The sequence below is a fragment of the Paenibacillus pabuli NBRC 13638 genome, from assembly GCF_001514495.1.
GTDB classification, from domain to species: domain Bacteria; phylum Bacillota; class Bacilli; order Paenibacillales; family Paenibacillaceae; genus Paenibacillus; species Paenibacillus pabuli.
Genome location: NZ_BCNM01000013.1, coordinates 57,672 through 115,342 on the forward strand (window position 1 = coordinate 57,672; position 57,671 = coordinate 115,342).

Genomic DNA, 57,671 nt, shown 5'->3' on the forward strand with positions numbered 1-57,671 from the left:
TTAAAATTTGGTTTCGGATCATATGAAAAGTTCCCCCTGCCTTCGTACTTGACTATTCTTCGTATTATCCATCCTTCAACTGTACACAAAAAACCGATCCTCTGTCGAGAATCGGTCCCATTCTTAAATACGGACAGGTATTTTTCATCGGCATGTAAAGATAAGCTGGCTTATTGCTGCTCCAGCGAATGCTGATTTTTGCTTTTCATAAAATCCATCCCCATGCTCAGCAGCAGCATCAGTGCAGCGAACATCATGGATTTGGCAATCGTTCTTTCGGGAAAAATAATATAGGCAGCTGCAAAATTGCCTGCGAAAACAAATAGGTAATTGCGGATGTGATCCATCTTCTCATCTCATTTCGGAATCAAATGTTGAACTCACTTTAACCTATATCTCTACCTTATCATATTTTTCCATATTAATCCATAACACAGCTTTTCTCACGATTTACCCAGAGCAAGAAATGTCACATACAACAAAAAAAATCGGCCACCTTGTGACCGATTTTCTTCTTATGATTTATACTCCACACTGCACTCTGCACTTCCTTGTGGATTACTCCTTCACACTACCCAGTTGCAAACCGTGGACGAAGTATTTTTGCAGAAACGGATAGACAATCAGTATTGGCAGAGCCGCTACGATCGTAATAGCTGCCCGGATGGACACTGGCGTAACCATGTTACGCGCCGCCCCAATATCTGCACCGTTGGCAACTGCCGCGCTGCTGTTGGAATTCATGGACGAAGACAGCAGCTTCATCAATTCGTATTGCAATGTGCTCAAATTTTGCTTGGAGGAAGCATACAGGAACGTATCGAACCATGAATTCCACTGCCCCACAGCGACGAACAGCGCCACAGTTGCCAGCACAGGCTGACACAGCGGCAGAATGATGGATATGAACGTTCTGAAATCGCCTGCCCCGTCAATTTTGGCCGATTCGATCAGCCCCTCGGGGAGCGTCTGAATATAGGTACGGATAACAATCATGTTAAACGCACTAATCAGGCCGGGAATAATGTAGACGAGAAAGTTGTTAAGCAAATGTAGATCCTTCATCAAGAAATAGGTCGGAATCAGACCTGCACTGAAATACATCGTGAGCACAACGACAATCGTAATTGGCTTGCGAAGTATATAGTCTTTACGGCTTAGCGTATAGGCCAGCATGGAAGTCAGGAACAGGCTGAGGATTGTTCCCAGCACCGTTCTCGCCACAGAGATTCCGAAAGCCTGGAAAATGGTTCCTCCGGCAAATACGGCTCTGTAGTTCTGATCCGTCCACTCCCGCGGCCACAGGTAGATGCCTCCTCGAATCGTGTCATTTCCCGCATTAAAAGATATGGCAAGTGTATTCAGAAATGGATACAGGGTCACGACCGCAATAAAGATCATCAGTGCGCCGTTTAATGTATGGAAGACAATCGGCTCAAGCCGAGACTTGTTCATTCCCATCGATGTGTCCTCCTCATATTAATCGGTCCTCACCGAAACGTTTGGAAATCGAGTTGGCTGCAAATATTAGCGTAATACTAACGACCGTTTTGAAAATACCTGCAGCAGTAGCAAGAGAATAGTTACCAATCTGCAATCCGTATTTCAATACAAAGATGTCAATGGTCTGAGACCAGTCAACGACAACCCCGTTACCCAGCAGGTACTGGACTTCAAATCCAGCCTCCAGAATCCAGCCCATGTTCATGATCAGTAGAATAATGACAATGGACTTGATTCCCGGCAGTGTCACATACAGCATTTTCTTATACCTGTTGGCTCCATCAATCTCAGCTGCTTCATAGAGCGAGGGATCGATCGATGTAATGGCGGCCAGATAAATAATGGCATTCCAGCCTACCTCTTTCCATACATGCGATGCACCGACAATTCCCCAGAAGTATTCCGGGACACTGAGCCACATGATGGGTTCCTGAATTAGTCCCAGCTTCATCAAAACCACGTTGACAATCCCGCCGTCTACGGATAATGAACTTGCCACAATCCCTGTTACGATGATCCATGACAAAAAGTGGGGTAAATACGAAATCGTTTGAACCGTCCGTTTATAGAACTTGTTTTTGATCTCATTAAGGAGAATCGCAAAAATAATAGCCGTTACAAATCCAAGTACCATGTTAATTACACTCATGGCAATCGTGTTGCGAAGCACGTTCAGAAACGCGTCGTCCGTAAGCAGAAATTTGAAGTGCTTAAGTCCGACCCATTCCTGCTGCGCGAAGCTCTTCGCCGGACTATAATTCTGAAAGGCCATCACCCAGCCCCATATTGGATAATACGAAAATACCAGAATGTACGCGACAATGGGCAGAGACATGAACATCAATTGCTTCTGACTTCGTAAACGCTTTAAAAAAGGCGTCTTGGCAACGATGGTTGGAGCGGATTGATCTTGTATGGCTCCTGGCGTGTTTGCCATCCTTCACTCCTCCTATTAACATACAGCGGCCGTTTGCATGGAAACCTTGGAAGGCTCCGAATGGAGTTTATTCACTCCATCCGTGCCTCCCAGGGGAACATCCACTGCCGCATTTTTTTATTTTTCTACAGTCCAGTTCTGAATCCGCCATTGCAGCTGCTCGTTAATCCGTTCTTCATAAGCCTTCACGTTAATTTTCTTGTAAGCGTCCACATATTCGTTCCAGATCGAATCGAATTCATTCGATTTCGACATGATTGCTCTAGGCAAGAACTTCAGGGAAGTATCGGTCATTTGTTTGTTCGCTACCGAAGCATCCGAACCTTCCTTCAGATCCACCTGCCACGCTGGATAGTACACTGGATTCTCAGGCGCAGGAGAGAAGAAGTCACTCCATGTTTTGTATCCATAAGCATCCAACAATTCTTTATCCTCTGGCTTCAAGCTGTCATAGAATTCTTCAGGCTGATTTGTTGCTCCGATCGCATTGCCATCTTCGAAGGTTCCTTCCATTTTCGGTGCCGCGCCGTAGAAGCCTTCCGCCTTGTTAGCCAGCTTCCATGCCGGATCTTCCTGCTGTGTACGCTGCTCTGGTGTACGATAGAATCTTCCTTCATCATTGACCATGTAATCTACGCCTTCTTCACCCCAGGACAGAAGCTTCTGATACTTCTCATCCATAAGCTTATCCAGGAACTTGATGATCGCTACCGGGTCCTCGGCGTCTTTACTGATACCAAAGCCGTTATTCAGGTTGATGACCGGTCGGTCAAGGTAGTGATCTTTGATACTTGTATCGTATACAAGCGGGAATCCTACGTATGTTTGACTGATTTTACCTTGGGCTACGAGCGGGTCCTCACCTTGCTGGAAATTCCAGTGCTGGTCGAACATGCCGACGACGCGTCCCGAAGAAATTTTAGCCAGATACTGATCATAGTTTTGAACAAAGGCTTCCTTATCCAGCAAACCTTCATTATAGAGATTATTCAGTTCTTTATAGTACTGTTTGGAGATATCCTTATCGGCAAATACGGTTGCGACGCCTTTGTCATCTACCACGACGCCGCCATCATTCGGATGACCTGTCAGATGCTCCGGTGGATTAAGCAACGGGAAGGTTCTCCAGTCGGAAGCAAGTGTGGTAAAGCCAATGGTTGGTTGACCATCTTCCGTAGTTGGATGCTTTGCAGTATAATCGCGAATTAGCTTCATATAATCATCCAGGGTCTTAGGTGTTGGATAGCCTGCCTCTTTCAGAACTGACTTCTGAATCCAGAAAGCAGGACCAGAGTAATAGTTGCTGATAAATTCTCCGGTGTACACGCCGTAGTTCGGCAACCAGTAGATATGTCCATCACTGGAATCTTTCATCCGTTCCCAGTCTTTTGCAAAATGCTTCTTCAGGTTAGGTGCATGCTGCTCAATCAGATCTTCCAGCGGAATAACCGCTCCGGCTGAGACAAGCTTCGTATCGGCTGTAATCAGATCCGGGAAATCTCCGCCAGCAATCATAACGCCCAGCTTTTGTTGCAGGTCTCCTACCAGGAACTCCATGTTCAATTTGACACCCAGTTCCTCCTCAATCTTTTTGTATATCCGGTTGTCTTGAGTAGGTGCCTGATTCGGTGTACCGATAAAAGCCGAGATGTTTAATACTTCTTTGCCGTCGGGTGTAGTCGTTTTGGCGCTGTCTCCGCTACATCCGGCCAATGCTAAACTAAAGGCCAGAACGAGTGAAACGGAACCCCAAAGTTTCTTTTTCTTCAATCCCCCCATGTATTGCCCCTCCTTGGAAGTGGTTTGCCTTACTGCTCTTATTATGAATAAATGTATGCGGTTTCAAAATAAACAGATTTAAGCTCCTCCCCCCCTTTTTTTCATAATATGGAAACGTAAGAGTCGAACAACAAAGCCATTGTTCCTTTACGTGACAGACTGCTGTCGGTATTCTGCCGGTTTCATCCCCAACCTCTTCTCAAATTGCTTCAGGAAATACTGATAACTCCTGTAACCCACCTCTTCTGCAATAGCACAGGAAGTCTGCTCTGTCTCCCGAAGCAGCTTCTTCGCTTCTTCCATTCGCAGATCATGCACAACATCCAATACACCCTTGCCATATTTGCGCGTGAACGACTGCCCTAGATGCACGGGATTGATATAAAATTGCTCGGCCAGCTCCCTGATCGTAAACGTCTCTTTATAATGACTGCGCAGATATTCGGCCACCATCGCCTGGGTTCCTCCAACCTGCTTTTGCCGAAGTTTCATCACAGCCGATTGACACTTCAGACAGAATTCCTCCAGCATGCTGGCCGACTCTTCAATGTTTCGATGTTGCCTTCGGCTCATCTGAAGTGCGGATTCCTGAATCAGCGTATTGGGTTCCCCCCCTAGCTCCTTACAAAGAGCTAAAGCTCGAAACAGGATTTGGGTCGAAAAAATGTCGATTAGTTCCGGTGCAGCCATGTCCTGCTTGAACCTGTTGAACGCCCTCCGAACAGAGACCGAGAGTTCCTCAGTCGAACCATTCTCCAACTGCTCCATAATATCGTCGGCCTCCATTAGTGTTCCAGGATCAAACAGCAGTGGCTGCTCCTCTATATCCTCGGCGAACATGACACTGCTCTCGCTGAAAAACAGGAAACGACCCGCCTCTACTGCTGAACTGTAGGATACGGGCAATTCATCCAGCTCATGGACGGGCAGACCTACTGCTATCTTCACTTCAGCAGAGTCCTCCTTCTGTACACTCGCAAGAGCCTCCTCGGCGAAAGCTCGAAGTGAGCTTGTCACCCCGGTTGCTTCGGAATGAGCTTCGCCCCATACGATACCACAGGTCGTCCGTCCACTATCGATCAGATAACAGCAGCTTTCTTTCTCTGCTATTTGCTGCAGGACAGAACGGGCATGACTTGAAGCTTCCCCTTCAAACATGATCTGTACGTATGTCCACTGATTCGCTCTTTCTGACATCTCGGAAATGAGCCATGTTTTCTCCTGACCATCAGTCAGTTCCGTCCCCATAACCAGCTCCGTTAAAATTCGTCTGATTTGATGTTCTTTCGCCTGTTCACGAATCCGTTCGAGCGTTTCCCTTTCCTGTAGTTCTTGTCTTAATCGCTCCAGCATATCATCAGCTTCCGGTCCAACAACCGGTTTGGTCAAATAATTGGATACTCCCAGACGGATTGCCTGTCTGGCATAATTAAAGTCGCTGTAACCGCTTGTAATGACAAATAACGTGGAATCATGTCCCCGACGACGTGCTTCTTCAATCAATTCCAACCCACTCATGACTGGCATCCGAATGTCCGTAACAACCAGATCAGGTTGCGCTGTGCAAATGACATCAATGGCTTCTTCACCATTGGCACATACGCCTCCGATCTCGAACCCGTGCTTTTGCCAATCAATCAATAATTGGAGCCCCTCGATGGCAAATGGCTCATCATCCACCAGCAATACTTTGTACATGTCTGCACCTCCTATTCTTTCAATTCAAGCCTGGCGTAAGGAATATGGTACCCTGCATCCGTTCCAGTCCCTGCTTCACTATTAATCGTAAAGTTCACATCCCCTGCATAAAAAAGCTCCAATCGCCGATAAACATTACGTAGTCCCACATGCCCTCCATCCAATGGCTGGTCGGAACGCATGTCTCTTAGCAGCTGAGTCAGCTTGCCTTCATCCATGCCAATGCCATTGTCAATTACACGAACATCCAAACCTGACTCGCTTAGTTTGGCCGTCACTTTAATCAGTCGCCCGGCTTTACGGGCCTGCAATCCATGCTTGCATGCGTTTTCGACCAGAGGCTGAATGCTCATCCGAGGTATACGCAAAGTCGTTGCTTCCGGATCAATATCGAAGGTATAGTCAAACAGCTCTCCGAAGCGAAATTTCTCAATTTGCAAATAAAGGGTAGTAAACTGGAGCTCTTCCTGAAGAGGAATCAGATTATCTGAACGGCTGAGCAGCTGTCTCATCAGCAAGGACAGGCTTTTAATAATCTCGATGACTTCCGTATATCCATTCTTCGTACTTACGACGAGCAGGGCATTGAGTGTATTAAACAAAAAGTGCGGATTCATCTGGCTTTGAAGCATGGATAATTCCGTTCTTACCCGATCCAGTTCCAGATCCTTTTGCCGGATTTCCAATTTGTACACGTCGTTGATCAACGAATGAATCATGCCAATCATCATGTTGAATGTACGAATCAGCCCTCCAATCTCATCCCGCCCCTCATGAATATCAATGAGATCAAACCGTTCGTTGCGCACCTTCTCCATATGTCTTGCCAGTTTTCGAACCCGGTAATGGTAGGACCGCAGAATGATGTAAATGAGCACGGAAGGCACAACGATACTGATAGCGAGCAGACCCAAAATGGAATTACGCGCTTCCTCCAACAGCTGGTCCAAATGTCTTGTATCTGCAACTCCAATCAGTTTCCAGCCTTTCAGATAGGCCAGGTTGCCGAGTGATTTCTCTATCATGTATTCAGATTTTGTGTTATCTCCAGTCATCGGCATATCGACCAATGCACCCGAGTTCCCTTCGGTTATGTCACCGCTGGAAACTACGGTACGATTCGTGCCGTCGACCAGACGAAGCTGGAGACTATCTGTCTCTCGATTCAGAATGCTGTACACGCGACTGACTTCGAGATCAATCTTGGAATATTTCGCGTAGTTGGCATACGAATCGTAGGTATCCATTTTGCCAATGACACTGATTCGTGTGCCCGGATTAAATCCGGACGTTTCGTTATAATCGACAACCATGATGCCGCCGCTGGTTTTCTCCAACTGTTTAAGGCCGGGAAGCGAAGTGGCCCCTTGATCCATTACGATGTAATGACTGCCCGTCTGAATCGTCTGGTTATCCGTATAGATTCGTACCTCCAAAATATTGGCAGACATATAACGAGTTAGTTTGTCGCGCAAAAATCCATGATACTCATTGTAATAATCCACAGGAGAACGGTAGGTCCGATCCAATGCTTCATACAACGAATCATCTGCTGCAATCATTCGGCTGAGTGCAACACTCTCATCGATCATGCCCAACAGCTCACCCGCTGCCCGCTCCATGGACTTGCGTAAATTTTCTTGTTCCCGAACCTTAATGTCGGCAGAGGTACGTTGGTAAAAGAAGAGATTAATCGTAATGACAGGAAGAAGGATGCTCAGCACATAAATCAGCAAAAATTTGGATCGCAGAGGTATGTCATTTACTTTATGGAACATCCAGATTTTTTTACGCACATGATCACCCTTACATTTTGTTTTTATACACGGATGGAAGTTCGCCTGTAAACGCTTTAAATTTGTGGGTGAAATACTCGGCATCATGATATCCCAGTTCGGATGCAATGTCCGAAATTTTCATATTGGTCCGTCGCAGCAGCCTGCGTGCCTCTTCAATACGTATCCGGTGCACATATTCGCTGAAACTAACCCCTGTTTCCCGCTTGAATTGTTGGCCCAGATAAGCCGAGTTCACGTGAATATGCTGTGCTACTTCCTGCAATGTGACTTTATTCCGATAATGCCGCTTCAAGTAATCAATGGCCTCGGTAACCAGGCCTCTTGAACCGGCGTCTGAAGATGGAGACAAAACATTGGCTATACGAATGAAGAGTTGTTTCAACGTACCTGATGACCACCCATCGGTTTCATGCCATCCTTTCTCACGAAGCAATACCATCGCCTCATCATTTCCACAATACTTTCCAAGCAGTTCACCATGAATGTACCGGACTACGTTTGGAACCCATCCAACGTCAGACTTACTCTTCTTATATAACATGTTATCTACGGCTGCGGCGATTTCGGTTATATCACCCGCTTCAATCCAGGCCAGGATTTGTTCGGAAAGGGTCGTCATATGCTCAAGATCATACTCCTCTATCTTCCCTAGATCTGCAGGACCGAAGAAACTCTCTTCCGCTGTAATGAGGCCAGCAACCTGTCTTTTCTCTTCTTTGCGTTTGTCCAGTGGTCCGATCAGTTCTAATAACACCTGATGTATTTCCTCAGTAACCAGGGGTTTCAACACGTACTCATCCACCCGGTAGCGTATCGCCTCTTGGGCATAAGCAAAATCCGAATACCCGCTGACAATAATAACTTTGGCGGTGTGCGCCAACTCTTCCCGCATGGTGCGAATCAGGCCCAATCCATCGAGAACAGGCATTTGGATATCGGTTACCACAAGATCCGGCTCCACAGTACCAATCAGGGCGAGCGCTTCTTCTCCATCCGTTGCCGTTCCGCAAAGCTCATAACCGCAGGCATGCCAGTCAATCATTGTCTTCCAGCCTTCCAGCATGAACGGTTCATCGTCTGCCACAATAACCTTGTACATGGATTCACCCGCCATTCCCTGTTTTTTTTTCTCAGTATGGCATCAAGTAGCAAAACCGACAATAAATTTATATTTTTTAGAGATTTGAACGACTCTGATCGACATGTCCTCTGCAAAAGACGGTCCTCCAGAGCGAGCATCCAAGACTCTCCAGCTTCACATCATGAACGATCCAAAAAGCCCTACTTGCAATCCACTCTAATGGGCAGCTGCAAGTAAGGCGTATGATATCCGATGGAACTACAGTTGCTACCCCTTTATGATTCTCCAGAACGATTCCTTCGGCTGTAGGTGCTGATCAAACACAAAAGGCCAGTTTTTACGTCCACGCACCGGGAAATGGTCCAGCCAAGTATAGTTGTCTGCCGCACCCCAGAATGTCACGGACGTAATCGAGGATTCATATTCACGGAACAGTTGGAAAATCTCTTCAAAACGTCGCTCCTGCAGCTCTGCCATTTCCGCAGTTGGAGCTGTCAGATCCGTTCGACGGTCATCAAATTGGAATACGGACAAATCCAGCTCCGTAATATGCAGCTGCACATTCAATGAAGCATAACGTTCAATGGCGAGCCGGATTTCTTCTATTGAAGGTCCATGGATATTCCAATGACCCTGCATGCCTATTCCATGAACGGGTGCCCCCTTCTCCAGTAAAGACCGGACCAAGTTGTAAATTTTCTCGCGTTTGATCGGATCGGTTTCATTGTAATCATTGTAGAAAAGCAGTGCCTCGGCATCTGCCTCATGAGCCATCTGAAACGCCTGTAGCAGGTAAACTTCACCCAACAGCTGAAGCCATGGAGTATCGCGCATTACAAGATCCGACTTGTCTTCAATCGCTTCGTTTACAACATCCCAGGCATAAATCTGTCCTTTATAACGGCCTACCACTGTGTCGATGTGCTCCTTCAGCCTGGACAAAAGCAGCTCTCTGGAAGCCGGAGCACCTGAAGCATTCTGGAATACCCATTCCGGCGTCTGATTATGCCAGACCAGTGTATGTCCGCGAACCCCTATTCCTTTCCCTACGGCAAAATCAACGATTTCATCCGCAGCCTCGAACGTATAACGCCCCTCTTCCGGTTGAAGCTCCTCGAATTTCATCTGGTTCTCTGCCGTAATGCTGTTATAATGTTTGGCGATAAACTCCCCTTCGGCATGCAGAAGTTTTGTATGTACGGCTGCACCTATTTTGAATTTATTATCAAAAGCAGCATGTAGAGACGGGATTTCTGTTGGCATATCTGCTTCCCCCTCACAGGTTTTTCCTAATGATACCGCTCAATGAATGCGCTTACTATGAACAAATTAAACCTTTTACCCCCTGATATTTTACTATTTTCATCCATTTCTATCCCAAGCATGACAAAACACCTCCGCAATCCGTCTCTGAAGACAACAGTGCAATGTACCTCGGAGGTGCTTTGTATGGATGATGAAAAGGAATGATTATGGAATGTGAAAATGTTAAAGCTTGTCCACCTGGAGCAATGTCACCGGCTTCACGGTACATGCTGAACTGACCTGTTCCTCAGACAAAATGTTCAGCTTGATCAGGCTTTTCAGCTTATGACTGTCCACTTTGGACAGCAGCCGCCAGATGTCGGGATCGGGAAGAGAAGCGTACAGCTTCTGATCATCATATTCTTTGCGGTGCTGAAGCACCGTTTTTACGGCGTATCCGCCAACTTGCAACTCATAGACGCCCTGCTTCTCACAATAACCGACAATCTCGTCCCGTAACACAGTTAAACGTTGTTCAATTTCTTTTTGCTGCTGCTTCAGTTCAAAATAGGTTTGCACCTTCTGTTCCATACCTATCACGCTCCTCTATACCATAGGTATGCAACGAAGGACAGTTTAAGACAACGCTACAGCAGTTCATCATTTAAATATGAATTATTGCCAATAATCTTTTTAATCCGCTGTATCACACCCGGGCCCATAGGTACATCAGCCACTCTCTTTAAAAGAATCCAGCGCAAACAAGCCATCGCTTCAAAAATCTCTGCATCGTCCGCTGTATATTCCGTCATACTCTTGAATTGAGCATTGTACATCTTACCGTTACGTTCCCCTGCATAGATCGTCATCAAAAAAATGGACCACGCCAGATCGTACCTCGGGTCGCCCAGCTGCCCATTCGTCCAATCAATAACGGTGTATTGGTCATCTGCCTCCAGGACATTTCCCAAGTTGTAATCACCATGGATCAACTTATCCTGCCTATATTCAATTTGTTGAAGCAGGCTTGTCAGGATCTGATGGATGTCCTCATGGATGTCGATCGAGGGAAAGAAGTATGGAATGAAATCATATTGGGGTATGAAGTCTGAATCCACGTTCTCCGTACCATTCACCTCATAACCATGGACTTGAATTAATAGTCGGGCCAAATGCTCCAGTTTGGTTTTGCTTAACTTGGCTATAGGCTCCCCATCATAACTCGTTAACAGAACCTGATTCTGGTCCACGTCCATTCCCCAACCGTATGGTTTGGAGACTTGTATTCCACTTTCGTAAAGTTCAGATAAAAGCTCATACTGGTTCTGAATGTTGGGTTTGGAGTCATTGTTCCATATCTTTAACACACAAGAATGATCGGCGCATTCTACTTTCACAACGTCCGCTTCCAGCCCTGGTGACAGGGGGAGCATCTGATATGGCTTTCCCAACAGGCAGCGAATCTCTTCGTCCAACTCGACCCAACGGATGCTTTCCAACGTTCTCATTTTGCCCGCCCCTTCTCTGTAAAATAGAACTTCGCATTGAAAACTGCATGGATATTTACAATAATTTATCAAAAACCTTCTGCCATTTTTTCTCTTCATATCCGATCGCTGTATAGAACCGATGTGCAGCTTCCCTTTTTCCGCTTGATCGCACCCTTATTTTGTTAAACCCGTTTTTCCGTGCCCATTGCTCACATTGATGCATAATCTCCCTACCAATTCCCATTCCTTGATAATTCTCATCCACAACTAAGCCACCAATCTCGGCAAAAGAGGCACTCTCCACGGAATGTCTTCCCTGCACGTGGCCCCATCCCACAACAAGGGAATCGATCTCAGCTACGCAAATATAATGATCGGTCATTGAGCTTAGTCGATTCAACCTTTCGCTGATCTCTTCTGTGGTACTGGTGTAACCCAGTTGATGGGATAAATGGCTCATCGTCTCGCCATCCGCAAGCCTAGCTTCTCTGCAATGAATCATAATGTCTCCTTTTCCCCCGGGTTGTCAGGAGCAATAAGTCCTTTCCCAATGAAATTGGCAGACACGGGCTTCTTGTCCAGTTCTCTGGACCATACCGATAATTGTCCCATATGGTGAATCTCATGAGCAATCACGTGACGCATCACTTCTCCCCACGACTCCTTGACTAGGGTATGATCCAATTCAGGATCGATATAGGGTCTCTTTTCCATGCTGGGACTCCAGGAAAGAACAAATGACTCCACATCCGGTCGCAGTTTGCGTTCGAACTGTCGTACAGCTTCCAGTGTTTTATAGTCTTCAAAGTTCTCCATACAATCCGGTTTGCCCTGCAATAATTGAAGCCAACTCCACTCTACATCTATGATATGAAAAAGCGTTTGCAATATATTGCCTACTCCGCCTGTTCGAGGCCGGAGCAGCTCTTCCAGCGATACATCCTCACACCACTGAAACCATTGATCACGCACGATCCAGTTATACCGAAAGAAAGATTCCATTTAGCCATTCTCCTTTTCTATATCATGTATTTTAAGTGTTTTAATCAGTTCCATATTGGCAAAAGTCTTGTCCGAATGTTCAAGATCTCCGTAGATCCCGCTAATCTGATCAAAACCTGATTTGGTCCAAAATCGTAGTGCAGGCCAATTTTTGAGTGCTACGTTGATTCTGATTTCCTTATAACCAAGCTCCGAGAATAATCGGGTTAACGCTTGAATCACTTCCTGTCCATAACCTTGTTTCTGGGTTTTGCTTTGGATATACAAAAATTCGAGATAAACAGAATCCTCCATGGGGAAACCATGATACAGGCTTAACAGGCCTATATTTTTGTTTTGCTGCCTCGTACAGATGGTCTGAATTCGGTAGTTCTCCAGTTTCCCCCCAGGAGGAAGATTCCCTTCTTCAAAGCACGTCCTCACATAATCCGGCTCATGATCTCGTCCGTCCCATTCCTGCACATAGTTACTCGTATCAACAATGGATTGGATATCGAAAATCTCAGATTCTTTCAAATCGGAAATGAAGAGTCGGTCTGAATTCCACTCTGCTGGGATCTGTTTCATGTCAGCACCTCCGATCTATTCGTGCTTTCTATCATAACCCATGATATGGTAAAAACAAAAGAGCCGCGATCATCGCAGCTCCCTACTCTTTTGGCGTCGTTATTCTCTTCTTTACATAGAGTAAAACGTGAATTCCAGCGTATATAAACAGGACATTAAACAGATAAAGAAGAGCATTCACATATACATTGGAAAGGAACCAGATCGTATCATCAGGTTTCTTATAGTGATAATCAGTGAAAAATCGTAAAGGAAAACCATACTCTGTTCGTAAAGGCCCTTCCGTATAGGCTGTTCCTGGAATAAAGATCACAGCTAACACAGCAAGCCAAGCTGAAAGATTAAATATTCTTTTATTAAACGTCAATTCATCTCATCCATTCATTACATTTTCGGTATCCACCACATTCGCAAACATGCTCAGGACCGAATTGTGATGTTCTATAATCTGATCAGCTTGAAGAATGTTGGAATTCCATGTGCTGTGAGCATCACGAACCAAGGTTACTGCATAGCCAAGGCTACTTGCCCTGCGACAAGTCGTATCCACGCATATCTCCGTCTGCATGCCAGTCAGAATAAGATCCGTCACTCCGTTTTCTTGCAATTTCAGATTAAGATCGGTTTCGTGAAACGAATCAGGTGTCTGCTTTTCAATAATAAGGTCACCAGTGATCGGCGCAATGGACGGATGAATCGCCCAACCTGCCGTTCCACGCTCAAGGGGACTCCCTGCTCCTTCACTGTGCTGAATGTAGATAACGGAGTGACCTTTTTGCCGAGCCTTGGAAATGACGTATTGTATTCTCTGAAGCAATATGTCCCCCTGATATACGGGATCTGATTCATCGAACATGGCTACCTGAACATCGATGACAAGAAGTGCAGAGTGGGTTGGCATCTTATATTCCTCCTGAAAAATAATATTAAATCAGCACTTGTTATGACTACTTCTTCCGTTTTCGCACCTTTAACAAACGTTCCAATCCCATATCAATCAACACAAATATTATAGCAGCTAGGACGCCAAATAAGGTCAAAACAATCGACTCTTTAAAATTTAAAATCTCTTCTCCCGCGCCCATGAGCAAATAATAGATATACATCCCTAGAACTCCAGCACATGCATAACCCAGTATCCTTGTAATGAGATACAAAACATGATGAACGAATTGGATTCGGCTCAACAGATAATCCAGCAATAACGATAATGGTAGCCCAATCAATGTGATCAGGGGAGTCGCATATACAAGATAAGCAATAATATAAAAATCAAAGCTGTAGGATTCATTCATGGATATGATACTTGCAACCAAGGTAAAACAAATGATCGTTAGAACAGTCGTCAGCAGCTTTCTTCCCATATTCATCCCACCACTCCCCCTGGTTAAAGATATAAAATGAAAGTTTTTAAACGTCAGATTTCCCCGGATGCCACCCGATTTCCTGAGACCATACATGAGCCTTCTCTAATATGCTCCACACCATCGGTCCTTTGCCTTCCACGTACTTTTGCCGCTGGTCCTGATATAATGCCATAAGTCTGTGCTTCTCTTCTGCGTATTTCGTTCGATCCTCTGGATGTTCCCTCAAATAATCTCTAAAAAGCAAGTTCATTTGCTCAGAGAAGCTCCCTGTTTGTCTTACGTGTATATGTGTTCTCCTGCTCCCGGGTACTTCACGAAAATATCGCTTGGTTTTATCCGGATTTTCTTCTCTGAATACGAATCCAACTGCTTCAATTTCGCGTTTATAGTTAGGCAGATCTTCGTAATTGAATACGGAAATTTGTATATCTATGATTGGCTTGGCATCCATTCCAACGATGGAAGTTGATCCGACATGATCGATCCGCACGGCCTTTTCTCCCAAAGCTTCTCTTAATGGCATCGCGGTTTCGAGGAACATGTGTCTCCAAGCAGGATTATATGCTGCAATTCTCCATTGATCTTCCATGTAGTCCTCCCTTCAATTTCATTACGTATAGTTTCTATCATCATTTCTCTGCATGATCTCTATAAACCAAGTGAGATGTTTCCTCTCCTGAAAGAAAACCTAATTTGGTATATAAATAGTCAGCCTTATTTCCTATAGTAACGAACAAACGAATGGTTGGAGAGAAACCGTCCAGATGAGAAATCGCCTTGTTTAACATATATCTTCCCAAACCCTGATTGCCATAGCCCGGTTTAACCGATATATCATACACAAGAGGCATATCCTCCCACATCGAAATCAAACAAAATCCAACGACCTCGTTCGTCTTTTTCTCTACTAAAACGGATGAAGCATTCAACAGCTCATCCTGACGGTTGTGTTCAAAATAATAACTCACGTCATTCCGATATGTATCCAGATTTCCTTCATCCATTCCTCCACGATATGATTCGTTCATGACTTGAACAATGCTTGGCAAATGCTCCAATTGGGGTTTAATAGGAATATAATCAGTATCGAGATCTTTTTCAATCTTCTCTGTTGGTCTAATCATACATTTCCTTGTGTTTAACACTTCGAAACCAGCCGACTTCAACACATCAATATGTTCAGCCAGAACATTGTAAGCATCTACCTTTGACTGATCCCCTGAATTTTGAATGGCATAATTCTTTAAGAAATGAACCATATCTACAGTCAACGTGGACGGAGGAATCATGAAAAAAGATCCGAGTTCACTGCTTGTCAAAGAAATCCCGCCCACTCGTTGAGTGTCTTGATAGATCCAATAGCAATCACTTGCGCTTAGCATCATTTCTTGAAGAGATCCCCAACTGGGCCTAAACCAGATATTCTTTCTATACGTTGCAAAGTACTTGGCATAGATAGTTTGATTCGCTGCGACTAACGAATATGAAGTATTATCACTCATTGCCTTCTCCCTCTCATTACAACTTAAACATCCTCAGTGGTTTATCCGAATATGATGTACTATGTATTCGATTCTCAGCATACAACTCATTCTTTGCTACGGCTATACAATATATAAACAAGTGCTGCTACACTTTTGTTTGAGAAATCACGAAATTTGACAAAAAAAGAGAAGGAACAACGTCCCTCCCCTTACCTTTTCAAATATATTCACATTTAAATTTAGAAAACTCAGCTACAGAACCTTCGCCACTCGCATAAAGACCAATGAGCACGCCAGTAAATCCACCGGCAACTTCGGACGAAAGGTATTTCGTTTGTGCCGTACCTAAGAGGATGTCCTGCCCATCTGCATGAATAAAGAAGCTGTAGCGCTCATGGCTTGCCTGTATAACTAATGTGGCTTGATGATTACTTCCCAGTTCCACTTCATTTTCGACCGATTTGATATCCCCAATATTCAAACGCTCAATTACCCTATACCTGCTCTGCTCTTTGCGAATGGCCAAGTCATAATGGTGCTGTTCATCCATATAGATGGTGATGCCTGCCTCACCATTCGTAAGACTAACCTCAACAGAGATGGTCGCGTCAAAGTCTTTTTGACGTATGCCAATGAATGTCGGGGATGCTGGAACATCCAGTGTCACTTCGGTTCCTTTTAACTTTATGTTGCCTTGCTCTAACAAGTAATTTTCTGTATTAGGATGACGAAGATAACACCAGTCCAGATTCCAATCCGTGTTCTCGAACGTATAGCTTTTCTTCTCTTGTTGAGTGACTTTGTCGGAAATACGATCGGTTTCAAAGCTCATAAGCGTCGTACCTTTATGCCCAGCCGTAAACCAGCCTTCCTCATCGAAGGTAACTGGCGTAAGGAATACTTCTCGGCCAAGATGATGATAGGTAAGCCATTGCCCACTCTGACGGAATCCCAAATGGAAGATCCACCAATTCCCTTCCTCGTCCTGAATCAGGTCGCCATGACCAACCCCCTGCAATTCGTAACCGCCCAGATTACGGTTGGTTAGAACAGGATTGTTGGCAAAGGGCTCGAAGGGACCGGAAGGAGAATCTCCCCGTGCATACGTGACCATATGACCGTATTCGGTTCCCCCTTCAGAGGCCATGAGGTAATAATATCCATTCATTTTATACAAATGTGGACTTTCCAGATAACGTCCGCCTGATCCTTGCCATACGGAACGACTCGGGGTCTTTTTGTCACCTGTTTCAATGTCAATTTCACACTGAACGATTCCGCCAATCCCTTCATCGTCGGTCCCGTTGCTCATAAAGAAGGCCTTACCATCTTCAAAATACAAATCGGGATCAATTCCCCCTTGATCCACAATAATCGGTTCTGACCACTCCCCGTATATATCGTCAGTCCATATGTAGAAATTCTGACGCGTGGTGTCGTTGGTTGTGGTCATATAGAATCGCCCGTTATGGTATCGAATTGTAGGGGCGAAAACTCCACCGGAGCTGCTTACGGTCTCTAGATGAATCTGGCTTTTTCGGGTTAAACAATGACCGATTTGTGTCCAGTTCAATAAATCTTTGCTTTCAAAAAGCGGGACGCCCGGAAAGTACTGAAAGGAACTGCACACCAGATAATAGGTGTCATCCACCTTGCAGATGCTCGGATCTGGATAGAATCCTTTAATGACCGGATTGTGATATTTCATTTGAGCCACCTCTTTTTCTATAATTCACATATTTGAGAATCCAACTTCATAAGCAGATAAAAAAATTAAACACTATCGCAATCATACTTTCAATGTATTAGAGTTAAAGAACGAAGGTAATTTTATTAAATGAATATATATATGATTTCAACGACTTGCTAGGAGATGGTTAAGGATGATCAAAGCGAATGGAGATCCAAAATTCATACCGTTATACGAAGCGCTGGCAAGCGAGGTTAGATGGAGGATCATGGATATGATTGCAGCTAGCGAAATGAATGTGAAGGATATTGCGGCTGCGTTAGAACTTAGTCCCTCCATCGTCACCATGCACATCCGAAAGCTTGAGCAAGCCGGACTGATTGATAGCCGGAGGATACGCCTGAATGGAGGGACGCACAAATTGTGTTTCCTCAAACAAAATAAAATCGAGATCGAACTGCCCTCCGCCAACCGGACAACAAAAGTGAGAGAGCAGACCATTTCAGTGGGTCACTATACTGCCTTTGAAGTCCATCCTACCTGCGGTCTTGGGACGCACGAGAAAGAAATCGGTGTATGGGATGACCCACGCTACTTTCTCGATCCAGAGCGGGTTCACGCTGCCATCCTCTGGTTCGGCAAGGGATATGTCGAATACAAAACGCCGAACTATATGCTTCCCGAGCGGACTGCTAGGGTTATTGAAATTTCAATGGAAATGGCTTCTGAAGCACCTGGTTTACGAGATCATTGGCCATCCGATATTCGATTTACGTTTAACGGTATTTCACTTGGTACCTGGACAAGCCCTGCTGATTTCGGAAGAGCAGCTCGAGGTAAATATACGCCAGAGTGGTGGCATCGCAATGTAAACCAGTATGGATTATTGAAGACGATTCGTGTGGATGAATCGGGTACGTATATGGATGGAGAGCGGATGTCGAATGTGACCATCAAGGATATCAACCTGAAGGAACCATTCTGGACGCTTCGTTTCACAGTTGACGAGGAGGGAGCTAACGTCGGAGGATTAACACTCTATGGTTCCGGGTTCGGCAATCATGACCAGGATATTGTCATACGCGTACAACATTAGTTTTTCTATATTCAACGCCATGAACATGAATCAGCACGTTCTGGGCTGCCAACCTTTCGAAAAAATCCAACATATCTCCAAAGGGATTTTCAAAATAGGCGATCAAATGTTCATAATTTGCAGTGGATTTCAAGAAGTTATAAAAAAAATAAGGGTCCATGTTTCCCACATCATCTTTGTTGCCGAGAGAAACCTCCAACGTTTGGCCTGTTTCTGCATTCTCGAACATACAATGCTCACCATGGACATCGAAATGCCAGTTTCCACTCAAATACTCTTCACCGTTGAATACTCCTTCATTGGAAAGCAAGTGGTACGCTCCATTGATGATCTCTTCATTTTCAGCCTGCCTGGTTTCCGATATCAATTTGTCGATCAATTCTTGTGCAATTCTTTTGTACGTGTCCATCGCTTCCAATAATTCATCTGTTGTTTCTTTGGTTAAAGCGAGCATCTCTAGCCTCATTCCTTCTTTTCACCTTTAATTGGTTCTTATATGCCTTACCATAGCCACATTTTCCAGTTCTTGTTCCAATAACAAATCCAACAATCCATCAGGAACTAGCTTTACATCATCCATTGTTGTTGAAAAATAAGTGATTGGTTTCCAAACTGCCTTATAACGGATAGAACCTTCTAATCCAACAAATTCTTCCTGATTGTATTGAGATTTATCTATAAATGATGCTTCATAGATAAAATCAATTTCATGACCTAATTCATCTTCTATTCCAAAAATATTTTCAATAACGGAAATTAATCGGGGCTCTTCGATCTCTTGATCCAACTCTTCTTTAAGCTCCCTGATCAGAGTTTTCTTACTGTTCTCACCGAACTCTATCGTTCCACCAATAGGTCTGTAGAAAGTTGTTGAAATATCCGGGAAGTTAATTTCCTGAACCAAAATGCGATCTTCTTTCCTCAAAATAGCTAGCGAGACAGAACGAATTTTCATTTTTTTCTCCTTAACCTATGTTTGTTTTTATCCCTTTGTACTAAATGTCTGAATGTACTTTCTGGTATCATCTCTGAATGTTTCCGTATAATGATCGTTTGTATAATCTTTTAACACCTTTCGCCAGAACGCTATTGCAGGAGTATTACTCTCCATCTGAGCGAGTGCCCAATCTGCTTTGTATAACTCAAATGTCTGAATCGCAGCAGCATAGCCAATCCCACTTCTTCTAAACTTCTTCAAGATCATAAAATCATAGATTACATGTGTAGGATCTGGATCGGTATCTAAATTTTCAAGAAGTACAATCACAAAGCCGGCTATAGTGCCAGAAATCTTGATAAAATACGGCCTCCACCTATTATCACCTTCCCAAATGAAGTCAATATTCACATCGTATTTGCCTTCTTGATTGATATCCTCGCTTGTAAATTCGCTGAAATCATAATGGTACAGTTGATACAGATTCGATAACATATTTTTCTCTGCCAATTTTACTGGAATAAGGTCTACTATCATAATGCCTCCCATAACTCTTTTATTTCTCACGTCTAAACATTGGTGCTCCAACGGATAGAGCTATTGACGGCTCGAACGCATTGCCTTTACATGTTTTAAACTGCCATCATTTAAGAACTCTTTATATTCTTCGGATTCAACAGCGTAGATCGCCACTTTTCCTTGTGAATTATGATGAATTCCCCAACCATAGCGTTTGCCCAAGGAAGAAGTGCGAAGACAGGGTTGTCCTTTGGAGAAAAACTTGGTTCTCTCTAGTGATCTATGTTCATCCGGAATATCATTGCGCTGCGCGAATACTTCAAACATGACATCCTCTTGCGTATATTGATAAGGATGGTTTGTTATCATTTCATACTGTATAACTGGAACAGTTTTGGCGCCATTTTTCGCTTTGGGGATCTCTGCCACTTTAACAGGACAATCTTCTGCAACTGCAATAAAGGTTTCATAATAGTTCATGTCTTTCATCTATATATCCTCCCATCCATTCAGAAAATTAAAGGATACGAATATACAATCAAGCTTGAGCTGTTTTATACATATTTCTTAAAAGCCTTGCTGGATTCCCCATCGTACCCTAACTTCGTATAAAAGCCATGTGCTTCATGCCTGGATGAACCGCTGGTGAGAAACACCTTTATACAATTTTTCTGTATGCATACATCCTCTATATACTTCATAAGGTCAGATCCATATCCCTTGCTCTGCACATGCTCCGTAATGATAACCCGCTCAACCACGCCAAACGGTCTATTTTCCACCAAGGCATCCAGACAAATATGTAAATGCGCAGTTCCAATAACCTGATCACCGACTTCGTAAACAAATAAGAAACTGTTGGGATTATGCCTTACTTCTTCAATCCGCTCCGCCAGTACCTTTGTATTCAGGTTGTTCGGTAATAATTCTTTGTACAACCTTTCAATAACCTCGACATCCCTTGCTTCGGCCTCTCTGATCATCAGGTTCCACTCCTCAACTTAAATAATAACTTAATATGATGTCACCATTGTCCTCGAATTCACCCGTCTCCTGAAACCCGGATTTCTTATACAAAGCGTTTGCCACCATGTTGTGCGGCACATGAGATACCCTGATTTGCTTGCAATCGGTTCTCTCTTTTAACTTATGAATCACTTCCTTGATCGCCAGTTTGGCGTATCCTTTCCCCTGGTATTTCTCATCAATCATGAATCGAAGTATCCAATAATATCCATCATTATATATCTCATTATCAAATAAAATAAAGCCTACCATGCGGTCCTCTGCAAAAATTCCATATGGCTTCGAGGTGATCTCCTTCGTCGCATGAATTAAGGAATCTGCATTACTTGCTACCAAGTTCAGTTGGTCTTCGCGCGGTTTAAGCTGCATACACTCTAATTCGTTTTCTGGAGTTATACGTTGTAGATTCACTTGCTTTTCATTCATATTCACATATCTCCCCTTGAATTAAATGACTAGATTTTTTTGATCAAAATAATCTCCAAAGGCTGCGTTTCCAGCAATAGAGAGCCTGCATCAACATACCCCAATTTTCTATAAAAGTGTTGTGCATGTTCATCTGACTGTGTAGAAGTCATTACAGCATCAAACCCTTTTTGCTTCATCAGATGCTCCCAGTGCTGTACGACGGCTCTGCCAATCCCTCCACTACGATAGGGCTCGTCGATCCAGATCATATTCATGAAAGGAATGTTATCCCAAAAATACCCGTACCTCATCCATCCAATTCTTGATTCTTGCTCCCATATCATCAGGATTTCGTTCTCTTTGATCTTTGTCTCCACAAGCGAAGGATGGATATGTCGATCTCGTTCAAGAATATAACTGTGATCGGTCTCATCAGCATGTATAATCTTCATTGTCATTGCTCCTCCCATTAAACTACGTCCATCATAACCCAAAATGTGGAATATGCAATAAGGTCCTCCTTTTTTTACCAACTCGATACAAACCGAATTTTCACTTGAACATGTGGTTTATGCACATTTTTATAAGTTGTAACCTTTCTTAAACAACACAAAAAACCACGAATATTCGTGGTTTCATATGTCGGTACCTTTTCCCTATGACCTACAGTGATCCACTCACCATATTCCCTTCAAACCATACCGCCTGGCGCGCAGATCTTCTGGCAACCGCCTCTGCCGAGCAGCTGGCTTCTACCAGTACAAAACTCGCCGTGTCCCCTACCTTTGGCCACACCTGTTGTCCCTCTGAATTCAGTGGGGTAATGCCGCTTGTGACAAATGCAAGAGACTGAGACAAGGACAATTCATCGTTATACCCGTACAATTCCGCAAAACGGCTCGCTTTCTCCAGTAGATCCCCATTGCCAAACGGAGACCAGTGATCCGTCAAACTGTCTGTCGCCAGCTTTACGTTCATCCCATGTTGATGAAGCATCGGAAGTGGCATCATCATCCTGCCGATCGGCACGGTCGAAGCGATGCTCATACCAAGGGAAGCCATTCGCTTAGCCATATCTTCCGCTTCCTGCTGCTCCGCACGGGCGAACCAGAACGCATGACTTACGGTAACTCTACCCTGAAGTCCCGCTTCTTCGGTCAGATCAGCCAATTGAAGCAATGTTTGTTTACCCGGTTCTCCAGAATCATGCAAATGAATATCAATGCCTGCCTGATACTGAACAGCCAGTTCCACCATTGCGTTTAACGATTTCTCGATATGCTCGTCCACGGTGTGAGGATCAAGTCCACCTACATGAGTGGCCCCTTCTCCCATGGCTTGACGCATGAGTTCAACCGAATTAGAGCGGAGAAGTCCATGCTGCGGGAAAGCGATGATTTCAGAGGATATTTTGCCCGAAAATGTCTCCAATGCCTGCTTCGTCGCTTCCAGCCGTTTCAACCCGCTGACCGGTTCAATATTGCAATGACTGCGTACATGGGTGGACCCATACCCCTGAATTAAGGTCAGAATGCTCTCCGCTTGACGCTTCGCATCGGGTAACAGCTTGGGCAGCAATATTTTCTCTTCTTCGATACGTTCGAAAATGCTGGAGATGCGCCGCACTGCTTTCCATGGTGCATCATAATACGTTTTATCCAGATGAATATGGGCTTCCTCGAACGAAGGCAGCAGCAGCAGTCCTTTACCATCAACCTGCGGCAAGTTGCTTGTTATTTTCGTATCCCCATCCACAATAGCTGCAATGACTCCATCTTCAATCCGCAGATGACCAAGGCTTGTCCGGGTGCCCGTTACCTGCCCATTTTCCAATACATAACTTTGCTCCAATGATACGTTGGTTAACCAATATTCCTGCTTCAACATGGTCACTCCCTCTTTCCACTCGGTCTATCTTGCATCGAGTACCGATTCATCTGTGGTCAATGGTACCATAGGACTTCATTCTGTAAAAATAGTTAAAACGTTGGTGTTCCATACGATTAACGTTTAGATATTACTGGACTTCCCCATTAGTATACGAAGTGTGATATATCCAAAAATTTGAATCACAAATATCATGGCCACAAATTCAACCAGAATGCTGTTGCCTGCACTTAAATCAGTCATGATATCCTTCAAAATCAGGCCAGGCTGTCTCAGCACATCCCAGCTATTCCACCGATTAAATCTCCCGATGTACACCCCTACACTGCTCAGGAGTAAAATAACGCCTACCACCAACATGCTGCTAAATCGGCTTAACCTCTTATTTAACAATCTGTGGATCTGGTGTATCGAGCAAATGGAGAGAACTAAACCCACTATGGCTACGACAAACGTTAGGGTGAGACTATACCAAAAATCAATATGAACCCAGAATTTGGATTCCCCTTGAGGATTAAAGTATCTGAATGCATGTAGAATTTCTGTAAAAAGATATGCCGAATTGGGCAGAAAGAAAAGCCAACCTCCACACATCACCCCAATGAATGCGATACTCAGCCTTGTTAGTTTCTTGTTGCTTACATATCTAATGGTTGATGAAATGATGAATGGAACCCAAGCCAAGAACATGTCCCACGTTAAATATTGATACATGTTCGTGTTGGTCTTGGTACGCAAGTAGACAGCAACAAGGAGACATCCTATGGTAGCAACAATTAGAACACTAATAAATTTTAAATTTTCAATTGAAGTTTTATGATTGTACAATTCTAATTCTTCCCCTCAATTCCGGACGATCCTATGGGTTCAGTACTGAACAACCGATCATCGATTCTTCACTTCTTCCATCCGCTTTGTCCGTTCCTTCGTATTCAAGCCTGTAGACTAACGTCCATCATAACCCAAAATGTGGAATATGCGAACAACTTATAATCACTAGAGCCAGTGGCAGGCACGTTAGCCCATTGTTATTCATTTTTTTAATCAACCACGCCCTATTGGCAAATTTCCACAGATCAAGCATCGCAGACACCTTATTCCTTGCTTTGCGTGTCTTTACGCATCAATCTACAAGTTTTAACCGGAATAAGACGGCTGAAGTTCGTTAGCTAGTAGAGAATGCAAAAACAGGCACTGGGGAGTGCCTGTACATATTAAGAAGAGATTCAAACACTTGGCTATCATCTCGCTTCTTTGTTTATAAACACGATATGAAAAATATCAGAATCAGAAATTAAACCGCGTATGCCCGCCATCCGTCACGCCTTCGATCTGTTCAATATCCAGCAGTCTTCGCTTCATCTCCAGCCCTCCGCGAAATCCGGTCAGCTTGCGGTTGGCTCCGATAATGCGGTGACATGGCAGCAGCACCGGAATGGGATTGGCCCCATTGGCCGCCCCTACAGCCCGCACCGCTGAAGGTCTTCCCACCGCAGCAGCAATATCGCCATAGGTTCTAGTCTCACCATAAGGAACATTCCCCAGTTCAGTCCATACCTGCTGTTGAAACGCCGTTCCAATTAGATCGAGCGGGATTTCATTGGTGAAGGCCATCTGGTCTCCGGCAAAATAGGATTGCAGCCAATCCATCATACCTGTCTGCTTCAACGCAGCTTCGTTCTCTTCAAGCTCCACTCCAGGCGCGATGCGGCCAATCCAGCTGCTCCAGTCTTCCAGCGTTTCATTGGGCATAATGACCCGGCATAATCCTTTTTCGGTGGCAAGCAGCGCCCATGGACGACCGTCCAGTTCCATGTTGGTCCACCATATGCTCTTTCTCATACGTCGATCACCCTTTCTGCGGTAACACACGAACCGGCTTCTTCGCTTTTCGTTTCATGCTGCGGATCATCTGCTTTGTCTCCGGATCCACACGATAGGACTCGGTTATTTTCTGAAGAGCCTTATTATACGTAAAGTCATCCAATGTATTGTCCTGCAGCAGATAACGCATAGTGACTTCTGGCTGTCTCACATAAGCGATGGAAATCGCCCATGCCACAGCCATTTTCACATAATACGCCTCGTGCCTGATGTTATCTAATGAAGCAAGAACTTCATCAATATACTTTTCTTCCATATAAAAGTTCAACAGCATCACAACGCCGAAGCGAATGTCATACTCCTGATTGGATACCAGATAGGGCTGCAAGAAATGCCACACCTGATCCAGATGGTTCTTCGTGTATTTCAAGCCGCCGCAGAAGCTGTCGCACACCGACCAGTTATCGATTTTGGGAACAAACCAGGCGATATGCTGCAGAAGTTCCTCCATATCTGCTTGAGCATGACCGATGACCATCGCTTGCAGCATCACTTCTTCAAAATAATCATCATCAGCGGTTTTCAGATAGGCTCGCCAATCCTCTTTGACGATCTGTTTCGCGATCTTGCGGATTGCAGGCAGTCGCACACCTAATAGATTCGTGATATTCGGAATGAGCGCAGCCGAGAATTTCTGATATTCCGGTTCGACCAGAGATAATAATTGTGTTCTTACAACCGATTCCACATGTCTCCTCCTCATCTGTTTTCGTCTATAAAGTATATCCCGACAATGGTAATTTGTAAGCCCATATCGAATGTTTTAGCAAGATTACAATATCCATTTCCTACTTGTTGCTGTTTAACTGTCATCTGATTTCGTTTAAGAATACGGAGTTGAACCGATCTAGAAAGGAGACTACATATGAACCGATCCCACCCCAAAAAAGATTTTTCGGTTGAAGAGATCACAGAACTCCTTGTTCAATCTGTGCAAACCCAGAACCTGCCCGAATTTTACAAATGGGCCAAGGAGCTGCATCCGTACGATCTTTCACTCGTATATAAAAAATTCCCCAAAGAAGAGACGAAGCGCTTCTTGCTTTTATTCAAACCGGGCGTCCTCGCCGACATGGCAGAAGCACTTACGCTTCACGAACAGGTGCATCTGTTCGAACAGTTAGGGCCCGAACGTACCCTTGAAGTCATGCAGAAGATGAACAAAAGTGATCTGATTCGCTTTATGCATGATCTGCCCCTCAAACGCAGGGAAGAATTGCTGTCCAATATGAATCTGGATCATTCAGCGATTATCCGTTCTTTGCTGAATTTCCCGCCGGAAACGGCTGGGCGCATCATGACCGATCGTTACCGTACCCTGTTAGCACACGAAACGGCAAAAGAAGCATTGAGAGAAACGCAGGCTCCCTTGCACATTTCTGCAGTCCGTTACCTGTATGTCACCGATGATGAAGGCAAACTGGTTGGGGTTGTGAGCTATCGGACCCTAGCTCAGGCAGACGACAAGACCCCTGTGGAAGAGCTGATGACCCGTCGTGTCATCCATGCCACAGTGGATATGGATCAGGAAGAAGCCGCCCAGCTCTTGCAGCGGTATGAGTTTATGGCTCTGCCAGTTGTGGATGAGAACCGCAGATTATGCGGCGTCATTCAGATGGACGATGTCATTGACATTATTATGGATGAAGCAAGTGAAGACATCGCCAAGATGGGCGGCGGCGGCAAAGACATCGATTTTGATACCAAACCGCTGGTCGCCGTCAGACGACGACTCCCTTGGCTGATCCTGTTGTTATTCATCGGACTGATCTCGGGAAGTATCGTCGATTTTTTCGAGGACACACTGAATCAGGTTGTCGCCTTGGCCTTCTTCATGCCCATGATCGCCGGTATGACGGGGAATACAGGAACACAGTCCCTGGCTGTCGTCGTGCGTGGACTCATTGGACGCAAGCTGGACAAGTCCACGGTGCTTGCCCTAATTGGTCGGGAAATTAAGGTAGGTACGATGATTGGACTGGTCTGCGGCTTGATGATAACCGTCATCGCCTACTTCTGGCAAGGTGACTGGCTGCTCGGCGCCATTATTGGTGTATCCCTGTTCTTCACGCTCGTTATTGGTACACTTACAGGTACCTGTATTCCACTCTTGCTCAGCCGCTTCAATGTAGATCCGGCTGTCGCCTCCGGCCCGTTAATCACCACGCTGAATGATATCTTGTCCCTGTTTATCTATTTTGGCATTGCAACCCGCTTCCTGGGAGCATTGATGTAAATAACTGTTTTCCTCTACCGGGAAAACCATAAAAATACCATAAAACAAACAGACCAGATCCACCGGATCGGTCTGTTTGATGATTTGTACAAGACGTTCACTTGCAGGAGAATTCTGCCAAATGCTACGTCATTCTTTTGTTTTTATTATAGATATCGAAGGCTACCGCCAGCAACAGGACCAGACCCTTGATGCCTTGCTGCCAGTCTATCCCCAAACCGATCAGGGACATCCCGTTATTCAGGACCCCCATGACCAAACCACCGATGATCGCACCGAATACGGTCCCGATTCCTCCCGAAGCGGAAGCTCCGCCGATAAAGCAGGCTGCAATAGCATCCAGCTCAAAGTTCGTACCGGCTCTTGGGGTAGCCGCGTTCAATCGTGCTGCGAAGATCAGGCCGGAAATGGCCGCCATCACGCCCATGTTTACAAATACCCAGAACGTCACTTTTTTTGTTTTCACTCCGGACAGACCTGCAGCCTTCTCATTGCCTCCAAGTGCATATACATGGCGCCCCATTACGGTGCGGTTCATGATGAAGGAGTATACGACAATCAATACAAACAGCAGAATCAAAATATTCGGAATGCCTGCATAGCTAGCAAGCATAAAGGTGAACAGATTCGTCACTGCAGCCACGACCAGCAGCTTGAGCAGGAAGAGCCCCTGAGATACCACCTCGAAACCGTATTTACGCTGGGAGCGGCGCTCTCGCAGTTCATTTACGATATACCAGACAGTCAGAACAAGACCAACGATGATCGACACCAGACCGAGGCCTGAGAACTGAATATCGGGCACGAAGCCTGAGCTTATTTTCTGAAACCCGCCTGGAAAAGGAGAAATCGACTGCCCCTCCAGCACAATCATTGTCAAGCCTCGGAAGAGCAGCATTCCGGCCAGGGTTACGATAAATGCCGGAATCCGCACATACGCAATCCAAAAGCCCTGCCACGCCCCAATCAGCGCACCGACCACCAAAGCAGCAATGACCGCCAGCCAGGCCGGAAGCTGCCAATCGACCATCATGATCGCTGCAACCGCGCCTACAAAAGCAGCAATCGAACCTACTGACAGATCGATATGTCCGGTAATGATGACCAGCACCATTCCGATGGCCAGCACCAGAATGTAGCTGTTTTGCAGAATCAGATTTGTAATGTTAATCGGCTTGAGCAGCAGTCCGCCAGTCAGCACCTCGAACAACAGCATAATTACAACCAGTGCGATAATCATGCCATATTGCCGTATATTGTTTTTGAACAGTCTAGTTAACATTTCCATGCTTCCCGCCTCCTGACTTCGTCATATATCTCATCAACGTCTCCTGCGATGCTTCTTCCCGGCTGACTTGCCCCGTAATGCGCCCGGCATTCATCACGTAGATCCGGTCACACAGGCCCAGTACCTCCGGAAGTTCGGAAGAAATCACCAACACGCCTTTGCCCTCGGCGGCGAGCCGATGGATAATGGTATAGATTTCGAATTTGGCCCCGACATCGATCCCTCGTGTTGGTTCATCCAGAATGAGAATATCCGGACCGGCAAAAATCCACTTGCTCAGCACGACCTTCTGCTGGTTCCCTCCGCTCAAATTCCCGGTTTTCTGCAAAATGCTCGGTGCTTTGATATTCATGCTTTTTTTCATATCCTCGGCTACCAGCACTTCCTCCCGTTCGTTCACAACCGCATTTCTGGTCAGCTTGCCAAGACCCGTCAGCGAAATATTCCGCTTGATATCGTCCATGAGAATCAGACCGTATTCCTTGCGGTCCTCTGTCACATAAGCGAAGCCGTTCTGAATCGCCTCTGTCACACTGTTGTTCTGAATGGGTTTGCCATCCTTGATGAGTTGGCCCGTAATGCCGCGTCCATAAGATTTGCCAAATATGCTCATTGCAAGCTCTGTACGCCCGGCTCCCATCAGACCGGCAATACCTACAATTTCGCCTCGTCTGATGTTCATGTTGACCTGATCCAGCACCTTCCGATCAGCATAATGTTCGTGATACACGGTCCAGTCTTTCACTTCAAGGATCACTTCACCGATTTGCGCATGGCGCTCCGGATAGCGGCTGGTCAGATCGCGGCCAACCATGCCGCTGATAATCCGATCTTCCGTCACCATATCCTTTTTCATATCCAGCGTCTCAATGGTCTTGCCGTCCCGCAAAATCGTCACCGAATCGGACACCTTAGACACCTCGTTCAACTTGTGGGAAATCAGAATACAGGCGATGCCCTGCTTCTTGAATTCCAGCATCAACTGGAGCAAATTCTCACTGTCATGCTCGTTCAGTGCAGCAGTGGGCTCATCCAGAATGAGCAGGCGTACCTTTTTGGAGAGCGCTTTTGCAATCTCAACCAGCTGCTGCTTGCCCACACCGATGCTGGATACCAGACTGTTCGGATTTTCGCTCAGTCCCACTTTGGCGAGCAATTCCCGTGTACCGACAAACGTTTCTTTCCAATCGATGATCCCTTTGCTCGCACGCTCGTTGCCCAGATATATATTTTCCGCAATCGAAAGGTAGGGAATCAGCGCCAGCTCCTGGTGGATGATGACAATACCCAGATCCTCACTTTGTTTAATATCTTTGAACTCACACGGTTTGCCCTGAAACAAAATCTCTCCTTCATAGGTTCCATGAGGATATACGCCGCTAAGGACCTTCATCAGCGTTGATTTCCCTGCACCATTCTCACCGCAAAGTGCATGAATCTCGCCTTCTCTGACCTTGAGATTGACATTTTCCAGCGCTTTTACACCGGGGAAGGTTTTGGTGATACCCTTCATTTCCAGAATAATTCCAGCCATGAGATCTACTCCTTTCCATCGCTAGTTCAATCCAATTTCTTCTTTGGTATAATACTGGCTGCCTACAATATCCTTCTCCACATTAGTCCGATCCACGGAAATGGGATCAAGCAAATAGGCCGGAACAACCTTTATCCCGTTGTTATATGACTTTTCGTCATTCACTTCTGCTGATTTCCCCTGTAAAATGCTATTGGCCATCTCAACCGTCTTCTCTGCCAGCTTGCGGGTATCCTTGAATACGGTCTGCGTCTGTTCTCCGGCCACAATGGATTTGATCGAAGCCAGTTCGGCATCCTGACCTGTAATCACCGGCAGCGGCTTGTTCGCTGTGCCGTAACCAATACCTTTCAACGATGAAATGATCCCGATACTGATCCCATCATAAGGGGATAACACCGCATCCAGATTATCACCCGAGTAATAGGCACTGAGCAGATTATCCATACGCGATTGTGCCAGTGCGCCGTCCCAACGCAGCGTTGCAATCTGGGCCATCGTCGTCTGCTTGCTTCGAACAACCAGCTTGCCGGAATCGATATAGGGCTTGAGGATTGACATTGCACCATCAAAGAAGAAATAGGCGTTGTTGTCATCGGGAGAGCCGCCAAACAACTCTATGTTATACGGTCCTTTCCCTTCCTTAAGCCCCAGCTTTTGCTCGATGTAGGATGCCTGCAGCACTCCCACCTTGAAATTATCGAACGTCGCATAATAGGTTAAATACGGCGTATTACGGATAAGTCGATCGTATGAAATGACCTGTATGCCCTCGTCATGGGCTTTCTTGATCACATCTGTCAGCGTATTGCCGTCCACAGAAGCAATCACCATCACGTCTACACCCTTGGTGATCATGTTCTCAATCTGAGAAATCTGATTCTCCACCACGTCCTCCGCATACTGCAGATCCGTTTTGTACCCCTGCTCCTGAAAAAGGCGGACCATATTTTCCCCATCCCCAACCCAGCGTTCGGAGGATTTGGTAGGCATCGAAATGCCGACATACCCTTTTTCCTTACTGCCTGTTCCACTCTCGGCCAGATTGCAGGCTGATAGCATGAAGGTCATCACCAGAAGCCAGATGAGCAGTGCTCCTTTTTTCATAAGAACTTCCCCTTTCCTCAATCATGTGAACTTCAACGACTCATTAGGATAACGCTTACAATCTATCGCGTTTATGTAAGCGGTTATTTCTTTCTGAACCCATCGTAGCATGCCGAAACAAGAGAGGTCTTTGCTGCATTTGAACCTTTTTTATAAAATTTCAACTTTTGTAACGAGCGGAACATGGGACTGAGAACGAGCAGACTTGCTGTGCAGAAGATATGATGTGGACAGCAGCTAACAACAAAAAAAGGACCTGATCTGCTTGATACAGCAGAACAAATCCCTAAATGAATTTCCCTTGTTAAAACAAGCCTATTCTCCCTTGGATGACGTCACAATCCTCGTACCACCGCTTTTGCGGTACTGTGCAGGTGACATGCCCATCGTTTTTTTGAATGCGGTACTGAAATAATGCTGTGTATCGTAACCTACCTGCTCAGCAATTTGGTGCATAGGCAGTGCCGTAGAATCCAGCAGCTGTACTGCCTTCCGGATACGAGCAAGCGTAACAAGTGTCACGAAGGAATCATCCAACTCTTTTTTGAGCACCCGACTCAAATATACCGGAGATACTTGCAGACGGGATGCAAGCGTGTCCAGTGTCAGATTCCGATCCGCATATTCCGCTTGAATAAGCTGTCTTGCCCGGCGCACCAGCGGGGACAGCCGAACTTCGCCATATACCAATTCACGACACTCGCGATACGTATTCGGCGCTTCCTCTACGGTACCCGTATGCATCTCTATATGGGCGTGGACAGCGATGTTCAGGCATGAAATAACAGTCTGCTCAATGGAAGACTCCAGATCTTCCGATGCCGCTTGCCATAAACAGATGCCAATCAGTCCATTAGGGTCCCGGAACAGCACATACGGCAGATCCCCCAGTAATTCGGCAACGATATTTTCCGTGGCAAAAAGGAATAATTGACGATCATTCTCCCGCATAATGGTCTGACGCGCTTCTGCCGCGGGCCAGCGTACGATTCCAATCTGTACAGGCGGATCCGAAGGCAGACGCAAAAATGCAAGCTGCTCGATCAGCCCTTTTCCCCCTGTTTGCCCTTCCAGCCAATCCAGGCAAAAACGTTGACGAAGCAGCGGAATATTGCGTTCAATCTGATCTGCAGCCTGTCTTACATATGCTGTTCGCTTATGCTCTTCATCCATACGCTGACGCAGACGTGCAAGTGCAGCATACAGCTGCTCCGATTGTACAGGCTTCAAGATGTAATCCTCCACCCCTAGCCTCACAGCCTCCTGTGCATAAGCAAATTCATCATGCCCGGACACGATCAGACAGCGGCAGTTGGGGCAATGATCCTGAAGCCCGCGTATCAAGTCAATCCCGTTCAGAAAGGGCATGTTCATATCGACCAATACAATATCCACGCACAGATCTACAGCCAGTTCCAGCGCTTCCTCCCCGTCCTCGGCTTCTCCCGCAACCTCCATGCCCAGTGCAGTCCAGTCGATCGAATCCCGGATGCCCTCCCGAATAATGGGCTCATCATCAGCAATCAGAACCCGGTAATATCTCTGCAAAGCTTCTGTTTCTGTTGCAGGGGATGCTGTCATCCCTTCCGCGGAAGTCCATGTGGTTGATGCTGTAAAATGTTTCATTCGCTCCCCTCCCTCTCTTTACTCTCCAATAACTGCACCGCCGGAAGTTCATGCAGTAACGGGTGAACGATCGTCACGCATGTACCCTTTCCTTCCTTGCTATCCAGTACAATACCGTATTCTTCGCCAAACGTCAGGCGAAGACGGGCCTGTACATTCAACATTCCGTAGCTTTTCCCCGCTTTTCCGGGCAGTGATGCTGTTTCCACACTTTCCATAGGGGATGCCAGGAGCTGCTTCATCTCTGCCAGCCGCTCCCCGGACATGCCTGCTCCATCGTCCTGAATCAACAGCAGCAGTTTGCCCTGTTCTGTTTTGGCCTCCACCCGAATCTTGCCAGGCCCCCTTCTGCCCTTGATTCCGTGATAGATCGCGTTTTCTACCAGGGGCTGGAGCAGCAGTTTGAGCACAAACAACTCCCGTATATCATCGGGAACAATTAATTCATACTGCAAGCGATTACGGTACCGTGTCTGCTGGATTTGCAAATAACTGGTAATATGTTCAAGCTCGGCGTGCAGCGCAAGGAAATCATTCCCCTTGCTGAGACCAATGCGAAACAGTCGGGATAAGGCACCAACCATCTCGGATACATCATTCGCGCCTTCTTTGCGAGCCATCCAATGGATCGTATCCAGCGTATTGTATAAAAAATGAGGTTTAATATGCTCCTGCAAACTGCGCATCTCTGCCTCCCGCTTCTGCCGTTCCTTTAGTTCATTAAGGGATATGAGCTGCCGGATCTGTGCCAGCATGCGGTTAAAACTTCTGCCCAACATACCGATCTCATCCGCGCGGTCGCTCCAGCGGCCTGACATGAGATTTCCCGTCTCCGCCCTGCGCATGTAAGACATCAGCCGGAAAATTGGCTGCGCAATGGAGCGCGAAAACCACAGGGAGGTGCTCAGACCGAACAAACAGACCACGAATACAAAGCTCACTACATAAAACTGAATCTGGCGTACCTCTGTTATGGATTCCCTCGCGGGAAACACCCCTACCGTTCTCCACCCCGTGAACGTGGAGGATTGATACAGGAATAACAGCTCCTTCCCATCCGCTTCGGCGTTAAATGTCCCGCTGTCACCGGACTTGAACCAGTCTGCAGGAATCTGTTCCACCAGCGGATGCTCCGGCATATAGACGCTTCGTCCTTCTGCATCCGTCACCATCACATAGCCCGATTTTCCCAAGGTTACATTTCTGGCTGCCTGAGAGACAGATCGCAGCTTGAGGTCAATCATAATGACACCCAGTACACGACCTGACGCTTCATCGGTTATGGAACGCGCAACCGATACGATCTCATTATCCTTATACCGTACATGTGTCGTAATATTGCGTTCCCTTGGCTGACCCAGCACCGTAAAAATACCAGGATTCGCCGAAGCCCTCTTGTACCAGTCCTCCTGGGTCAGGCTTTGCTTCGCGCGGGGGTACATCTCATTGCTGATATAGTCACCGCTCCCATTAGCAAGAACAATTCCGGCAATCTCAGGATACAACGTCGTGAAGCCCTGCAGGGTTTGTTTGATTCCATACAGCTGATCTTGCTCCTTCACATTTGGTTCCTTAACCGATGTAGTAGACCCCGTATCGTTATCCGACGCCGTTTTTCCTTTCATAAAAGCGACGATGTCGGGATCAAACGCAATCAGGTACGTCATGTTTTGCAGGTTCTCCATCTTGCTGTCAAGCGCTTCATTTACTTTCCCAATGAGCTGCATCGTATGCCCTTCGACCTGTCGCTCCACAATCCGTTCCACGGTCCAGTTCACCAGCAACCCCAGTCCTACAGAAGGCACAATTGCAAATAACAAAAAGAGCAGCATCAGCTGATAACGGAGCGGCATATTGCGTAAGCGCAAGCGGTGCAGGTTCTTCCTCATCCTGCTGCTGATCGCTTCCCTGCTCCGGGTGCTCCCCTGCCGATTGTGTTTATTTGGCATAATAATCATCCACATTCGCGCTTGTCACCACGGAGATTCCGGTATCCACCGTTACCGGCAGCGGTGCATTCTCACCGGAAGTCGATGGTGCAGGTACGGTTAGCTGATGATGCAGATGGAATAAATATTGAAGCGACCAGTACCCCATATTCCAGGTACCCTGCGCAATTGTAGCCGAAATCGTGCCGCTCTTAATCATATCCAGCGTGGCCTTGTTTGTATCAAAAGATATAATGTGGAGCGAACGTCCATCCTTGGCATTCTGGACAGCTTCACCCGCACCTGCCCCTCCGGTTGCCTCAGTCACAAAAATACCCGCCAGCTTCGGGTGTGCCTTCATCAGTCTAAGCGTCTCGTCTCTGGATACCAGCGCATCCCCGTGTCCATCCGCCACTTCCACCACCTTCATGGATGGATAACGCTGCTCAATCGTATCGCGGAAGCCCTTGGTTCGCTCCTCATGATTCTGCTGCCCAGGCAGCGTCAGCACGGCGACTTCCCCTTCACGGGCCATCAGCTCGGCCATTTTGTCAGCTGCCGTCACACCTGCCTTGTAATTGTCCGTCCCGAGAAAAGAATATGCCCGGCTTGCGGGTGCATCCGCATCAAACAATACGACAGGAATGTCCGCATCGATGGCCTTGTTGATTGCGGGAATCAGCGATTGCGGATCGATCGCAGATATGGCAATTCCCGCTGGTTTACGTGCAATGGCCTGTTCGATCACCGTTGTCTGTTCCTTCGGATCGTACCGGGTAGCTCCACGGTACTCCACGGTTACGCCAAGCGCATCCCCTGCATCCTCGAAGCCTTTCAAAGGGCTCTTCCAATATTCCAGCCCGGACTGGAATGTGATCATCATGTACGTTTCGCCAATATCCCCGCGCAGTCCCCTGTCTTCCCAGGAGCCATTCACCTGGCTGGAGTATTCGAACCGGAGCACATACAACGCAAATGCCGAGATTAGCAAAATATAAACCAGCAGCATTTTTTTCATTCCGTTCACTTCCTCATATGATCTGTCAGCTCAATCTGCTTAAATTGTAAACGCAATCATATAAAAAGGAAACCGTCTTCATCTCCCGATTATTCTTTGTTACCCTGTCCTTGGTCATTTTGCTGCAATAATGTACTATAAGCCTATGCCTCCCCGGAGTATGATCAGGTAACTACAACTCGGGGAGGCACTATGAATCTTACATCCTTTTTTATCTATTGTATTGTCGTTACCTTTACACCTGGCCCCAGCAATATTGTGATTCTCACTTCCGTCGGGCAGGTTGGTCCCCGGAAAACGATGGAATATGTGTGGGGGGCCACAGTTGCATTTGGCTTGTTACTTGCCGCTTCTGCTCTTCTTAATCACGCTCTAGCTGAGGTATTGCCTGGCATTCTCCATGTGATGCAGATTGTGGGTAGTGTCTATATGTTATATCTGGCTTATCAAGTCTATAAAATGGGTTCCACCGAGACAGCATCTAAACACGTTACGGGCTTTTTGAACGGTCTAATCATGCAGTTTGTAAACCCAAAAGTAGTTCTGTTCACGTTCACTGTTATTCCAAGCTATGTGCTGCCTTACTACGATAGCACCATGTCCACATTTCTGTTCGTGGTGATCATTACCATCATTGGATTTCTGGCCTATTCCAGTTGGGTCGTTTTTGGCTCCGTCTTCAGAACATTACTTAATCGTCATCAAAAAGCACTTAGTATCCTTATGGCACTTTTTTTGTTATACTCAGCCATTATGGTGTCGGGAATCATCTAACGCTTGGGAGGTGTACAGCGTGGAATTGTTCAATTATAAAAAAACACAAGATGTCCTGGCGCTATCTGCTAGCTTTACGGATTTTGCGTATAAAAAGCATTGCCATGAAGAATATGCAGTTGGAGTAACCCTGCGCGGCATTCAGCAATACCATCTGGATGGACACTATCAGGCCTCCCATAGAAATGGTGTGATGCTGTTCAACCGCGAACAGTCCCATGATGGAAGTTCCTATGACAAAGCGGGCATAGATTATGTGATGCTGTATCTGAAACCGGAGCTGGTCGAAGAGATTATGGGAAAGAAGGAATTGCGCTTCTCCACCCCGATCGTCTATGATCCCCAGCTCGCACGAAGCATTCTGCTGCTGAACGATGCTGTTCAGAGCGGTCAAGATGAAGCGAAATGCAGTGAACTGCTCTTCGACTTGATACAATTGCTCTCTCAATCGGAAATGGACACCAAGCTTTGGCGACCTCAGGACAGTCTGGTCCGAAAAGCCAAAGAAATGATGTTTTGCAGCATCGAAGATGTGCTGAAATTGGACGACCTGAGTGCGGAATTCAACATGTCCAAATTTCAATTTATCCGTGAGTTTAAATCACATGCCGGCATATCCCCTTACCAGTTTTTCCTCAATTGCAAGGTGGAGCGTGCCAGACAGTCCATTGAAACGTATAAAGACATATACTCTGCTGTAGCCGAATGTGGTTTTGTCGACCTGACTCATCTGAACAGACACTTTAAACGGGTATTCGGTATCACAGCTTATGAATACATGCTGCAACTAAACTGATTGAATCGGTACGATTGGGCTGAGCCTATGCAAATAATCCCCGCATGGAACGAGAGTATAACTCTACGTCATGCGGGGATTTGATTTTCTTCAATCATGTACGTTCATGTACGTCTCTTTCTTCTCCAGATCCAGCCACTTACCAAAACAAGCATTAAAATAAGTCCACCATAGATCATGAGATAAAATGACCAACTTCGTCCTTGATCGGTTTCCCCAAAATCATCCTGGGTCACTACTTTTCCTGCACCCAGCAGCTTCAACGCGTCTCCAGCTTGATCAACGGAAACATTGCCACTGCAAAGATTCGTATGCAGCTTATCGTCCATTTTATCCTGATAAGCAAAGATCAGATAGGATTGGTTCTTCTCCAATTGAATCCCACAAGATTCCGACCCCGCATCATTTCCCAGGACAGTCATTCGTTTAGAAGAAACGCCCTTCCATGCGGTATCCACTTCAAAGGTATACGCTCTCAATCGCTCAGTGCTAAATAGCTGCACCCCACCCCTTTTTACTACTTTACCTGTAAAAACCGATGTGGACGTCTTCAGTTTTTCTTGAGCGTTCGATTCTACACAGCTGCAAGCATAAGCTTTCTCCCCAGGAAATACCGTGTAACCCATTCCAACCAACAATAAAATCAATGCAAACCATACTAAGCGCTTCATCCTTTCACCTCCGGCTCGGATTGCAACCCCCACCTTGTAACTGTTCATATTTTGTTTGAAGCTATATTTATTGTAAAATTATAGCATAATACAAATATCGTATGGACCATCATCAGAAATCAGACACCATGGAGGATGCCAACACTTGATGCAAAATTGGAAAAAGAATATCTCCATTCCGCTGCTCACCGCAGCGTTATGTCTTATTGCTTTTGTAAGCATCGTCCTGTCGATCAGTGACAATCAGATCCATACTTTTGACGATACCCTGATTGGCTGGATTCAAGGCATGGAGTCACCCGGAATGACGCGTTTCATGCAATTCTTCACCTGGATTGGCAGCGAGGTGCCTGTTATTGTTATCACGATCCTTGCCATGCTGGTGCTGTATATCTATCTGAGACACAAACGTGAACTGCTCTTTCTGGTTTGCGTCATTGCGGGCTCGACCTTGCTGAATGCAGCGCTCAAGCTGATATTCAAACGTGCCAGACCTACGATTAACCGGATTATTGAAGTGAGCGGTTACAGCTTCCCAAGCGGACATTCCATGGCAGCGTTCAGCTTATATGGCGGACTTGCCTTCCTCATCTGGAAGCATGTACCCACAGCAGCTGAACGTGTACTGATGATTATCGTGAGTGCGGTATTCATACTGACGATTGGCATGAGCCGCATTTACCTAGGCGTGCATTATCCCAGTGATGTGGTTGGCGGATACTTTCTGAGCGGATGCTGGCTTTCTGCATGCATATGGTTCTATCAGCGACATCTGGAGCGGATCTCCCTATTACAGCCCAAGCCTCTGGCTTAGGCTTTTTTTTATTTACATGCAAAAACCCGCCTATTCCCATCAAAGGGAACACACGGGCATTGAATCTTGCATGGTACATGTATGACATAAAGAGTTTTACATCAATATAAACTCCTTTTACAGTGGCAACTTAGAGCTCTTCGCCATTCGATTCAATGACTTTTTTGTACCAGTAGAAACTCTTCTTCGGTGTTCTGCTCAGATCACCATTGCCATCATTATCCTTGTTCACATGAATGAAGCCGTAGCGCTTCTTCATCTCGCCCGTGGATGCACTGACCAGGTCGATACAGCCCCACATCGTGTAAGCAATAAGTTCCACACCGTCGGCGACAGCTTCTTTCATTTGTTCAATGTGGCCTTTCAAATAATCAATGCGATAGTCATCCTGAATGGAGCCATCTTCCTCCACCACATCCACTGCACCTAACCCGTTCTCCACGACCATCAATGGAATCTGGTAACGGTCATACAGGTGGTTCAGCGTGTAACGCAATCCTTTTGGATCGATCTGCCAGCCCCAGTCGGAAGCTTCCAGATACGGATTTTTGATGCCGCCCAGCAGATTTCCCTCTGCTCTATCCAACGACTCATCCGCACTCTCAACCAAGGACATGTAATAGCTGAAAGAGTAGAAGTCCACGCAGCCTTCACGCAGAGTCTGTGCATCTTCCGGCTGCATCTCGATCTGGATACCCTGTTCTGCAAAGAAACGCTTGGCGAATCCAGGGTATGCTCCACGAACCTGTACGTCCCCACAGATCATGTTGGACAGTTGGTCCTTCTTCTGCGCGAGCAAAATATCATCAGGGTTGCATGTATTCGGATAGGTTGTCATGAAAGCGACCATACAGCCGATTTGGAAGTCAGGATTGATTTCATGTCCCAGTTTCACCGCTTTTGCACTTGCAACAAATTGGTGATGAAGCGCCTGAAAGCGGGTCTGTGGATCATCAACGCCATCGATCAGTGTCTCTTTACCCTCAAACAGGATACCTGCAGCCATATAGGCCCCCATTGGCATCGTCAGACAGTTGATCTCGTTGAAGGTCAGCCAGTATTTTACCTGGTCTCTGTATCTGGTGAAGAGGGTTGTACAATATCGGATATAACAATCAATGACTTCCCGGGAAGCCCAGCCGTTATATTTCTCGGTCAGACCGAATGGCGTCTCGTAGTGAGAAATGGTCACGAGCGGCTCAATGTTGTACTTTTTCAACTCTGCAAAGACGTTGTCATAGAACTGCAATCCCTCTTCGTTCGGCTCCAGATCATCACCGTTCGGGTAGATTCTGGACCAGTTGATGGACATACGGAACATTTTGAAGCCCATTTCAGCCATCAGGGCAATATCCTCTTTGTAATGACCGTAAAAATCAACCGCTTCATGACTCGGATAATACGTGCCCTCTTCCAGTACAGGTGTAATCCTCCGCGGTGTTGTATGCGTTCCACCTGTCATCATATCGGAAGTACTTGGGCCTTTGCCACCCTTGTCCCATCCACCTTCAAACTGATTGGCAGCCGTTGCGCCACCCCAGAAAAATCCGTCTTTCATCGACATCATCAATTCCTCCTTCATGAACTTCGTGTCACTGTACATACAGTGTACCACCCATACCCTGACACCTATTGTCATGGTATAATATCGGCATGGAAAATAACCGATTATTCAGAATGCTACTGCTGTTATTGGAGAAAAAGAAAGCTACTGCCCCCGAGCTCGCGCGTTTGTTCGAGATATCCGTGCGCACGGTGTACCGTGATATCGACAGACTGAGTGCAGCGGGTATTCCCGTATATACGACAACCGGAAAGCATGGCGGCATCCATCTGATGGACAACTTTGTGATGGACAAATCCCTGTTGTCCGAAGATGATCAGAATGAAATTTTGCTTGGATTATATAGCGTCAGTGCCATCCCTCACCTCAACACGGCCCATATGCTCAAACGTTTAACCGCCCTGTTTGATCACAAGCTGGATTGGATCGAGTTTGATTTTTCTCCATGGGGCAGCATTCCACTGCAGGAGAGGGAGCTGTTCAATCAGGTCAAGCAGGCGATCTTCACCCATCAATGGATTACGTTTCACTATGTTAATTCCGATGGAGAGAAGAGTGTCCCCACTGTTGAGCCTCTCAAACTTTTATTTAAGAACAGCACTTGGTATTTCAAGGGGTACATCCAAGGCGAGCACAACCGTAACGAATTTCAGACGTTTAAGATGAAACGTATCACCCAGTTGAAATTTCTGCCGAGGATCAACGGGAACAACATGAACTTCGGATCACCTGAAAAAGAGACTCACGTCCCGATCAACCAAACCGCTTTTGAACTATTGTTCTCCAGCTCTATTGCGTATAGGGTATATGATTTTTTTGAACCTTCCCGCATTGAAAAAGAGCCTGACGGCAAGCTGCGCGTCGCCCTTGAACTGAATGAGGGAGAATGGCTGTACTCATTCCTCATGTCGTTTGGATCAGACCTGACCGTAGTCAAGCCTGCGCATATTGGACAGGAACTGCTCAGACGACATATCAAAGCGGTAGAACATTTGCAGCAGGTCGTTAATAACGGGGTGGAAAATGAATGATATAATGAAGCTCTGAATATCTTTTGATTCTTTGACTTTCCTATCCGACCATTTCCTGAAGGAGGTTTGTCCATGCAAGACATTAGACGTAACAATGTGGAACGATTCAAAGGTTTTGGTGCACTGTATGACGAGAACCGGCCAGCTGCGCCCACTGAAGTTGTGGATATTCTGACGAATTATTTGGGCAGCAAACCTCGCATGGTTGCAGATGTCGGCTGTGGTACCGGGCTATCCTCGTGGATCTGGCTGGATCAGGCAGAACGTATTATTGGCGTGGAACCCAGCGACGACATGAGAGCTGTCGCGGAGTCCAAGTGGGCGGCAGCAGGCAAGCCGGACCATCTTCGCTTCGTATCCGGACTGTCCCACGAGTTGGGACTGCCCGACGGCAGTGTGGACATCATAACCTGCTCACAGTCATTCCACTGGATGGAGCCTGAATCTACACTGCACGAGTTCGCGCGTGTACTTCGTCCGGGAGGCATTTTTGCCGCCTACGACTGTGACTGGCCACCAGTGGTCGATTGGCAGCTGGAACAAGCCTATCTTCGGCTGAATACGGAGGCAGATCATCGGGCGGCCAGCCTGGCTTCCCAGGAAAACCAGGCACATAAATGGAATAAAGACGGACATCTACAGCAGATTCAGCAATCCGGCTTATTCCGTTATTCGCGTGAAATTGTGTTTCACCACCGGGAAACATTCGACGCGGACCGATACGTCAATTTGGCCCTGAGTCAAGGAGGATTGCAAACGGCAGTTAAGCTTGGAGCCACTGATCTGCTCGAATTAGCAGACGAGTTCAGACAGCTGGCTGCCCGCATATTTTCCGGTGAATCAAGACAAGTTCTGTTTTCTTATCGGATGCGCCTTGGCATTGTCTGATTTTAAACTAAGCTCATTACTATTCTCCCCAACAGCATAATACACCAAAAGAACCTGCACCTTCACTTGATTCATGAAGTTGCAGGCTTCTTTATTTCCAACAGGATCAGGATGAAAACAGGTCACTTAAGTGTCCCTCTTGTACATTCAGTGCCAGCACCAATTTCGTTGGGTCCTGCTTCGAGTAGATCACGTTAATGATATGACCTTGCTGAACCTGAGGCAGGGAAGATGGCAAGATTTCTTTTTGCGTCGTCACAGTAAAGGTTTCTCCATTCGACTTCGTAATGCTGAGCTTGAGCTGAAGCTTGATTTTACGATGGCTTCCACTTCCAAGCGGAGTAACATCCAAAATCTTGGCCATTGCTTTTTCGCCTGTTCGGGCAATCTCCATCATCTCAGGGGCCACACCCTGCTGAATCATTTTCTCATCCAGCAATTGCTGCATATCCTCCTGGGACAGTCGCCCTTTCAGATCAAGTCCCACCTTTCGCTCATCCTTGACGGAGACGACTAACGGAACGAAGCTGCCAGGCTGGAATTGTGCCATGGACGTTAACGGAATGACCGTTCTTAACTCGGTATCGTACTTCTCCCGACCTTTGTACGAAACGGTCAACCCTAATCTCACTTCAGGCTGTTCATTAATGTACGTACCCGTCTGCTGGATACTCTTAATGACGCCAACCGCTGGTAATCCTGACCTCACCCGCCCGACGCCGAAGATATTAACCAATATGGAGGGAATAAAGATCAGCCCGAATCCGGCAAAAATGGCTGGTGTATACCACCACGCCTGCACAATGGTAAATGGATCATTCCACAACTGCTCTGCCAGAAATGGGTAGAACCCTACCCCAAATACAGTCAACACACCTATCAGTCTCAAGAAACCTACCATATGCCCACCCTCTCTCGTCATCTCTATTAATCGTTGTTAATTGCATTTACCGAATGATTGCCTACCCTCTTGCAGTTCGAATCTCTTCTAGACGGACACCAGTCCCATGTAGATCAACTCTGTCGGATTCGCTGGATTTTGGCCCAATCCCACCCGATCTCCCACACGTGGAATCTGCATCTTGGACACCAGGGTTTCCAGTGTGCGCTGATACTGATTGCCGTTCGTCTCGGTCACATCCAGAACAAGCACCACAATCGGATCAAAATTGATCAATTTACCTGTATCGGTAATCGTGAGTACTGTGGCAGTTGCCGTTAATGGAAGAGCACCGCTTGCTGCCAGCTGCGCCTGCTTCGCTGAATCCAGACTCTGATTGATCGCTTCCCTGTGTTCCTTCGATACAAAGCCTTTCATCATCATGCCGGTAAGTCCTTTATTCATCATTTTATCCGCCTTGGCAAGCGCATCTTCCTGCTTGTTCTTTTTACCAAACCATCCCATAATGAACACCTCGTTTTTTGTTATTTGGTTATAGTTAAATTATAAGCAGGACGGCTTGTCCATGAATACCCTTCTGACCGCATACAAAAGAAACGAAAAATCCAGCAAATGAATCACAGCATAATCGTCTCTTTTGGATCTTATGGCGTTGATTCCGCAAAAAAAGAGCCGTAAAACGGCTCTTGAATGAATGATCAGCAGTTATATTTTGTGTCCAATGAGCTGGAACGGTCAAAATTGTTTCCTGAAAAGGGGGATTACAGACCGTTTTTTCGTTTATTTTCTACGTAACAGGTAGACCAGCTTCCGATAATACATGGCGGCTTCCTTATATTTCCGCTGATCCTCGGACACTACGGCCATTCCCTCATATAACGTTTCAAGCCGCATGATATGCTGCATGGACTCAAAGTAAGGCAAACATGCCAGGGCACGCTCCATGAACACCTCACGATCCCCATGTGCCAAAGCCAGATGGCTCTGGTAGAAGATTGCACTCATCTGCTGATCCGGAGTCGTCGCACATTGAAGCAGTTGATCCACGCTTTGCGCCAGTACACCCCAGTTCTTACGTGCCAGAGCCACTTCACAACGATACACACGGACTAACGGCTTCATGGCCTGCTGGGTTTCTTCCGGTTCCTGCTGCAGCAGGGATTCGAATCGTTCAATCTCCGACTGCGCCTGATCCAGCTCGCCCGTCATGGTTAACATGACAATCCGGTTGTTCGTAATAGCTGTGACCAGATCACCCTGATTGCCTGCATACACCAGATTCGCTTCGGCCATCGTCAATGCCGAGAGCGCCTCCTGTACCAGTCCCATCGCAAAGCAATATCCACTGTACGCCACATATAACCCGGACAACCGATGAAACAGGCGCTGATCATAGACATGGCGCATCGTAAGATCGAATACCTGCTTGGCCTCTTCATACCGCTTGACATGGATGTAGGCTTCCATCTTGATATTTTGTACTGACAGCCAGAATTCACTTCCAGGGAGCGCCAACTCACTGAGCCTGGTTGCGTGTGTTAACACATCCACATAAGCAAGCTTGGAACGATAGTATTGCACCTTGTAATATAATAACGCCTTCGCTAACGGACGTGGCAAGTCAATATCGTCAGGACGACCGTATTTCTCCAGATAAAAATTCAAGTAGGATGTATGTATATATTCATAAGCCGCTGCATCATTTAATTGTTGATAATAGACTGCCTTCATCAAGGCCGTGCTCAGCTCTACCGTCAGTGCATCATCCCGGTCTTCCAGTGCATGGACCGTTTCTTCAGAGATCACCGATGCCGGAACTGACATTTGTTCGAATATGGCTTCAGCCCGTTCCAATGTCTCATCGTCCTGCGCTGAAGCATTCACCAGATAGGCTGGGTTAACGCCCAGACGCTCAGCAATAGCTTCAGCCAAGTCTTCAGGGAGTGGATAACGATCGGCCAAAATATTGGCCAGGTGAGCCTGCGTGACCAGACCTTCCACAAGGTCTTTACGGGAGATTTGTTTTCTTTTGCTCAGAAATTCAATCCGTTCCTTCAGCATGGCTCGTAATCCTTTCGTCTCAAACCTTAGAATCAACTATATAATAGCATCCCGGAAGAGAAGCTGGAATACCTGTCTTCTGGTCATATCGATCGAAACGGTTTCCGTTTCGGAGGCAATTGTTTTACAATAAGGAGGTATGTACAAGAGCATGATCCATTAATGATGACATGAGTTGACTATGAAAGGATGCAAATGAATGATTATTAAACCAAGAACACGTGGTTTTATTTGTACGACTTCCCATCCTGTAGGCTGCGCTGCACAAGTGCAGGAACAGATCGATTATGTGAAATCCCAGCCAAAGCTGGATGGACCGCGCAACGTACTCGTTATCGGGGCATCTACGGGATATGGACTCGCTTCGCGCGTTGTATCCGCATTTGGTGCCGGAGCCAACACCATCGGCATTTACCGTCCAAGCAGCTCCACAGAGAAACGTACGGCCTCGGCAGGCTGGTACAATTCCGCTGCATTTGAGAAAGCTGCGGAAGAAGCAGGACTGAAATCGTACAGCATCACAGGTGATGCCTTTGCCAATGAAACAAGAGAAAAGGCCGTTGAGCTGATTCGCAGTGAACTCGGTCAGGTGGATCTGGTTGTCTACAGCGTAGCGTCGGCACGCCGTACCGAGCCAAACACGGGTGAAGTATTCAACTCGGTGCTCAAACCGATTGGACAATCATACACGAACAAAACAGTCAATTTCCATACGGGAGAAGTGACTTCCGTTACGATTGATCCGGCATCCGATGAAGAAATCGATCAGACCGTGGCTGTGATGGGCGGAGATGATTGGGAATTGTGGATGGATGCCTTGCAGCAAGGTGGCGTACTCGCCGACAATGCAACAACCATTGCCTTTTCTTATATCGGTCCTGAACTTACGCATGCGATCTATCGTGATGGTTCCATCGGTCAGGCCAAAAACCATCTGGAAGCGACAGCACACAAGCTGAATGATCGTCTGAGTGCAAAGGGTGGACGTGCTTACCTAACCGTAGCCAAAGCGCTCGTAACCCAATCAAGCTCCGCAATTCCAGTGGTGCCGCTGTATATCTCTGCATTGTACAAAGTCATGAAGGAAAAAGGCTTGCATGAGGGCTGCGTTGAGCAGCTACAACGCTTGTTCGCTGATCGCCTGTATGCAGGCGGAGAAGTGCCAACCGATGAAGCCGGCCGCATTCGTATTGATGATTGGGAGATGAGAGCGGACGTTCAGGAGGAAGTGGCGAAGCTCTGGAACGAGTTGAACACGGAAAACATCTACGAACTGTCCGATCTGGAAGGGTATCGCAAAGAGTTCTTCCAGCTGTTTGGCTTTGAAACCGATGGCGTGGATTATGAAGCAGACGTTGATCCAAATGTTGAAGTACCGCATCTGCGTTAATTGAAACGGATATTACCCTGCGTGGACTGGAGAAAAATAAGGTTTGCGTCTCATGGTGTAATAGCTTAATTAGAGGGGGAGCCAGCATGGCTCCCTTTTTAGTTTCATTTTACAAGGCTGGTGTACCCTCTCCTCTCCTCTCCTCTTCTTTTCTTTTCTTTTCTTCCCCCCTTCTTGTTCACCACTCCTTGAATCAGATCGACTTGAGCAGCTTTTTCAGCCCTTTTGGAACCGTGTTCTCTACTGTGATGGAGCGTGCTCCATGCATTGTTGCAAAGAACTGGAGACCCTCTCGAAAATCCGTGATCCATTCCTCCACAGGTGGACAAGTCTCTTCCATTGATAACAATCGAACTGTCAGCACACCCGTTTTGCGATCCAGCCGCGGGTCCATGCGGCCAATCAGCCGATCGCCGTGAAGAATGGGCATCGCGTAATATCCGTAGGTTCGTTTCACTTCTGGTGTGTATATCTCCCACTTATAATGGAAATCAAATAAATCCACAATCCGTTCCCGTCTCCATAGCAGGTTGTCCAGCGGTGGCAGAAATCGTACCGGACCTGATGGATCATAATGCGGTTCTTCCCTTTCCATCGCAAGCAGCAACTCTTCATCTTCTGCGCGGATGTAATAAGGCGTCGTAACGTCCTCGACCTCCAGGGAGATCATTCGCCCATCTGCGACACGTGCAGCCATATCGGTCCGACGCTCAGCAGCCGTGGATTTCATCCAACCCAACCGCGGATCCCGAGCGTCTACAACCCGATATGCGTGAATATACTTGTCCATCAGCGCTTGCCTCTGAGCCATGAGATCGATCTCTGTTGTTAGGGATTGGCTCTGCTCCAGCAGTCCAGATTCCGTAATATGAAAATAACGCTCATTCCCCTGCCTTGCCACAACACGAATGGCAGCCGAATCCAGCAGCAAGTTCAACGCTAGTGTGGTGTCCTTCGTTTTCGGTACATCGGCACTGTCCCAATATCCACTTACCCGTTCGACGGAACGAAAAGCTCTGGAGGGTAACGGTCCCTCTTCTTCCAAACGCTTCAGCACGTGCTGGGCAGTCTTCTCCAGCCTTTGAAGGGAAGGAGCCAGACGATCCCGTAACCGTGCACGGACAGGTTCGAACAGAGCATAGTCTTCGATCGGAATCACACATGCGGCATTGGCAAAATATTCGAACACTTTATGATCACTAAGCAAGGTATGTAAATATTCGGAGGTATAGCCTGGATCACGAGCGCCCAGCACCAAATGCTGATTTCCGGTTACGGCAGCGACAGGATCGATCTGCACACAACCAAGGGAGTGGATCAGCTGCATGACCTGTTCGGGTCCCGAAGGCAAAAAAGTCGCGGGCCAACGTCCCAATAAAGATTGCGTGTGCAGCAAAAAACGCCGAACAATTCTTTTATTCATGCGCAGTGCTGTTGTCATATGTAGATCTTCCCTTCATTGAGATAAGAGGATATGTAGCGACAGCAATAGCAATAGCAATAGCAATAGCAATAGCGATCCAAATCCAATTCAACAGATATATTGATTTTAACAGTTCAAGAGGCCGCATTCCAACCAAAGGAAGAGCTCTATTGTAATGATGCTACCCAGCCATCCGCACCCCAGACACCAAATAAAAAGAAGCACCACCATCCTGGGTATGCTTCTTGTGTTTGACCTTTTGCAATTTTTCCTGTTTCGTAGGCATGAGTCGAACATGCTGGGATAACGCGCCATAATCTCTATTTACTCTTCGACTTTGCTCAGGGCACCATTGTCCCGACCGCTCTGCTTTGCGCAATGCTTTTTGCGTTTGTGTACGTGCCATGGTAATGAACACACTCCCTTGATTGGTATGCACTCAATATATCATGTGAAGCCAGACAAGTGAAGGTGATTAACGTGGAACTCTTTTCCGCCGCGATTGCCACGTTTCCACAGGTTCATGGTCATCTTCCTCGATCAATTCCAGTGCTTCTTCCATTCTTCTGGACTTAAACAGCATGATCAGGTCCATCAGATCTTCCCGATCCAGCAGCTTCACCCCGTTGACCGCCGCCAGCGTTCGGCATGCTTCCGTATATCGGGCTGAGGTTAGCACGATGGATCGATCTGCCTCGTAATAGCGCATGGACGTGTAAATCTCCTGCACTGCACTTAGTCCTACCGGATGATTCGCTCCGTAACGCTTGGCCTGAATGACATTCCGTCTGCCTGCTCTATCAACAAACACAAGGTCCGCACCAAAATCACGGCTGCTTGTAGTCTTATGTACTTCGGCATAACCGAGCTGTTGGAATAAGTGATACAGGTACAGTTCAAATTCCGATCCATCCTGCATTTTATCAATATCCTTTATCGTAATCTTACGCGGATTCGCTTCACTTCGTATACGCTGCCCCCGGCGAATCACACGGCGAATGATCCAAGCGAGGAGCAGTAAAAGGACAATCACGCCTATACCCACAGTAGTCATATTTTCATTCCAGTTCATGTCTGTTCTCCTTGTCATTCCTCTAATCTGTCAGGCTCTAGCCTGATTAGTCTACTTCACCGGACTAAATATAGCAGACTTCCCCCGTAACAGGAAGAAGATGAATTCCCTGTAACCGTTAAAATTCGCAAAACAACAACAATTATATATGCTAATGATAAAAGGTTACAGACACTCCGGTTGAATTTCATAGGTATGAAATGGTAGAATTCAACAATCGGTTCTATTTTGAATCGAAAGAAAGGTGGTTTATAACTTGCATACATCAAACAAACGAAAGTCCAAAACATGGGCTGCCCTCATTCTCAGCGGCGTGCTCCTCTTCAGCCTGCATACACCAAGCTACGCAGCAGACTCTAATGCTCCGCTGCCCAAGGCTGCCTGGACCTCATCTTCCCTGGCACTCAAGGAAGTGAACACGGAGAAGGACGTCATCATCAAGGAATTGAATGCCGTACCTTCCAAAAATCTGGTGTACGTTCATTCTTCACAGCCCGTCATCAAAACAAGCAGCAATACCAAGCTCGATTGGCAGCTGGATTCGCTCCAGGCGCTGGATGCCACGACTGGACAATTGAAGTGGAACGTTATTTTCCATGAGAAAAGCGGCCCTTATACGACGTACTCCAATTCCCTGTATTCCAGCTACGGCACAGCCTATGTATATATGGAATATTCCGACGGAACCAAGAAAGTATACTCGTACAACACATCCGGCAAAACCAATTGGGTCAAAACCGTAAATCAATCATCCTCCATCTACCTGCTGGATAACGATACATTATTGGTAGCCTCAAGCCCAGGTGTTCAATCGAATGGCTCCGTGCGTACCGCCATTTCGCTATATGACAAAAAGGGCAAACTGATCACGGAAAAGACCATTAACGGTGCTGTACTCAAAGCAGGCAGTAATCGAATCGTAGTAGACGCCAGCAAACAAACCAAAGTCGGCAACTATTGGCAGGCAGCGGCCAATCCCAAAGTGGAAATCTATGATCGTACGCTGAATCGTCTTTCCTTCTATCAGTTCCCAAGCAATGCCAACACCCTCGGAGACGGTGGCGGTGAATCACTGGCTATTTTGGACGATGGTTCCGTGATCATGCGTGCCAATTTTGCGAACACAGGAAACAAACTAATGGGCTTTGGCACCGATGGCAAGATGGCGTGGGGCCGTACGATTGCCGGTGATGCCTTTGTTCAAACCGCTGGCAGCGGATATACCGTGTTTACAGGTCAGAAGCTGGAGCTGTACACCATGAAAGGCAAAGTCACAGAACGCACGTTCAAAGATCAGCAGGAAGCGTTGATGATCGTTGAGCGTACACAGGATGAGAACTATAAACTGAATTTTGCCCAAACGGGTTATATCCTTGATCCACAAACCTTGGATACGATACATGAATATGCATTCGCTTCCTCTCCTGGAATGCTTGATGGTTATTCAACGTACAGCACTCATATCATCTATCAGATTAATGACGATGCTTTATCCAAGTATGTATTGAAGACAGCCTCAGCTAAATAGGAGGAAATGGAGCGCTCTGGTTGACCGGCTTACGGTTAACAGGGCGCTCTTTTTTTGCACAACATTATAGTCCCTCTCTTTTTTTACCCTCTCTGCGTAAAATGTTATAATCGTATCGTTAACCGTTGTTAACTTTTCGACCCTATTCTTGATTGGCTAAAGGAGCGTTCCCTCCATGATTATTCAATTCATTCGATACAGATAACTTGGGGCATAACATTAACCTCTTTTTTTAAAAAGTACGATAGAGGTTTATTTGTTATGCCCTTTTCTTCAGTTATCCATATCTGAATGAATGGGGTGCTATTCCATGTCAATCCATCGCAGAGAACGCAGTGCTGCGCTTATTCATCCATACATCCATATGCTTAAGTGTCCCATTTGTCATCGTACAATGACAATGATTAGTCCGGATAATATTCAATGTAGTTCCAGGCATACCTTTGACTTGGCAAGACAAGGCTATATTAATTTCATGACACGCTTTTTCAAGGGCAACTATGACAAACGTTTATTTACGGCCAAAAGGAATATTTTGGCTCAATCTGCGATCTATACGCCTCTGACCGAAATCATTCGCAATCGGATTGAAGGTTACTCCAATAGCAGCAGTCAGCCCGTGCATATTCTGGATGCAGGTGCAGGAGAGGGGACCCTGTTACAGCAGATTACACAGCATACTCCAGCTGTAGGCTGGGGGATCGACATCGCCAAAGAAGGGATTGCCATGGCGTCCTCTACCTACAACCAGCAAATCTGGTTTGTAGGTGATCTGGCTTACAGTCCCTTTGCCGAGGGACAGCTGGATGTGATCCTGAATATCCTCTCCCCTTCGAACTATGAAGAGTTCAGGCGGATTATGAAGCCCGATGGCTGGATCATCAAAGTGATTCCCCGTGAGCGATATTTAACGGAACTGAGAGAGCTTTTGTTCCGGGATCGACATCACCATACAGACAACAGGGAGCATGTATTGAGGCGGTTCGGAATGCATCATCATCTCATAGACCTCATTCCACTGACATACACCTTGCCCATAACGGAAGTCGTGGTGAATTCAATTATTCATATGACGCCCCTCGCTTGGCATGGAACGGAATCAGCCATAGCCAGCGTTCAAGCGTCCTTGTCTCAGATCACCATTGATTTGGAAATACTTGTGGGGAAACGCAGATAAACACTGTAGCCTTGAGGTAACAAACATTCTCCTATTCATTAAACAAATCCAATAAAGCCGGGATCGTTCCTGTTGGAACTTGTCCCGGCTTTTCCATGTGATCTGACGACACCTTACTGAAATATTACAATGAATTAGTTCCAGTTTTCTTCAATGAATTCATCCCGTCCGGATAATGCCCGGTCTTCTTTATAATGCTTCTGATTCTTTTTGTGGTAATTCTGGTGGTAGTCTTCTGCTGGATAGAATACAGCAGCGTCCCGAATCTCGGTAACTATGGGCTGCACGAATCGTCCGCTGGCTGCAAGTTCCTGTTTGGACTGCTCAGCCAATTCACGCTGCCGCTCATTGTGCACAAAAATAGCGGTTCTATATTGAGTACCACGGTCCTGGAATTGCCCTCCGTCATCGGTTGGGTCAATCTGAGGCCAGTACAGCTCGAGCAGTCGTTCGTACGGGAATATCTCTGGATCAAATGTAATTTCGACAACCTCAACATGACCGGTTTTCCCGGTTTTGACCTGCTCATATGTTGGATGATCGATGTGACCGCCGGTATACCCGGATACAATACCATGAATGCCTGGCTGCTCTTCAAACGGTGTAACCATACACCAGAAGCATCCCCCGGCAAATGTTGCTTTTTCCATCCCACTCATCCCTTCTTGTATATAAACAAATTATAAAACAACAAGAGGTTGATTGAAAGCCATCAGCATGGCTCTCAATCAACCTCTTCATCACAAACTTGTATGGCTGATAACTGAATTCAAGAGATCTTGAATTGGTGGTTACCCGCGACTACGACCCATCGAACGGAAGATCAAGCTCACAATCGCTACCAATACGATGGCACCGATTAATGCCGGTACAATGTGGAATCCACCCATTTCAGGACCCATGTCTCCCAGAACGACTCCGCCTAACCAACCGCCGATAAATCCGGCGATGATGTTCCCGATTACGCCGCCCGGAATGTCACGACCAACGATTAAACCTGCCAACCAACCAATGATACCACCGATAATTAATGACCATAACCAACCCATATCATTCACCTCTTAATTAAAGTTTTTGTTGTTGTCTGTCTACTATTAACCGCTACAGAAGCATTTAAACAATTGGCATGAAAATTGTTGTATATTACCTTTTGTTCATATGCTCATCCTTCTGTCTTACAGCATGTAACAAGACACTGAAAACAGTTTGCGTCACTTTCCGGCATCTTACACAGTCCAGGACTGCGATATGTACCTCCCGAAAGTCATTGTATGTTGGATCAGACAGCCTTAGTATACCCATTTGAGGTAATAATATTTTAACGCTATGTTCAATTAATAAAATCCTGCGCGACCTTTACCTGGCTGTGTCAGCCAGTTATGTTTATGACTCTTGTCCAGCTCTCCTCGCATCGACTGAATGATATGCACAATATCGGTCTGTCCATTCTGATGCCACTCCAGCGCTGCGCTGACATACAGTTCTCCGAGCTGCGCAAGAGAGAAGGTATCCGTCAAACGCGCGGCTTCAAGCGTTCCCTCTTCCCCCGCAAACGTTTTGAAACCGCGCTGGTGCAAATATTGCAGACGCAATGCTTCGTCCGGCAGCGGTATTTCATAAGCCCGATCAAACCTTCCGGCACGGTTCATGAGGCCCGGATCTATTTTCTCCGGATAATTCGTTGTGCCAATCAGGAAGATCCCTTCTTTGGACGTTGCCCCATCCAGTGTATTCAGGAAAAAGGAACGCACTTCATCCGGCATGGAATCAATATCCTCAATGATCAACACCATCGGTGCCAAACGTTTGGCTGCCTCAAACACTTCGCGCACCGATTCACTATTCGTATATTCGGTAATTTGCCAATATGCAGCAGGTCCCGGAATGCTTCCCGCAATGGATTTCACAAGGGTTGTCTTGCCGTTCCCGGGATGTCCATAGAGCAGAATCCCCCGCTTATACGGAATATCATAATCTCGGTAAAAGGAACGATCCGCCTCGAAAAACTGATCCAACGAGCGGAAAATATCCTGTTTAATTTGCGGGGAAAGCACAACCTCATCTCTTCCCACAGCCCGGGTAATGGATTCGACATGACGGTCACTGCCATTGCGTGCATCCGTGTATACCGTAACTTTTTTCATATTTTGCTGCCGTTCCCGCTCTCTTACACTGCCCAGAAAATCCTTCAATTCCTCTTCTCCGGTAGCAAAAACAAAATCCTCTTGGTAAATCCCGTTCTCCCGGAAAAACGGAATGCGCACGAGTGCCACGCCCCACTGGGGATAGGCAAATACATTGTTGCGAATCGAATCATGCACACCATACGTAGGTGCATCTCCATCATCTTCATAGTGCAATGTCCGCAGCTCAAGATCTTCGAAAATCCGGGCTACCAATTCCACTTCAGCACTGTTGCTTTGCAAATCTTCTTTGAGCAGATCCCAGTATTCACTGTTCGGATCATCGCTGGCATAAAGTTCATAACGAACACCATAACGATTGCCGAGCGCTTCAATGATGCCTCGAATCAAACGAGCATATATGGCATAGCCTTCGTTTCGAATTTGACTGTCTTGTTGCTCCTCATAGGAATAGATGACTTGATTATGGTTTGTTTTTTCTTTCTCTACGGTCATTATTTCGCTCCCTTTACAGCGGCAAGTGGTTTACATTTGGCTACAACTTGAGCCAGACCTGCGCCGGTAACACTATCAATAATTTCATCGACATTTTTATACGCTTGCGGGGATTCATCAATAATGGATTCCAGTGAACGCTGATTCACTACGATCTCATCTGCTGTACCCACACCCAGCGCCGAGGCAAAATCCTCTACGGTAACCAATCGCTTCGTGGCTGTACGTGAACGTATGCGTCCTGCTCCGTGACAGATCGAATAATAGTTATCGGCTCCTTCGGGCTGGCCTACCATGATATACGAAGCGGTACCCATTGAACCAGGAATAAGAGCAGGATGACCTGTCGCCAGGTATGGCTTGGGATTATCTGGATGCCCTGCAGGCAATGCCCGTGTAGCCCCTTTGCGATGCACAAAGACCGAGTCCTGATCTGCGTGTGATTCCTCCCATGCATAATTGTGCATCAGATCATATAGGGCACGGAATTCGCATTTCGGACCAAACACATCCCGAAACGCTTCACGAATGGCATAAGCAATCAGATGGCGGTTCACCACGGCATAATTCAATGCAGAATACATCATATTGACATAATGGCGACCTTCCGCATGTTCAAGCGGAGCAAAAACCAGTCTTGGGTCGGAGGTTCCCAGCCCATTACGCTGCATTACTTTAGCTATGGCCGAGGAACTGGTTTGGCTTACATATCCGCCCCAGGCCCGGGAACCAGAATGGATCATAACAACAATCTGTCCATCGTAAAGACCCCAAGCTTCTGCAATTTCCCGATTTTCCTCGGCAATCTCAATCGCTTGAATCTCGGCAAAATGGTTGCCTCCACCCAAGGTTCCCAGCTGGCGATGAGCACGATGCCACGTCATATCCGGTACATGGTTTAACACTTCCTCATCATAGCTAAATTTGCTGCTTTCTACATGGGTGATGGAGGTCGATTTTTTTGGTGTATAACTGTCCGGAATATATTTTTTGGGTAAGCCATGCAACCCCTTGCGTACAATATGCTCCAGGCGGATATCCGAGAAATGACCACGCTGATTCGCCTCCATCGGCAGCACTTTCTCAATGGCCTTTACGAGTTTACGGCGCAGCTTAACATCTTTCAGGTCGTCCTTATGCAAATTGGTCATATGCACCCGCATGCCACAGCCGATGTCACTGCCGACGATGGATGGAGATACATAGCCACTCTTGGCATCCCATACCGCCGTCGTTCCGATGCAGGTACCTACACCGACATGCACGTCAGGCGTGTAACTCATGTAGGAAATACCGGGAATTTGCAAATTATTATTCGCCATCTCGAACACCTTGTAATCCAATGAAGAGAATAGCTGTTGTGCCGCATATACCGTTAAGTCCCCAGCAGGCAGTTTAACTTCATGTCGGTAGCCACCTATGGGTTCGTTTTGACTTGTAAATAAATTAGGTTGTGTATTCATAAATGTGTATTATTCCTTCCTGTACGTTCAGCTGATTCGGTTCATTTCAAACATTGAACCTAACGTTCTTCCGAAATTTATATTCATATCCATGTTCAGTACAACAAAAAAAGAAGTCACAGACAGTTCGCCCGTGACTTCTTCATGACAATAAGGGAAAACAAAAGCAGCATGAGCATGCCGCGTCTGTTCTCCATTGCTATATAAGCCGAGAGTAGCATATCGATTAATAACGCTCCAACCATAAACGATATGCATCTTCCCCTATGTCGCCCGTATGAGGCCAAAGAGACGATGAACTGGATATACAGTTGTGTCTGTGCTTCGTAGTGTCTTTGTGAATTTCAAATCATAACCAGCCATCATATCTCTCGGCCTCCCTTCATCAATATTATGTTTATATTAAGCGGACTTGTTTCAGTGTGTCAACCCTTTTCTTGGAAATACTCCAGCGTGTATGCTCATTCGTTTTCGGTTGTATGCCACATAAAAGAATTAAAAAACAGGGCCTGTAAGGAACAGACCCTGCCTACTTGAGCATATCATGATGTTAGATATCACTTCGTAATTCACTATTTCCCAGCTTGTTTTTCCAATTCTCCTACAGGGTTCTCCTCTTCTTTTTCAGGAACTTTGGAGGACAGGAACCAACCGCATACGGCTATGGTAATCAATACGATATAGAAACCGAATTTCCAAATTTTATTTTCCGGGAAATGCTCATCCAGAACACCCAGTGAGGGGTGTGCAAGTGTAATAACAGCCAATTTAACCCCGACCCAACCTACAATAACGAAGGCAGCAACTTCAAGCCCTGGACGGGAATGGAGCAGTTTCACGAAGAACGAAGCTGCAAAACGCATAATGACCAGACCAATGAATCCTCCGAGGAAGATGACGATAAACTGTCCACCATCAAGTCCGCCAATAGGAGGCAATCCACTAGGAGGCAAAGCCACAGCAAGTGCAACAGCTGCTAAAATGGAGTCCACAGCGAATGCGATATCTGCCACTTCCACCTTAAATACAGTCATCCAAAAACCGGATTGTCTTTTTGGTTTTTTGGTTGTGGAATCAGCCGCTTCATCTGTTTTGTTTCGGCTTCCCAACACCTTTTTGACAATGTGGTTAATAGAGATATATAACAGGTACAGGGCACCAATCGCTTGAACTTGCCACACGTCCACCAGGAACGAGATCAGGAACAGTGAACCCAATCGGAAAATGAAAGCCCCCATCAAACCATAAAACAGCGCTTTTTTGCGTTTATCATCAGGTAAGTGCTTAACCATTATGGCAAGAACTAGTGCATTATCCGCTGCAAGTAACCCCTCCAGGACTAC

At 46.3% G+C, this 57,671-nt stretch carries 58 protein-coding genes (1 of these 58 only partly in view); 10 read left to right on the plus strand and 48 right to left on the minus strand.

Features of this window, described 5'->3' with window-relative positions; translation table 11 throughout:
• Positions 1-170 precede the first annotated feature (170 nt).
• The 18 genes from PPA03S_RS32950 to PPA03S_RS18135 all read right to left on the minus strand — a co-directional run bounded on the left by PPA03S_RS32950 (position 171) and on the right by PPA03S_RS18135 (position 17,660).
• Positions 171-347 carry a hypothetical protein gene (locus PPA03S_RS32950; RefSeq protein WP_157284239.1) on the minus strand — a complete coding sequence of 59 codons (177 nt, stop codon included), beginning with the start codon at positions 345-347 and terminating at the stop codon, positions 171-173.
• A gap of 211 nt (positions 348-558) precedes the next feature.
• Positions 559-1,461: a carbohydrate ABC transporter permease gene (locus tag PPA03S_RS18050; RefSeq protein ID WP_062324824.1), complete on the minus strand. Its 903-nt coding sequence runs from the start codon at positions 1,459-1,461 to the stop codon at positions 559-561.
• Between the two features lie 13 nt (positions 1,462-1,474).
• Positions 1,475-2,440 (minus strand): ABC transporter permease, encoded by a 966-nt coding sequence (locus PPA03S_RS18055; RefSeq protein WP_157284241.1) that lies wholly within the window; start codon positions 2,438-2,440, stop codon positions 1,475-1,477.
• A gap of 117 nt (positions 2,441-2,557) precedes the next feature.
• Positions 2,558-4,219 carry an ABC transporter substrate-binding protein gene (locus PPA03S_RS18060; RefSeq protein WP_062324825.1) on the minus strand — a complete coding sequence of 554 codons (1,662 nt, stop codon included), beginning with the start codon at positions 4,217-4,219 and terminating at the stop codon, positions 2,558-2,560.
• Between the two features lie 147 nt (positions 4,220-4,366).
• A complete protein-coding gene (locus tag PPA03S_RS18065) occupies positions 4,367-5,917 on the minus strand; it encodes a response regulator transcription factor (RefSeq protein WP_062324827.1) in 1,551 nt (516 codons plus the stop codon).
• An 11-nt stretch (positions 5,918-5,928) separates the two neighbouring features.
• Complete coding sequence (locus tag PPA03S_RS18070; protein ID WP_062325098.1) at positions 5,929-7,695, minus strand: sensor histidine kinase; 1,767 nt, start codon at positions 7,693-7,695, stop codon at positions 5,929-5,931.
• Positions 7,696-7,723: 28 nt separating this feature from the next.
• A complete protein-coding gene (locus PPA03S_RS18075) occupies positions 7,724-8,815 on the minus strand; it encodes a helix-turn-helix domain-containing protein (protein WP_062324829.1) in 1,092 nt (363 codons plus the stop codon).
• Between the two features lie 249 nt (positions 8,816-9,064).
• A complete protein-coding gene (locus tag PPA03S_RS18080; protein ID WP_062324830.1) occupies positions 9,065-10,060 on the minus strand; it encodes an endo-1,4-beta-xylanase in 996 nt (331 codons plus the stop codon).
• 225 nt (positions 10,061-10,285) lie between these two features.
• On the minus strand, positions 10,286-10,633 hold the full coding sequence (locus tag PPA03S_RS18085) for a hypothetical protein (protein WP_062324832.1): 348 nt from the start codon (positions 10,631-10,633) through the stop codon (positions 10,286-10,288).
• A gap of 56 nt (positions 10,634-10,689) precedes the next feature.
• A complete protein-coding gene (locus tag PPA03S_RS18090; RefSeq protein WP_062324833.1) occupies positions 10,690-11,550 on the minus strand; it encodes an aminoglycoside phosphotransferase family protein in 861 nt (286 codons plus the stop codon).
• 55 nt (positions 11,551-11,605) lie between these two features.
• Positions 11,606-12,034: a GNAT family N-acetyltransferase gene (locus PPA03S_RS18095; protein WP_062324835.1), complete on the minus strand. Its 429-nt coding sequence runs from the start codon at positions 12,032-12,034 to the stop codon at positions 11,606-11,608.
• Positions 12,031-12,534 carry a DinB family protein gene (locus PPA03S_RS18100; protein WP_062324837.1) on the minus strand — a complete coding sequence of 168 codons (504 nt, stop codon included), beginning with the start codon at positions 12,532-12,534 and terminating at the stop codon, positions 12,031-12,033. Before PPA03S_RS18100 ends, PPA03S_RS18095 begins: the two co-directional genes overlap by 4 nt.
• Positions 12,535-13,101 carry a GNAT family N-acetyltransferase gene (locus tag PPA03S_RS18105; protein ID WP_062324840.1) on the minus strand — a complete coding sequence of 189 codons (567 nt, stop codon included), beginning with the start codon at positions 13,099-13,101 and terminating at the stop codon, positions 12,535-12,537.
• Between the two features lie 373 nt (positions 13,102-13,474).
• Positions 13,475-14,002: a cysteine hydrolase family protein gene (locus PPA03S_RS18115; protein ID WP_062324844.1), complete on the minus strand. Its 528-nt coding sequence runs from the start codon at positions 14,000-14,002 to the stop codon at positions 13,475-13,477.
• 46 nt (positions 14,003-14,048) lie between these two features.
• Positions 14,049-14,471, minus strand: a complete 423-nt coding sequence (locus PPA03S_RS18120) for a hypothetical protein (RefSeq protein WP_062324845.1) — start codon at positions 14,469-14,471, stop codon at positions 14,049-14,051.
• Between the two features lie 40 nt (positions 14,472-14,511).
• Complete coding sequence (locus tag PPA03S_RS18125) at positions 14,512-15,057, minus strand: GrpB family protein (RefSeq protein WP_062324847.1); 546 nt, start codon at positions 15,055-15,057, stop codon at positions 14,512-14,514.
• Between the two features lie 40 nt (positions 15,058-15,097).
• Positions 15,098-15,970, minus strand: coding sequence for a GNAT family N-acetyltransferase (locus PPA03S_RS18130; protein WP_062324849.1), 873 nt, complete (start codon positions 15,968-15,970; stop codon positions 15,098-15,100).
• 199 nt (positions 15,971-16,169) lie between these two features.
• A complete protein-coding gene (locus PPA03S_RS18135; protein ID WP_062324851.1) occupies positions 16,170-17,660 on the minus strand; it encodes a glycoside hydrolase family 43 protein in 1,491 nt (496 codons plus the stop codon).
• 175 nt (positions 17,661-17,835) lie between these two features.
• Between PPA03S_RS18135 and PPA03S_RS18140 the strand changes: the two genes are divergently transcribed.
• Positions 17,836-18,738: an ArsR/SmtB family transcription factor gene (locus tag PPA03S_RS18140; protein WP_062324852.1), complete on the plus strand. Its 903-nt coding sequence runs from the start codon at positions 17,836-17,838 to the stop codon at positions 18,736-18,738.
• On the opposite strand, the gene PPA03S_RS18145 is transcribed toward PPA03S_RS18140, so the two are convergent.
• The 11 genes from PPA03S_RS18145 to PPA03S_RS18195 form a co-directional block, all read right to left on the minus strand.
• Positions 18,719-19,204, minus strand: a complete 486-nt coding sequence (locus PPA03S_RS18145; protein ID WP_245683656.1) for a DUF6896 domain-containing protein — start codon at positions 19,202-19,204, stop codon at positions 18,719-18,721. The genes PPA03S_RS18140 and PPA03S_RS18145 overlap by 20 nt on opposite strands.
• A gap of 15 nt (positions 19,205-19,219) precedes the next feature.
• Positions 19,220-19,693, minus strand: coding sequence for an NUDIX hydrolase (locus PPA03S_RS18150; protein ID WP_062324856.1), 474 nt, complete (start codon positions 19,691-19,693; stop codon positions 19,220-19,222).
• Between the two features lie 27 nt (positions 19,694-19,720).
• Complete coding sequence (locus tag PPA03S_RS18155) at positions 19,721-20,212, minus strand: GNAT family N-acetyltransferase (RefSeq protein WP_062324858.1); 492 nt, start codon at positions 20,210-20,212, stop codon at positions 19,721-19,723.
• 60 nt (positions 20,213-20,272) lie between these two features.
• Complete coding sequence (locus tag PPA03S_RS18160) at positions 20,273-20,683, minus strand: DUF6157 family protein (protein WP_062324860.1); 411 nt, start codon at positions 20,681-20,683, stop codon at positions 20,273-20,275.
• 65 nt (positions 20,684-20,748) lie between these two features.
• Positions 20,749-21,177 carry a GNAT family N-acetyltransferase gene (locus tag PPA03S_RS18165; RefSeq protein ID WP_068964154.1) on the minus strand — a complete coding sequence of 143 codons (429 nt, stop codon included), beginning with the start codon at positions 21,175-21,177 and terminating at the stop codon, positions 20,749-20,751.
• 13 nt (positions 21,178-21,190) lie between these two features.
• The gene (locus PPA03S_RS18170) at positions 21,191-21,646 is read right to left on the minus strand and encodes a GNAT family N-acetyltransferase (protein ID WP_062324863.1); all 456 of its coding nucleotides are present in this window, start codon (positions 21,644-21,646) and stop codon (positions 21,191-21,193) included.
• 29 nt (positions 21,647-21,675) lie between these two features.
• Entirely contained in the window at positions 21,676-22,080 is a 405-nt protein-coding gene (locus tag PPA03S_RS18175; RefSeq protein WP_062324866.1) for a GNAT family N-acetyltransferase, read from the minus strand.
• A 211-nt stretch (positions 22,081-22,291) separates the two neighbouring features.
• Positions 22,292-23,515 carry an amidohydrolase gene (locus tag PPA03S_RS18180; RefSeq protein ID WP_062324868.1) on the minus strand — a complete coding sequence of 408 codons (1,224 nt, stop codon included), beginning with the start codon at positions 23,513-23,515 and terminating at the stop codon, positions 22,292-22,294.
• A 123-nt stretch (positions 23,516-23,638) separates the two neighbouring features.
• Complete coding sequence (locus tag PPA03S_RS18185; RefSeq protein ID WP_167666068.1) at positions 23,639-24,229, minus strand: DUF1361 domain-containing protein; 591 nt, start codon at positions 24,227-24,229, stop codon at positions 23,639-23,641.
• Positions 24,230-24,802: 573 nt separating this feature from the next.
• A complete protein-coding gene (locus tag PPA03S_RS18190; RefSeq protein WP_062324871.1) occupies positions 24,803-25,357 on the minus strand; it encodes a methylated-DNA--[protein]-cysteine S-methyltransferase in 555 nt (184 codons plus the stop codon).
• Positions 25,358-25,364: 7 nt separating this feature from the next.
• Complete coding sequence (locus PPA03S_RS18195; RefSeq protein WP_062324873.1) at positions 25,365-26,087, minus strand: DNA alkylation repair protein; 723 nt, start codon at positions 26,085-26,087, stop codon at positions 25,365-25,367.
• Positions 26,088-26,264: 177 nt separating this feature from the next.
• Here PPA03S_RS18195 and mgtE point away from each other — a divergent pair, with 177 nt between their 5' ends.
• The gene (mgtE, locus tag PPA03S_RS18200; RefSeq protein WP_062324875.1) at positions 26,265-27,635 is read left to right on the plus strand and encodes a magnesium transporter; all 1,371 of its coding nucleotides are present in this window, start codon (positions 26,265-26,267) and stop codon (positions 27,633-27,635) included.
• 124 nt (positions 27,636-27,759) lie between these two features.
• Here mgtE and mmsB read toward each other — a convergent pair whose 3' ends face one another.
• The 6 genes from mmsB to PPA03S_RS18230 form a co-directional block, all read right to left on the minus strand.
• Positions 27,760-28,923: a multiple monosaccharide ABC transporter permease gene (gene mmsB, locus PPA03S_RS18205; protein WP_062324876.1), complete on the minus strand. Its 1,164-nt coding sequence runs from the start codon at positions 28,921-28,923 to the stop codon at positions 27,760-27,762.
• A complete protein-coding gene (gene mmsA / locus PPA03S_RS18210) occupies positions 28,907-30,457 on the minus strand; it encodes a multiple monosaccharide ABC transporter ATP-binding protein (protein ID WP_062324878.1) in 1,551 nt (516 codons plus the stop codon). Before mmsA ends, mmsB begins: the two co-directional genes overlap by 17 nt.
• A 21-nt stretch (positions 30,458-30,478) precedes the next feature.
• A complete protein-coding gene (gene chvE, locus PPA03S_RS18215; RefSeq protein WP_062324880.1) occupies positions 30,479-31,564 on the minus strand; it encodes a multiple monosaccharide ABC transporter substrate-binding protein in 1,086 nt (361 codons plus the stop codon).
• Between the two features lie 315 nt (positions 31,565-31,879).
• Positions 31,880-33,145 carry a response regulator transcription factor gene (locus tag PPA03S_RS18220; protein WP_062325100.1) on the minus strand — a complete coding sequence of 422 codons (1,266 nt, stop codon included), beginning with the start codon at positions 33,143-33,145 and terminating at the stop codon, positions 31,880-31,882.
• Positions 33,146-33,186: 41 nt separating this feature from the next.
• Entirely contained in the window at positions 33,187-35,148 is a 1,962-nt protein-coding gene (locus PPA03S_RS18225) for a cache domain-containing sensor histidine kinase (RefSeq protein WP_082704223.1), read from the minus strand.
• On the minus strand, positions 35,129-36,136 hold the full coding sequence (locus PPA03S_RS18230; protein ID WP_062324882.1) for a substrate-binding domain-containing protein: 1,008 nt from the start codon (positions 36,134-36,136) through the stop codon (positions 35,129-35,131). Before PPA03S_RS18230 ends, PPA03S_RS18225 begins: the two co-directional genes overlap by 20 nt.
• A 192-nt stretch (positions 36,137-36,328) precedes the next feature.
• Here PPA03S_RS18230 and PPA03S_RS18235 point away from each other — a divergent pair, with 192 nt between their 5' ends.
• Both PPA03S_RS18235 and PPA03S_RS18240 read left to right on the plus strand, forming a co-directional pair.
• Entirely contained in the window at positions 36,329-36,910 is a 582-nt protein-coding gene (locus tag PPA03S_RS18235) for a LysE family translocator (RefSeq protein ID WP_062324884.1), read from the plus strand.
• A 19-nt stretch (positions 36,911-36,929) separates the two neighbouring features.
• Positions 36,930-37,706 (plus strand): AraC family ligand binding domain-containing protein, encoded by a 777-nt coding sequence (locus PPA03S_RS18240; protein ID WP_062324886.1) that lies wholly within the window; start codon positions 36,930-36,932, stop codon positions 37,704-37,706.
• 104 nt (positions 37,707-37,810) lie between these two features.
• Here PPA03S_RS18240 and PPA03S_RS18245 read toward each other — a convergent pair whose 3' ends face one another.
• Complete coding sequence (locus PPA03S_RS18245; protein ID WP_062324888.1) at positions 37,811-38,377, minus strand: hypothetical protein; 567 nt, start codon at positions 38,375-38,377, stop codon at positions 37,811-37,813.
• Positions 38,378-38,525: 148 nt separating this feature from the next.
• On the opposite strand from PPA03S_RS18245, the gene PPA03S_RS18250 reads away from it, so the two are divergent.
• The gene (locus PPA03S_RS18250; RefSeq protein WP_062324890.1) at positions 38,526-39,191 is read left to right on the plus strand and encodes a phosphatase PAP2 family protein; all 666 of its coding nucleotides are present in this window, start codon (positions 38,526-38,528) and stop codon (positions 39,189-39,191) included.
• 130 nt (positions 39,192-39,321) lie between these two features.
• On the opposite strand, the gene PPA03S_RS18255 is transcribed toward PPA03S_RS18250, so the two are convergent.
• Positions 39,322-40,773 (minus strand): glycoside hydrolase family 1 protein, encoded by a 1,452-nt coding sequence (locus tag PPA03S_RS18255; RefSeq protein ID WP_411835308.1) that lies wholly within the window; start codon positions 40,771-40,773, stop codon positions 39,322-39,324.
• Positions 40,774-40,868: 95 nt separating this feature from the next.
• On the opposite strand from PPA03S_RS18255, the gene PPA03S_RS18260 reads away from it, so the two are divergent.
• Positions 40,869-41,786, plus strand: coding sequence for a helix-turn-helix transcriptional regulator (locus PPA03S_RS18260; protein ID WP_062325105.1), 918 nt, complete (start codon positions 40,869-40,871; stop codon positions 41,784-41,786).
• Between the two features lie 72 nt (positions 41,787-41,858).
• Positions 41,859-42,674, plus strand: coding sequence for a class I SAM-dependent methyltransferase (locus PPA03S_RS18265; protein ID WP_062324891.1), 816 nt, complete (start codon positions 41,859-41,861; stop codon positions 42,672-42,674).
• A gap of 106 nt (positions 42,675-42,780) precedes the next feature.
• Here PPA03S_RS18265 and PPA03S_RS18270 read toward each other — a convergent pair whose 3' ends face one another.
• From PPA03S_RS18270 to PPA03S_RS18280, 3 genes are all read right to left on the minus strand, one after another.
• Positions 42,781-43,596, minus strand: coding sequence for a hypothetical protein (locus tag PPA03S_RS18270; RefSeq protein WP_245683657.1), 816 nt, complete (start codon positions 43,594-43,596; stop codon positions 42,781-42,783).
• 66 nt (positions 43,597-43,662) lie between these two features.
• Entirely contained in the window at positions 43,663-44,079 is a 417-nt protein-coding gene (locus PPA03S_RS18275) for a hypothetical protein (RefSeq protein WP_062324895.1), read from the minus strand.
• 276 nt (positions 44,080-44,355) lie between these two features.
• Positions 44,356-45,636, minus strand: a complete 1,281-nt coding sequence (locus PPA03S_RS18280; RefSeq protein WP_062324897.1) for a helix-turn-helix domain-containing protein — start codon at positions 45,634-45,636, stop codon at positions 44,356-44,358.
• A 199-nt stretch (positions 45,637-45,835) separates the two neighbouring features.
• Between PPA03S_RS18280 and fabV the strand changes: the two genes are divergently transcribed.
• Entirely contained in the window at positions 45,836-47,026 is a 1,191-nt protein-coding gene (gene fabV / locus PPA03S_RS18285) for an enoyl-ACP reductase FabV (protein ID WP_062324900.1), read from the plus strand.
• 193 nt (positions 47,027-47,219) lie between these two features.
• Here the strand turns inward: fabV and PPA03S_RS18290 are convergent, their stop codons facing one another.
• From PPA03S_RS18290 to PPA03S_RS18300, 3 genes are all read right to left on the minus strand, one after another.
• Positions 47,220-48,467 carry a DNA glycosylase AlkZ-like family protein gene (locus PPA03S_RS18290; RefSeq protein WP_062324902.1) on the minus strand — a complete coding sequence of 416 codons (1,248 nt, stop codon included), beginning with the start codon at positions 48,465-48,467 and terminating at the stop codon, positions 47,220-47,222.
• 163 nt (positions 48,468-48,630) lie between these two features.
• Positions 48,631-48,855 carry a ribosome rescue factor BrfA gene (gene brfA, locus PPA03S_RS18295; protein WP_062324904.1) on the minus strand — a complete coding sequence of 75 codons (225 nt, stop codon included), beginning with the start codon at positions 48,853-48,855 and terminating at the stop codon, positions 48,631-48,633.
• A gap of 69 nt (positions 48,856-48,924) precedes the next feature.
• The gene (locus PPA03S_RS18300; protein ID WP_062324906.1) at positions 48,925-49,521 is read right to left on the minus strand and encodes a restriction endonuclease; all 597 of its coding nucleotides are present in this window, start codon (positions 49,519-49,521) and stop codon (positions 48,925-48,927) included.
• Between the two features lie 256 nt (positions 49,522-49,777).
• Here PPA03S_RS18300 and PPA03S_RS18305 point away from each other — a divergent pair, with 256 nt between their 5' ends.
• Complete coding sequence (locus tag PPA03S_RS18305) at positions 49,778-51,049, plus strand: hypothetical protein (RefSeq protein ID WP_062324907.1); 1,272 nt, start codon at positions 49,778-49,780, stop codon at positions 51,047-51,049.
• Positions 51,050-51,413: 364 nt separating this feature from the next.
• Positions 51,414-52,226 (plus strand): putative RNA methyltransferase, encoded by an 813-nt coding sequence (locus PPA03S_RS18310; RefSeq protein ID WP_326099696.1) that lies wholly within the window; start codon positions 51,414-51,416, stop codon positions 52,224-52,226.
• 134 nt (positions 52,227-52,360) lie between these two features.
• On the opposite strand, the gene msrA is transcribed toward PPA03S_RS18310, so the two are convergent.
• The 5 genes from msrA to PPA03S_RS18340 all read right to left on the minus strand — a co-directional run.
• Positions 52,361-52,876 carry a peptide-methionine (S)-S-oxide reductase MsrA gene (gene msrA / locus PPA03S_RS18315; RefSeq protein WP_062324912.1) on the minus strand — a complete coding sequence of 172 codons (516 nt, stop codon included), beginning with the start codon at positions 52,874-52,876 and terminating at the stop codon, positions 52,361-52,363.
• A gap of 141 nt (positions 52,877-53,017) precedes the next feature.
• The gene (locus tag PPA03S_RS18320) at positions 53,018-53,275 is read right to left on the minus strand and encodes a GlsB/YeaQ/YmgE family stress response membrane protein (protein ID WP_062324914.1); all 258 of its coding nucleotides are present in this window, start codon (positions 53,273-53,275) and stop codon (positions 53,018-53,020) included.
• Positions 53,276-53,560: 285 nt separating this feature from the next.
• Positions 53,561-54,865, minus strand: coding sequence for an AAA family ATPase (locus PPA03S_RS18325; protein ID WP_062324916.1), 1,305 nt, complete (start codon positions 54,863-54,865; stop codon positions 53,561-53,563).
• Positions 54,865-56,328: an RtcB family protein gene (locus tag PPA03S_RS18330; RefSeq protein ID WP_062324917.1), complete on the minus strand. Its 1,464-nt coding sequence runs from the start codon at positions 56,326-56,328 to the stop codon at positions 54,865-54,867. The genes PPA03S_RS18325 and PPA03S_RS18330 overlap by 1 nt, the downstream gene beginning before the upstream one ends.
• A 572-nt stretch (positions 56,329-56,900) precedes the next feature.
• On the minus strand, positions 56,901-57,671 hold the 3' portion of the coding sequence (locus tag PPA03S_RS18340; protein WP_062324921.1) for a TerC family protein. It continues 48 nt past the right edge of the window; only the last 771 of its 819 coding nucleotides appear in the window; its start codon lies off the right edge, out of view — the gene reads right to left on this strand; the stop codon is at positions 56,901-56,903.

Coding starts and splice junctions, on each gene's coding strand:
- chvE (WP_062324880.1), bottom strand. CDS start 31,564: ATGAAAAAAGGAGCACTGCTCATCTGGCTTCTGGTGATGACCTTCATG.
- PPA03S_RS18170 (WP_062324863.1), bottom strand. CDS start 21,646: ATGAATGAAAAGCAAGTGAATCTACAACGTATAACTCCAGAAAACGAA.
- brfA (WP_062324904.1), bottom strand. CDS start 48,855: ATGGCACGTACACAAACGCAAAAAGCATTGCGCAAAGCAGAGCGGTCG.
- mgtE (WP_062324875.1), top strand. CDS start 26,265: ATGAACCGATCCCACCCCAAAAAAGATTTTTCGGTTGAAGAGATCACA.
- PPA03S_RS18260 (WP_062325105.1), top strand. CDS start 40,869: ATGCTACTGCTGTTATTGGAGAAAAAGAAAGCTACTGCCCCCGAGCTC.
- PPA03S_RS18175 (WP_062324866.1), bottom strand. CDS start 22,080: ATGAAGATTATACATGCTGATGAGACCGATCACAGTTATATTCTTGAA.
- PPA03S_RS18330 (WP_062324917.1), bottom strand. CDS start 56,328: ATGAATACACAACCTAATTTATTTACAAGTCAAAACGAACCCATAGGT.
- PPA03S_RS18245 (WP_062324888.1), bottom strand. CDS start 38,377: ATGAAGCGCTTAGTATGGTTTGCATTGATTTTATTGTTGGTTGGAATG.
- PPA03S_RS18145 (WP_245683656.1), bottom strand. CDS start 19,204: ATGAGGCTAGAGATGCTCGCTTTAACCAAAGAAACAACAGATGAATTA.
- msrA (WP_062324912.1), bottom strand. CDS start 52,876: ATGGAAAAAGCAACATTTGCCGGGGGATGCTTCTGGTGTATGGTTACA.
- PPA03S_RS18280 (WP_062324897.1), bottom strand. CDS start 45,636: ATGCTGAAGGAACGGATTGAATTTCTGAGCAAAAGAAAACAAATCTCC.
- PPA03S_RS18050 (WP_062324824.1), bottom strand. CDS start 1,461: ATGGGAATGAACAAGTCTCGGCTTGAGCCGATTGTCTTCCATACATTA.
- PPA03S_RS18255 (WP_411835308.1), bottom strand. CDS start 40,773: ATGAAGGAGGAATTGATGATGTCGATGAAAGACGGATTTTTCTGGGGT.
- PPA03S_RS18055 (WP_157284241.1), bottom strand. CDS start 2,440: ATGGCAAACACGCCAGGAGCCATACAAGATCAATCCGCTCCAACCATC.
- PPA03S_RS18150 (WP_062324856.1), bottom strand. CDS start 19,693: ATGAAAATTCGTTCTGTCTCGCTAGCTATTTTGAGGAAAGAAGATCGC.
- PPA03S_RS18100 (WP_062324837.1), bottom strand. CDS start 12,534: ATGGAATCTTTCTTTCGGTATAACTGGATCGTGCGTGATCAATGGTTT.
- PPA03S_RS18235 (WP_062324884.1), top strand. CDS start 36,329: ATGAATCTTACATCCTTTTTTATCTATTGTATTGTCGTTACCTTTACA.
- PPA03S_RS18165 (WP_068964154.1), bottom strand. CDS start 21,177: ATGATCAGAGAGGCCGAAGCAAGGGATGTCGAGGTTATTGAAAGGTTG.
- PPA03S_RS18085 (WP_062324832.1), bottom strand. CDS start 10,633: ATGGAACAGAAGGTGCAAACCTATTTTGAACTGAAGCAGCAGCAAAAA.
- PPA03S_RS18120 (WP_062324845.1), bottom strand. CDS start 14,471: ATGAATATGGGAAGAAAGCTGCTGACGACTGTTCTAACGATCATTTGT.
- PPA03S_RS18325 (WP_062324916.1), bottom strand. CDS start 54,865: ATGACCGTAGAGAAAGAAAAAACAAACCATAATCAAGTCATCTATTCC.
- PPA03S_RS18080 (WP_062324830.1), bottom strand. CDS start 10,060: ATGCCAACAGAAATCCCGTCTCTACATGCTGCTTTTGATAATAAATTC.
- mmsA (WP_062324878.1), bottom strand. CDS start 30,457: ATGGCTGGAATTATTCTGGAAATGAAGGGTATCACCAAAACCTTCCCC.
- PPA03S_RS18160 (WP_062324860.1), bottom strand. CDS start 20,683: ATGAAAGACATGAACTATTATGAAACCTTTATTGCAGTTGCAGAAGAT.
- PPA03S_RS18320 (WP_062324914.1), bottom strand. CDS start 53,275: ATGGGTTGGTTATGGTCATTAATTATCGGTGGTATCATTGGTTGGTTG.
- PPA03S_RS18225 (WP_082704223.1), bottom strand. CDS start 35,148: ATGATTATTATGCCAAATAAACACAATCGGCAGGGGAGCACCCGGAGC.
- PPA03S_RS18250 (WP_062324890.1), top strand. CDS start 38,526: ATGCAAAATTGGAAAAAGAATATCTCCATTCCGCTGCTCACCGCAGCG.
- PPA03S_RS18290 (WP_062324902.1), bottom strand. CDS start 48,467: ATGACAACAGCACTGCGCATGAATAAAAGAATTGTTCGGCGTTTTTTG.
- PPA03S_RS18090 (WP_062324833.1), bottom strand. CDS start 11,550: ATGAGAACGTTGGAAAGCATCCGTTGGGTCGAGTTGGACGAAGAGATT.
- PPA03S_RS18180 (WP_062324868.1), bottom strand. CDS start 23,515: ATGTTGAAGCAGGAATATTGGTTAACCAACGTATCATTGGAGCAAAGT.
- PPA03S_RS18220 (WP_062325100.1), bottom strand. CDS start 33,145: ATGACAGCATCCCCTGCAACAGAAACAGAAGCTTTGCAGAGATATTAC.
- PPA03S_RS18140 (WP_062324852.1), top strand. CDS start 17,836: ATGATCAAAGCGAATGGAGATCCAAAATTCATACCGTTATACGAAGCG.
- PPA03S_RS32950 (WP_157284239.1), bottom strand. CDS start 347: ATGGATCACATCCGCAATTACCTATTTGTTTTCGCAGGCAATTTTGCA.
- PPA03S_RS18300 (WP_062324906.1), bottom strand. CDS start 49,521: ATGAACTGGAATGAAAATATGACTACTGTGGGTATAGGCGTGATTGTC.
- PPA03S_RS18115 (WP_062324844.1), bottom strand. CDS start 14,002: ATGCCAACCCACTCTGCACTTCTTGTCATCGATGTTCAGGTAGCCATG.
- mmsB (WP_062324876.1), bottom strand. CDS start 28,923: ATGGAAATGTTAACTAGACTGTTCAAAAACAATATACGGCAATATGGC.
- PPA03S_RS18125 (WP_062324847.1), bottom strand. CDS start 15,057: ATGGAAGATCAATGGAGAATTGCAGCATATAATCCTGCTTGGAGACAC.
- PPA03S_RS18130 (WP_062324849.1), bottom strand. CDS start 15,970: ATGAGTGATAATACTTCATATTCGTTAGTCGCAGCGAATCAAACTATC.
- PPA03S_RS18070 (WP_062325098.1), bottom strand. CDS start 7,695: ATGTTCCATAAAGTAAATGACATACCTCTGCGATCCAAATTTTTGCTG.
- PPA03S_RS18065 (WP_062324827.1), bottom strand. CDS start 5,917: ATGTACAAAGTATTGCTGGTGGATGATGAGCCATTTGCCATCGAGGGG.
- fabV (WP_062324900.1), top strand. CDS start 45,836: ATGATTATTAAACCAAGAACACGTGGTTTTATTTGTACGACTTCCCAT.
- PPA03S_RS18075 (WP_062324829.1), bottom strand. CDS start 8,815: ATGTACAAGGTTATTGTGGCAGACGATGAACCGTTCATGCTGGAAGGC.
- PPA03S_RS18310 (WP_326099696.1), top strand. CDS start 51,414: ATGCTTAAGTGTCCCATTTGTCATCGTACAATGACAATGATTAGTCCG.
- PPA03S_RS18275 (WP_062324895.1), bottom strand. CDS start 44,079: ATGGGATGGTTTGGTAAAAAGAACAAGCAGGAAGATGCGCTTGCCAAG.
- PPA03S_RS18155 (WP_062324858.1), bottom strand. CDS start 20,212: ATGATAGTAGACCTTATTCCAGTAAAATTGGCAGAGAAAAATATGTTA.
- PPA03S_RS18105 (WP_062324840.1), bottom strand. CDS start 13,101: ATGAAACAGATCCCAGCAGAGTGGAATTCAGACCGACTCTTCATTTCC.
- PPA03S_RS18060 (WP_062324825.1), bottom strand. CDS start 4,219: ATGGGGGGATTGAAGAAAAAGAAACTTTGGGGTTCCGTTTCACTCGTT.
- PPA03S_RS18185 (WP_167666068.1), bottom strand. CDS start 24,229: ATGTATCAATATTTAACGTGGGACATGTTCTTGGCTTGGGTTCCATTC.
- PPA03S_RS18230 (WP_062324882.1), bottom strand. CDS start 36,136: ATGAAAAAAATGCTGCTGGTTTATATTTTGCTAATCTCGGCATTTGCG.
- PPA03S_RS18270 (WP_245683657.1), bottom strand. CDS start 43,596: ATGACGAGAGAGGGTGGGCATATGGTAGGTTTCTTGAGACTGATAGGT.
- PPA03S_RS18265 (WP_062324891.1), top strand. CDS start 41,859: ATGCAAGACATTAGACGTAACAATGTGGAACGATTCAAAGGTTTTGGT.
- PPA03S_RS18135 (WP_062324851.1), bottom strand. CDS start 17,660: ATGAAATATCACAATCCGGTCATTAAAGGATTCTATCCAGATCCGAGC.
- PPA03S_RS18190 (WP_062324871.1), bottom strand. CDS start 25,357: ATGAGAAAGAGCATATGGTGGACCAACATGGAACTGGACGGTCGTCCA.
- PPA03S_RS18095 (WP_062324835.1), bottom strand. CDS start 12,034: ATGATTCATTGCAGAGAAGCTAGGCTTGCGGATGGCGAGACGATGAGC.